The sequence below is a fragment of the Exiguobacterium sp. s16 genome (assembly GCF_018618115.1).
GTDB classification, from domain to species: domain Bacteria; phylum Bacillota; class Bacilli; order Exiguobacteriales; family Exiguobacteriaceae; genus Exiguobacterium; species Exiguobacterium mexicanum_A.
Window position 1 is genome coordinate 576,026 of sequence record NZ_JACSLM010000001.1, and the last position, 56,338, is coordinate 632,363.

Here is a 56,338-nt window from a genome sequence, read left to right on the forward strand (position 1 = left end):
ACTCGCCGAGCTTGAAAGCGAATATGACTTGTTCCTTGAGTCTGGGTTCGGCCCTGTGCGCAAGCATTGGCTCGAGCATGCCGCTTATCTGAACGAATCGATCACGTTGACGGCATCAGGTAAGCCGAGGTATGGAACGATGCGCGGTATTTCGGAAGAAGGCGCACTCCTTTTGGAACAAGAAGGAATCATCGAGCCGATTTATTCGGCGGAGATCGCAGTTTGGAATGATTGATGGAAACGGGTTCGTGGTCTATAATGAATGTGCCGGACGCTATCGCTCGCGAAGTGTACCGGAACTGCAGACCGCCACTCTATATTTTGTCTGCCTTGATCATTTTGACAGGGACAGAAGGACACTCAACTACTTGAGATTGTTTTCGTGCGCCTTCTTACCATTCGTGTAGGAAGGCGTTTTTTGTAACCTGTCTCCACATTTAGGAGGAGAACCATATGCACACGATGACTTCGTTATTGAAGAAGATGAAGCAAGAAGAGAAATTGGTCATGTTGACGGCCTACGATTATCCGTCGGCGAAACTGGCCGAGGCAGCAGGGGTCGACATCATTTTAGTCGGGGACTCGCTCGGAATGGTCGTGCTCGGCTACGATTCGACAATCCCGGTGACGACCTCCGACATGGTGCACCATGCCAAGGCCGTGCGCCGCGGGGCACGGAACACGTTCGTCGTCGTCGACATGCCGTTCGCGACATATCATGGCGACTTCGACCGCACGCTTCAAGCGGCCGCGACGTTATTCCAAGACGGTCAGGCCGATGCCATCAAACTTGAAGGGGCCGGTGAGGTGCTCGAGACGATCGAACGTCTGACGAAAGTCGGCATGCCGTGTGTGGCCCACCTTGGCCTCACCCCACAATCGGTCGGTGTACTTGAAGGCTATAAAGTACAAGGGAAATCGCTCGAGGATGCCGAACAGTTGATCGCCGACAGTCTCGAGGCCGAACGGGTCGGTGCGAAGATGCTCGTTCTCGAGTGTGTGCCGCACCAATTGGCCAAAAAGATTGCCGAGGCACTTACAATCCCGGTCATCGGCATCGGTGCCGGTGCCGACGTGGACGGTCAAGTGCTCGTCTATCACGATATCTTGAAATATGGCGTCGACCGTCTGCCGAAGTTCGTCGAGGCGTATGCTGATGTGAACGAGGTCGCGACGACGGCAATCCGCAATTATGTCGAGGCGACGAAAGACGGCTCGTTCCCGCTCGAACGGCACACGTTCACGATGGATGAGTCGTTGCTCGACACGCTCTACGGGGGCAAGGCATGAACATCGTCACGACACCACATGACTTACAGAAACTGTTGACCGACGCCGGGACGATCGGTTTCGTCCCGACGATGGGTTATTTGCATGAAGGGCATCTCAGTCTCGTCGAGGCGGCCAAGTCAGAGAACGACCTCGTCGTCATGAGCATTTTCGTCAACCCGACCCAGTTCGGTCCGAACGAGGACCTCGACCGCTATCCGCGTGATTTCGAGCGTGACGAGGCGCTCGCCCGCGAGGCGGGTGTCGACGTCTTGTTCTACCCGAACACGGAGACGATGTATCCGCTCGACATGGCTCGCGTCACGGTACGTACCGGCGCAGATGTCCTCTGCGGAGCGAGCCGGCCCGGTCATTTCGATGGCGTTTTGACCGTTGTGTCCAAGCTGTTCAACTTGGTCCGTCCGACGCGTGCTTATTTTGGTTTGAAGGACGCGCAACAAGTCGCCTTGATCGAAGGATACGTCCGTGACTATTTCGTCCCGGTCGAGATTCGACGCTGTCCAATCATCCGTGAAGAATCAGGTCTCGCCAAGTCGTCCCGGAACGTCTATTTGTCGGAGACGGAGAAGGCGGATGCAAGTGACATCAATCGGGCATTGGCTGAAGCAAAGGATGCGCTTGTACAAGGCAAAACGATTCAAGATGTGAAAGCACATCTCGAGGAACGTCTGAAGAACATCCCAAACAGTACGATCGACTATGTCGAGATCAAAGACTACCCGACGTTGACCGAGGTGACCTCCGCGTCGACCGAACTATTGATTGCCGTAGCGGTGCAGTTCGAACGGGCCCGCTTGATTGATAATGTGATTTGGAAGAGAGGATGAATCCAATGATTCGAACATTTATGCACGCGAAACTACACAAAGCGACCGTCACCGAGGCGAACTTGCATTACGTCGGTTCAATCACAATCGATGAAGATTTGATGGACGCGGTCGGCATCATGGAAAACGAACATGTGCACATCACGAACAACCATAACGGAGCTCGTATCGAGACGTATGTCATCAAAGGAGAACGAGGTTCGGGTGTCGTCTGTCTGAACGGGGCAGCGGCCCGCCACTTCCAAGTCGGAGATGTCGTCATTATCATGGCGTACGGCCAAATGACGGCCGAGGAAGCGAAACAGCATCGTCCGAAAGTCGCCGTCTTGAACGAACGGAACGAGATCGATCAACTTCTTTATGAAGAGATCGCCCATACGATTCTATGAAACGAGCGGGGATGTCCGATAGAGGCATCCCCGTTTTTTCGTGTATCGTTCTATGGTAAGATGAGACAGACAGAAAGCACGAGCGTGCCGAAGATGGGATGGATGTTATGGACACCTATGTGATAGTGGATTTGGAGACGACTGGTCATTCCGTCAAGTCCGGCGACGAACTGATTGAATTTGCGGCGGTGGTCGTTCAAGGGAGTGAAGTGATTGAGCGCTACAGTACCTTGATTCGCCCGAGTCGCCCAATCCCGCCTTTTATCACGCAGTTGACGACGATCACGAACCAAGACGTGGCGGAAGCCCCGACGTTTGAGGAAGTGATCCCAGATATATGGAAGATGCTCGATGGGCGAATATTCGTCGCCCACAACGTGTCTTTCGATTTGAATTTTTTAAATGAAAGCCTCGAGCAAGCCGGGTACTTGCCGTTCCAAGGGCGAGCGATCGATACGGTCGAGCTGGCCCGGATCCTATACCCGACGCTTGAGAGCCATGCGCTCGAGTCGCTCGCCGAGACGTTTGATCTCGTGCATACTGACGCGCACCGGGCGCTCAGCGATGCCGAAGCGACGGCAGAACTGTTCATTCGTTTGATTGAACGGTTGCGCGCCTTACCACTCGTGACGTTACAACAGTTACGACGCCTGTCCGAGTCGTGGACGAGCAACGTCGAACCGCTCCTCGACGAGTTGATTCTTGAGGTCGGGATCCGAGCCGACGATGAGACGACGTTCGATATTCATCGGAAAATCGCACTCCGACGTCTCGTCGATACATTCGAACCCGCTGTCGAACGCGAACCGTTCGAGCCGTTTCTTCACCGGACAATCGAAGAGACGCTTCCGGCGCTATTCGGTCAATTTGAACCGCGTCAAAGCCAGTTCGAGATGATGCGACACGTCTATAAGGCGCTCGACGACGAGGCGACGCTGTTGATCGAGGCGGGTACGGGGACCGGAAAGACATTGGCGTATTTGATTCCGAGCGCACACCACGCCCTCGAGACGAAGCGCCCGGTCGTCGTCAGCACACATACGATTCAGTTGCAAGAACAGTTGTTGAATCGAGATTTACCAATCTTAAAAGCGATTTTCCCTGAAATCGAGTTCACACTTTTGAAAGGGAGACGCAACTACATCGACCTCCGAAAGTTCGAGATGATTCTCGAAGAAACGAATGACGGGCTGCTCCCGGCGATGTGCAAAGCGATGGTCCTCGTCTGGTTGACCGAGACCGAGACGGGGGACTTGGAAGAGTTGTCATTGCCCGGTGCGGCGTCACAAGGGCCGGCCTCGTTCAAACGGCTGATCCAGGCCGATGCAGCCTCTGACTTCGGTCGCTTCGACCCTTGGTATAGCCGTGACTTCTTCACCCGGGCCGTCTTGCGCTCGAAAGAGGCCGATATCATCGTGACGAACCATGCTTTGTTGTTCTCTGATTTGCAACACCAGGCTGGGATTCTCCCGACCGATACGCCACTCGTCTTGGACGAGGCGCATCAAGTCGAGGAAGTCGCGTCGCATCACTTCGGAGTCACGTTTGACGCGATTCAATTTGACCGCCTGTTCAAATGGTTCGGCTACGGTGCCGACGGCAAGTTTCATTCGCGCGTGCTCGGGCTCGCCGATTTGACGTCCGTCTCGGAAGAGGCGGAGGCGTTCAGCAAAGCGACCGATCAAGCACTCGCCCGCGTCGACGATGAGCTGAACGATTTGCTCACGGCGCTCCAGTCGCTCGGGAAAAAGCGGGAGCAACGTCAAACCGTCCGCTTCGAGCGGGAAGGGGAACCGTTCCGACCGATTCGTGAAGTGGCGAAACGGCTCGAGGACCGACTGCGCACGTTACGGACGACATTGCGACAACTGCACCGTCTCCTCGATGAGCATAAAGAGCATATGACGTTCAAACAACGGGCCGTGCTCGGTGATTTGAAGGCATTCATCGGCGACGTGCGCGATATCGAGAGCGTCCTCTACGAGACGATGCTCACGCGGGACGACGATGCCGTCAGTTGGGTTGAGCTCAATCTGGCTAATCGCAAGTTGACCTCGGTGTACACCCAGCCGGTCGAGATCGGACCGCTCCTGCATGAGCGGCTGTTCGCCAAACGGCCGACCATTCTGACGTCTGCGACGATGACCGTCTCAGGACGATTCGGCTTCATCGAGCGGCGTCTCGGACTCGATGGGGAAAACGTTCGCCGCGTCGTCCTGGCGTCACCGTTTGATTTCAAGAAGCAAGCGAAACTGTTCGTGCCGTCCGACATCCCGCTCATCAACGAAGTTCCGTTGCCGCGGTTCGTCGAGCAGATCGCGGACTCGATCGCCCAAATCGCCAACGTGACGAAAGGACGGATGCTTGTCTTGTTCACGTCGAACGAACTGTTGCGTTTGACGCACGAGGCTGTCAAAGACCAATTGGATGAGGCGTACACGCTCCTCGCCCAAGGGGTCAGCGGCGGATCGCGAAGCCGCTTGACGAAACAGTTCAAGCGGATCGACCAGTCGATTTTGTTCGGAACGGCAAGCTTTTGGGAAGGGGTCGATATTCCAGGCGAGGCACTCACCTGCCTCATCATCGTCCGGCTTCCGTTCGCGCCGCCCGACCAGCCGGTCATGCAGGCTCGGTCCGAGAAGATCGAGGCGACCGGTAAATCGTCTTTCTTTGAACTATCGCTTCCGCAAGCGGTCATCCGCTTCAAGCAAGGGGTCGGTCGCCTGATCCGTTCGAAAGAGGATTATGGCGCCATCTTCGTCTTCGACCGTCGCGTCGAGACGACGCGTTACGGCAAGCAGTTCATCAACAGTCTACCATCCGTCGATCGAATTGACGGACCGCTCGAGACCGCACTCGCTGAACTTGAGCTGTTTTTAGACGAGAAAGAGAAGACCGGGCTAGGAAATCAGAGATAACGCTAGGCATCGTGAAATTATCGCTTTATAATAATGGGTATAGTGTTTTTTGAAGGAGGAGTAATCATGAATTCGAATATTGAGACGTTGGCGACGGTTCGAATCGAGCCGACGGCAGACGTCTACAAAATCGTCGACTTGTTGAATCGTACGTTGAAGAGCCAAGATTTAATGTTCGGTCTTGCTTTAGAGAAAAAAGTGAATGATCCGAAGAAAGAAGAGATGGTGTTCACCATCTATCGGACGGAATGACACGGAAGACAAAAGTAGTGATTGCGTTCATGACGGCACTCATCGGTGTCGTCATCGTATTTAGTGGCATTTATTGGTTCACGGTCGGCCACACCGAGCGGACGAAAGAGAAAATGATCGAGGAAGCGCGTGAGCGACTCGTCGACGAGCAACCGTCCGTCTCGATTGAACGGGCCGAACTGTTTAACGGGACAGAACCGTATGTCGTCTTCGAGGAGACGGATCGGGTCCAGTTCGTGCCGGTCGACGACAAGTTGCCAATCGAGACACGGGATATCGCAACGGTCGATTCAGAACAAATCTGTGCCGATTCGGTCGCAGAGACCGGCGGTACGCTCGTCAGCTGTAAATATGGCTTCGATGAACGGGCATTGATCGAAGTCGTGACAAAAGCGGGCACGTCTTACACGTACTCGTACTATACGCTCCAAGCGGGCGAATTCATTCGACGGGTCCAATTGACGGACTCGCCTTGACGAAACTAGAGGGGGATCTCAATGGAACATCTATTGGCACAACGTGTAAAGCAGTTGACACCTTCAACGACACTCGCCATCACGGCGAAAGCGAAAGCGTTAAAAGCGTCGGGTCAAGACGTGATCGGGCTAGGGGCCGGTGAGCCGGACTTCAATACGCCTGAACGCATCATCGAGGCAGCCTGTCAGGCTGCACGCGATGGCGACACGAAGTATACCCCATCTGGCGGGACGGTCGCACTCAAAGACGCGATCATCGAAAAGACGAAACGCGACAGCAACTTAACGTTCACACGTCCAGAGGTCATGGTCGCTTCCGGTGCGAAACACGCCCTCTATGCGCTGTTCCAAGCGATTTTAGATGAAGGGGACGAGGTCATCATCCCGGTACCATATTGGGTCAGTTATCCGGAGCAAGTGAAGCTGGCTGACGGAGTTCCGGTCTACGTCGACACGAACGAGACGACGATGTTCAAACTGACGCCGGAGCTGCTCGAGGCGGCTATCACGGATCGGACGAAGGCGGTCATCTTGAACAGCCCATCGAACCCGACCGGCATGATTTATACAGAATCTGAACTTTCGGCGCTTGCGGACGTCGTCAAACGGCACGATCTGCTCGTCGTCAGTGACGAGATTTATGAGAAACTCGTTTACGGTGAGGCGGAGTTCGTCTCCATCGCGACGCTTCCTGACATGCGGGAACGGACGATTATCATCAACGGTGTCTCAAAGTCGCATGCGATGACGGGATGGCGCATCGGCTATGCAGTCGGTGACAAGACGATCATCGAGGCGATGACGAACCTCGCGTCGCACTCGACATCGAACCCGACGTCGATCGCGCAAGCTGCGGCGGTCGAAGCCTACAATGGGCCACAAGATGACGTCGAGATGATGCGTGTCTCGTTTGCTGAACGACTCGAGATCGTCTATGAACGACTCATTGCGATTCCAGGAATCACATGCTTGAAGCCACAAGGCGCATTTTACTTATATGCCAACGCCAAAGAAGCGGCCACGATGAGCGGTTACGACTCGGTCGATGCGTGGTGCGAGGCCGTCCTCGGTGAAGCGTACGTCGCGCTCGTCCCGGGTTCAGGTTTTGGTCAGGACGACTACGTCCGCTTGTCATATGCAACAGAATTAAAACGAGTACTAGAAGCGCTCGATCGAGTGGAAGACTTCATTACACGTAACGCTCGATAAGCGAAAGGATGGATATGAACATGACAACTATTTCAATCAGCCAATTTAAAGACTATGAAGGCCAGACGGTCCGGGTCGGAGCTTGGATCGCCAACAAACGTTCGAGCGGAAAGATCGCGTTCCTTCAACTTCGTGACGGGAGCGGCTTCGCCCAAGCGGTCGTCGTCAAAGCCGATGTGGCCGAAGATTTGTTTGCCCTCGCCAAAGGCGTGACACAAGAAACATCGGTCTGGGTGACCGGTACCGTCAAATCGGACGGTGGTCGCACGCCGCTCGGGTTCGAACTCGAGGTGACAGATATGGAAGTGATCGCGGAATCCGTCGACTATCCGATCACACCGAAAGAGCACGGGACAGAGTTCTTGATGGACAACCGTCACCTTTGGCTCCGCTCGCGTCGTCAGCACGCGATCATGAAAGTCCGTAACGAATTGATCCGGGCGACGTACGAGTTCTACAACCAAGAAGGATTCGTGAAGATCGACCCACCAATCATCACGTCGAGCGCACCGGAAGGCACGACGGAATTGTTCGAGACAGATTATTTCGGACAGCCGGCCTACTTGTCGCAAACGGGCCAACTTTATATGGAAGCCGCAGCGATGGCACTCGGGAAAGTATTCTCGTTCGGACCGACGTTCCGGGCCGAAAAATCGAAGACGCGCCGTCACTTGATCGAATTCTGGATGATCGAGCCAGAGATGGCGTTCTTCGACCACGACATGAGCCTCGAGCTCCAAGAGCGTTACGTCTCATACATCGCCAAGTCTGCACTTGAGAACTGCCGTAACGAATTGGAACTGCTCGGACGTGACTTGTCAAAACTTGAAAAAGTTCAAGCACCGTTCCCGCGCGTCCGTTATACGGATGCGATCAAGTTCTTGAAAGAGGAAGGCTTCGACGACATCGAGTACGGTGACGATTTCGGTGCACCGCACGAGACGGCCATCGCCAACGCGCATGACCTCCCGGTGTTCATCACCCATTGGCCGAAAGACATCAAACCGTTCTACATGAAAGTCGACCCGGAGAACCCGGAACTCGTCCTTTGTGCCGATTTGATCGCGCCGGAAGGTTACGGCGAAATCATCGGCGGCTCGCAGCGTGAAGACGACTACGACCGCTTGAAAGAAGAAATCATCAAAGAAGGTCTTGATGAGACGGACGCGTACGACTGGTACCTCGAACTCCGTAAATACGGGTCGGTCCCGCATTCTGGATTCGGCCTCGGCCTTGAGCGGACGGTTGCTTGGATTAGCGGTATCGAGCATATCCGCGAAGCGATCCCGTTCCCACGTCTCTTGAACCGCATTCACCCATAATCGCCGATCGGGGATGACTTTGTCTTCCCCGATTGATTTGTCTAGAAAGGATGTGCGACATGGATGCACATAATATAATCAAGCTGTTCGAACAAAATCCAGTCGTCGTTCCGAGGAAACTGTTCACCGAGGCACGTCGCCTCAACTTGACGCCGGTCGAGTTCAATCTCGTCATCCATCTGCTTGAAATGATTGGGGAAGGCATCGAGATGCCGCTTCCGAGTGAGCTCGGGGACCGGATGAACGTGGCCGAGAGCGAGGCCCGCGCCGTGTTGCTCGGCCTGCTCCAAAAAGAGTTGATCGCCATCGACGCGTCGGCCGAGGTCGAACGATACAGTCTGCTTCCATTGTTCTTGGCGCTCGAGGAAGGGGCGGCACCTGAAAAATCGGCCCATTCGTTGAATGAGAACATCATTCATACGTTTGAGCGCGAGTTCGGGACAATCACTCCATTTGAAATCGAGCAGATTGTCGGCTGGTTGACCGAGGACGGCTTCAGCGAAGAGCTGATCATGGCCGCGCTTCGGGAAGCAAAACTACGCAACGTACGGAACTTCAAATATATGGACAAGATCCTCCGGGTGTGGCAAGACCATAACGTCGAGTCGCTCGAGGACCTCGTCGATTATCAACGGAGGAAAAAGTGATGTTGACGAGAGCCCAATTGAACGAAGTGTCGGACGAGATGCGCCGTATGTTCCCGGACGCCCACTGTGAGTTGACGCACCGCAACCCGTTCGAACTGGTCGTGGCCGTGGCGTTATCGGCGCAGGCGACGGATGCACTCGTCAACAAAGTGACGCCTGGTCTGTTCGAGGCCTATCCGACCGTCGAATCGATGGCCGCGGCAGACGTCGCCGACATCGAGGCGTTAATCAAGCGTATCGGTCTCTATCGGAACAAGGCGAAAAACGTGAAGGCGCTGTCGATGCAAATCGTGGAACGTCATAACGGAATCGTTCCGTCGGACCGCGAATCGCTCGAGGCATTGCCTGGCGTCGGACGGAAGACGGCGAACGTCGTCTTGTCCGTCGCGTTTCATGAACCGGCGTTCGCCGTCGACACACACGTCGAGCGCGTCTCGAAACGGCTCGGGATTTGTCGTTGGAAAGACAACGTCCGTCAAGTCGAGGACACGCTCATGAAGAAGTTCCCGCGCGAAGAATGGTCTCAGCTCCATCATCAGTTCATCTTTTTCGGACGTTACCATTGTAAAGCGCAACGTCCTGCCTGCGAGACATGTCCGCTGTTGCACATGTGCCGCGAAGGCAAGAAACGAATGAAGTCCAAGCAAGCGACCGGACAATGAACAAGCGTCTTCCTGATTACAATGATCAGGAAGACGCTTTTTATACGCAGGGGGGTATTTTTTGGTATACTCAATCCAGTTAGCGATTGGCAAGGAGGATGTATATGGGTGAAACCCGGATTGGAATAAAAGAAAATCAAATGAACTTCATCTTGCTCGTCGTGACGAACTTTTTCGTCGGGTCGATGGTCGGCCTCGAACGGACGATCTTGCCCATCATCGGAGAAGAGGACTTCGGTCTCGTCTCGACGAGTGCGGCGCTATCGTTCATCATCAGCTTTGGATTCTCGAAGGCTGTCGTCAATTACTTCGCAGGGGCCATCGCCGATCGATTCGGGCGCAAGAAAGTGCTCGTCTTCGGCTGGGGGATCGGGTTATTCGTCCCCGTGCTCGTCATGTTGGCCCCGGCCTGGTGGATGATCATCGTGGCGAACGTCTTGCTTGGGATCAACCAAGGACTGACGTGGTCGATGACGGTCAATATGAAGATTGATTTGGCTAAACCGACGGAGCGGGGGCTCGCGGTCGGACTGAATGAATTCGCCGGTTATGTCGGTGTCGCCGTGATGGCCGCCGTCTCTGGGATGATTGCCGTCACGTACGGCAGTCGGCCGGAACCGTTTTATATCGGCGTCCTCGTCGCATTCATCGGTCTCGGGTTATCACTGTTCGTCCGCGATACGACGAATCAGGTACAGCTCCAACCGACGAGCGGGTCTGAGAAAACACGTTCTGCGAGAGACGTATTTATGACGACGACTTGGAAAGATCGCTCGCTCTCGAGTCTGACGGTGGCCGGTCTGTCGACCAATCTGAAAGACGGGATGGCATGGGGCTTGTTCCCGATTTATTTTGCCGCACAAGGGCTCAGTCTAGCTGAAGTCGGATTAATCGTGGCGGTATATCCCGCGGCGTGGGGCTTCTTCCAACTGTTCACCGGGGTATGGAGCGATCGCATCGGACGCAAAGGATTGATCGTCACCGGGATGTGGGTCCAGGCCGGTTCGCTTTGGGCGATTCTTGTCATGTCCGACTATTGGCAATGGGTGCTCGCCGCGGTCATGCTCGGCATCGGGACGGCAATGGTCTATCCGACGCTCCAAGCCTCGATCAGTGACGTCGCCGAGCCGTATTGGCGCGCCTCAGCAATGGGCGTTTATCGGTTTTGGCGCGACAGCGGCTATGCGTTCGGAGCCATCTTTGCCGGGGTGTTGACCGACATATTGTCCATCGATTGGGCAATCGGGCTTGTGGCCGTCCTACCGTTCCTGGCCGGACTCAATGCGCTCGGTCGTTTGCGGGAGACACTTCCAGGTTTGCGTTAATCAAAAAACTGCCTTGCCGAAGCTTCGGCAAGGCAGTTTTTTAATGGTTCCACGGATGGTCGCTCCATTCGCGGCGTTTTTTCGTGATGGGTACTTTTTTGAATCCCCAGTTACGGAAATCTTGGTCAGGACTTTCTTTACGAATGTAAATCTTGTCCTTGATGGCTTTGAAGATCCGGTTCTCATCCCCATAATGGACGAACCGTGGTTTCACTTCGATGACGCCGCGACGTACGCGCGAGAGCGGGAGACAGACGAGGTCAGCGATTTCAAGCCCAGACTGATAGATGGTGTTCTGTTTCTCCGAGAAGATGAAACCTTTAATCTTTTGTCGGCTCTTCTCGACGTCGAGATGGACCGTCCCTGAATTGAAGATATCGAAGAACGCTTTTTGGATGAGCAAGTTTTGATAGTCGTCTCGCGACTCCAAGACGACACGGGCGCTGACCGCTTCCGTCTCTTCTAAGAATGCATAAAACGATTTCATCAAGTGGGCGAAGGCGACGACGTACGGGTCTTTCGGCGTTGAATAAAAGTCGTGAAGTTTTTGTTTATCGACCTCGACGCTGATGATCGTGCAGTTGATATCGCGTAGGAAGTCCGGCAACTTGTTCCAAAAGTCACGAAGCATATCGATCGTGATGCCATCCTCTTTTCCATACGGATGCTCGGCCTTTAAAATCTCTTTTAAATGGAGCGGGATATTCTCCGTCTTGAACACGTCGCGTTTGAAGGCATGTAACCGGCGCTTCAACTCGCATGGCATCCCGGCCTCGTCGGCATCGATTGCATATTTGTATTCCATCAATACGCCGGTGAGGTTGAACTGGGTATTTCCTTTTGGCGTGCCCGTCTCATCGACGAACATGACATACTTCTTTTGTGTTTCCATCTTACTCCTCCAACCATGGCTCAACTGTTTATCTAAGCGAGCCTGCTAATTGTTTTCCAACCTTGGTTTACATTGCTTATTGCGCACTTTTTCAAACTTACGTCAATCTGCGTTTAATCTGTCTTGATTATGGCTAATAAGTAGAAGACTTATTTCAGAAAAATAAATAGCTCTTCCGTAACAAGGTCGTGTCAATTTGACTACACAATGAACTACATACTAGTTTAACATACGGGAGTTTGGTACGATATGGATTGCGGAAAATCCACACAGGAGTCGAGCGACAGAACTCGACAATCAGACTTCAGACGGAAGGAACGGCTGGACCAACCTGTTAAACTAGAGACTAGGGGTGACGACATTGTTCCATTATCCGAACGGGAAAAAGCCGAAACCTGCGGCAACGCCGGTCCGCTCTAATCCGCAGACGTATGCGAATCGAGGCATGAACCTTGAGACGCTGCTGAACGACACGAATGAGTTTTACCGACTCCATGGACGAGCGGTCATCCATAAGAAGCCGACACCGCTGCAAATCGTGAAAGTCGATTACCCGAAACGGAGTGCGGCGAAAGTGACCGAGGCGTATTTCAAGCAAGCGTCGACGACCGATTATAACGGAGTGTATCGCGGGAAGTACATCGATTTCGAGGCGAAAGAGACGAACAATAAGACGTCATTTCCACTCGGAAACTTCCACGACCACCAAATCAACCACATGCGTGAGTGCGAGCGGCATGGAGGGGTTTGTTTTGTCATCATTCGGTTTAGCCGCTATAATACGCAATATGTGTTATCAACGGAGCAATTATTAGTTTGGTGGGAACAGCGCGAATCGGGACGGAAGTCGATTCCGCTCTCTTATATCGAGCAAGAAGCAATTGAAGTTCCAACCCGGGCGATGCCCGCCGTCGATTATTTGACGGCGATTGAGGCGTGGCTCGATTGAAATAGAAGGAGTGAAGCGTGAATGGAACGAAGTCGGATGGCACGTCGACAAGATACGACGAGCAATAAACGTAAACCAGCGGCCAAGAAGCCGAAACAAAAAACGAAGAAGTCAAAGTTTCGACGCATTTTAACGATTTTAGGGATTTTATTCATTATCGGCGTCATCGCCGGCGCCGCATACACGGCGTATGCGATCGCGACGGCACCGCCGCTCGATGAAGAGAAGTTGGTCGATACGTATCCGATCCAACTATTATCAGCTGAAGGCGAACCGCTCGAAGGAAGCGGACAAATTCGGGAGTACGTCTCCATCGATGAAATTTCAGAAGTGATGCAACAAGCGGTCATCTCAATCGAGGACCGTCGCTTCTATGAACATAACGGAATCGACTTGCGCCGTATCGGCGGCGCCGTGGTCGCGAACTTGACGGACGGCTTTGGGGCCGAAGGTGGTTCGACGATCACGCAACAGCTCGTCAAACAATCGTTCTTGTCGACCGACAAGAAATTGAAGCGGAAGCTGCAAGAACAGTGGCTCGCCATCAAACTTGAGCGCGAGTACACGAAAGAGCAGATTCTCGAGATGTACTTGAATAAGAACTATTACGGTACAGGCGGATATGGTGTCCAAACGGCATCGAAACGCTACTTCAATAAGCCGGTCTCAGAAGTGAATTACCAAGAGGCGGCCATTTTGGCGGGTCTCCCGCAACGTCCGAGTGCCTATGACCCGATCAACGGGGACCAGGAACTGACGCGTTATCGTCAAGAGCAAGTGCTCTCAGCGATGAAGCGTGACGGTCATATCACGGAAGAAGAATACAACCAGGCGCTCGACGTCGAGATCGCGGACGTCATCTCACCAGGTGAAGAAACAGAAGAAGAGACGTACACGCGCTCTATTTACGCTCGCGTCCAAGCCGAGCTCGAGGAAGACTACGGTCTCGAGCAGGCCGACATTTACGGGACGGGCTTGAAAGTGTATACGTCAATCAATAAAGATTTGCATACGAAGTTCAATAACGACATTAAGAACGATAACGTCAACCTTCCAACAAGTGAGTTCCCAGAAGATCTTCGCATGGGAGCGACCGTGTTGAACACGAAGACGGGTGAAATCGTCGCCGTTATCGACAGTGAACAAGCGAAACAAGGCGATAAGAACTATCGCGACTATTCGCGCGAAAAACGCCAAATCGGTTCGACGGCGAAGCCGTTCTTCGATTACGGCCCAGGGATTGAGAACGCACAGTGGTCGACTGGGAAAATTTTGATCGATAAAGAGTTTGACGAAAGTGAAACCTTTAAACCAGGGAACTACTATCCAGGGTTCCGCGGTGCCAACACGATGCGTTACTATTTGACGGTTTCCGGGAACACACCAGCCGTCCGTGCCTTCTATGAAGTACAGGAAGAGTTCGGTTCGGAGGCGATTGAGTCGTTCGTCGAGAACGTCGGCATCGAGCCGGCGCGTGCGGGTGACGAGATTCTGCCGGCAAACAGTCTTGGTGTAGCAGAAGCGAGCACGACACAAATGGCGGCTGCTTACGCGGCGCTCGGCACGAACGGTATGTATACGAAGCCGCACTTGATTCAAAAAATTGAATTCAATGACGGCTCGACGATCAACTCACCGATCAAAGCGAAGCAGGCGATGGAAGACTATACGGCTTACATGTTGACGGACATGCTTCGTGACGTCGTCAGCGGTTCGAACGGGACGTATGAACCAGGCGCGTTCCCGTACGACGTCGCCGGGAAGACCGGGACGACGAACGATGAAAAGGGCGAGGAGAATGATAAATGGTTTACCGGCTATACGACCGATTACTCAATTTCGGTATGGACGGCCCGTGTATCAAATGACATACCCGTATCGTTGTTTAAACCGAACTACGCCCAATATTACTTCGAGTATATGATGCAAGAAGTGACGAAAGCGACGGGTCAACCGGATCGCTTCCAGCAACCGGAATCGGTGCTCTCGCTCGGGAACGAGTTGTACGTCAAAGGAACGAAACCGAAAGACTTGCAGCCGGACAAACTCGCCGCGCCGACCGGCGCATCGATTGACTACGATGTGCCAGGCGAGACAGGTACGCTCTCGTGGTCATACGACAAGCAAGCAGTCGAAGCAGCTGGTTACCAAGGACTTTCGTTCACCGTGACGGAGACACGTCCGGACGGTAGCGAGCGTGTCGTCGGCACGACCGAAGACACGAGCATCGCCATTTCTGGCCTCGGTGAAGGGGAGACGACGTTCACGATTGTCGCCAACGCGACGAACGCGCTCGTCGGCGATCAACAGTCGAGCCCGCTCCAAACTTCCTACACGGTCGAACGGAGCGAGGAGCCTGCTGCCGAAGAGGAAGAAGAGCCAGCCACGGAAGAGACGCCTCCTGAAGAAGAAGGCGAGCAAACCGATGGTGAGAGCAACGAGAACAATGGCAATAACGAAAACAATGAGAATAACGGAAACGACAACAACACCGAAGACGAGAACACGGAAGAACCGACCGAAGAAGAACCGACAACCGATGAGACAGACGGGGAGTCGGATTCGGAGGGGGACGTCAGCCGTCAATCGACGTCAGACTCGGATGACCGTAACAACGGCAACGGGAATGGCAACGGGGGTCGTGACTAATCTGACTCACAGGAAACAGGGCGACATCAGCGCCCTGTTTTTCTGTTTCGTTTGCTATAATGAAAAGAAAGCGAATAGGATGGTGACACATGGTACAACTCTCATTGAAACGTAAGATGAAAGTATTGTTTGTGATCGACCGACTGCAAGAGGATGATTTAGGCATCCCGTTACATGGCGTCAATGGCTTGAAGATGGGCCGATTGCTCCTCGAGGAATCGATTCCGTTCGGACGCTTGATTGATGATCAAGCCGTGGCCGAGGCCAGTGGCCATCCCTATTTGAAACGGATCGGCGTTGAGACGATGTTTCTCGGCGACGAGTCATACTACCCTGAACTTCTGCGGGGCAAGCGCCAAGCGCTCGCGACGCATGAAGATTATCATAAAGCGGTGCAGCGTTACACGAAGCATTTACAAGCGGTCCACTCGAAGTGCACGAAGCTACATACCATCGTCTTGTTCGGACGGTCGACGCAACGGTTGTTTGACGATGCGATCACGCGTCTCGAAGAAGAGAATGAGCATGTCGCCGATTCGTTCAAAGCGATGGACGTGCTCCGTTTGCCGGCCGTCCACCGGCTCGTACGCGACGAACGGATCAGCCAAGTCAAGGCTGTCGTGGAACGTCTTGCACCTTCGAAATCGTAAAGAAGGTGAACTCTATGCGGAAAAAACGTTCCGTGGAAGAAATGATTCAGACGCTCAAGACCGACCCGGGTTTCTCGGGCAACGTGACGCATTGGCACACGGTCGAGGCGAAGCCGGCCCGGTATGCGCCGATTCCAGCGAGCGTCCCGCCAGATCTCGTCCGGGTGCTCCATGGCCGCGGAATCGAACAACTGTACACCCATCAGGCCGAAGCAATCGAGCAGACGTCTCGAGGCAACTCGACGGTCATCGTCACCCCGACCGCTTCCGGGAAGACGCTCTGTTACAATCTGCCGGTTTTATCGAAAATGATTGAACAACCGAATGCCCGGGCGCTCTACCTGTACCCGACGAAAGCGCTCGCCCAAGACCAAAACAGTGATTTGATGGAGATGGTCGAGGCGCTCGAAGGTGACCTCCGCTGTTTCACTTACGATGGGGACACGGCGCCAGCGGCTCGTACGAAAGTACGGGACGCCGGCAATATCGTCATCACGAATCCCGATATGCTTCACTCTGGAATCTTGCCGCATCATACGAAATGGATTCGCTTGTTCGAGAACTTGGAATATATCGTCGTCGACGAGTTGCACACGTACCGAGGGGTATTCGGTAGCCACGTCGCCAACGTGTTTCGTCGTTTGAAACGGATCTGTGCCTATTATGGGAGCCATCCGAAATGGATCATGACGTCAGCGACGATCGCCAACCCGGTCGAGCTGGCTGAACTGTTGACCGAAGAGGACGTCGTGCTTGTCGACAACAACGGGGCGCCCCAAGGGAAGAAACATTTAATTTTCTACAATCCGCCTGTCGTCAATGAGGCGCTCGGGATTCGTCGGAGCGCGACGCTCGAGACGAAGCGGATCGCCTCAAAGCTCGTCGAGGCTGACATTCAGACGATCGTCTTCGCCCGCTCACGCGTACGGGTCGAGGTATTGTTGACGTATTTACAAGAACTGACACGGCGCGAGCTCGGACCAAAATCGATCGTTGGCTATCGGGGCGGCTACTTACCGTCGGAGCGTCGTGAAATCGAGCGTCGGCTCCGTAACGGTGAGATTAAAGCTGTCGTCTCGACGAATGCGCTTGAACTCGGCGTCGATATCGGCCAGTTGCAGGCGTGTGTCTTGAACGGCTATCCGGGCACGGTCGCCTCGATGTGGCAACAAGCGGGCCGGGCCGGACGCCGTCATTCCGAGGCGCTCGTCATTTTTGTCGCCTCGTCGTCTTCGCTCGATCAACTCGTCGTCGAACAGCCCGATTTGATTTTAGACCGGTCTCCGGAAGCGGCTCGTCTCGACCCGAACAATTTAATCATTCTCGTTGACCATATGAAATGTGCCGCCTTCGAACTGCCTTTCTCAAAAGGGGAACGATTCGGCACGGTCGAGACGGAAGAAATTCTCGATTTCTTGACGGACGCCCACATCTTGCATGAACGGGCCAATAAATATTATTGGATGACGGACGCATTCCCGGCTCATGACATCTCGCTGCGGACGAGTGACCAAGAGAATGTCGTCATCGTCGACCAGACCGCGAAAAACCAGGTCATCGGTGAGATGGATACGTTCAGCGCGATGACGTTACTGCATGACGAGGCCATCTATTTACATGGGGCCGAGCAATATCAAGTCGAACGACTCGACTTTGAAGAGAAGAAAGCTTACGTCCGACGTGTCGACGTCGACTACTATACGGACGCCAATTTGGCGGTCGAACTGAAAGTGTTGGAAGAGAACAAGACGACCGGCGTGAAGACGTTTGGAGAAGTATCGGTCATCGCGATGGCGACACTATTCAAGAAAATCAAGTTCGGGACGCACGAGAATATCGGTTCCGGGCCGATTCATTTGCCGGAACGAGAACTGCACACGACGGCGACGTGGTTCACGCTCGACGAACGGTTCACCTACTCGGAGGCCGACATGGAAGACCAGCTCGAAGCGGTCAGTGATCTCTTGCGGCGGCTCGCCCCGCTCTATTTGATGTGTGACACGCTCGACTTGTTCACGACGATTCAAATGAAAGCGACCCATACGAACAAACCGACCGTCTATTTATACGACCGCTACCCAGGCGGCATCGGGCTGAGCGAGGCGCTCTATCGCGACGCCGATGAGGTCTTGGATGCAGCCATCCGTACGGTCGAGGACTGTCCGTGTGAGAGCGGCTGTCCGCGGTGCGTCGGCATGATTGGGTACGGTGATTTCAAACAGCAGGTCGTCCAGCAGTTGCATGCATTGAAAGGATCGATATGAAAGCAAAACTATCACGACTCATCAAAACGAATGAACTGAAACAAACGGCCGTGACGCCGGACGACGTCGAACAAGCAAAATGGCGGGCCCGGGGTGGAGAAATCCTGACGTTCGAACAAGAGTGGTGTGTCCGCTTGAAGCAGATTTATCCGCTCGACGAGACGTACCACGACTTTACGTTCGGTTCCGCCAAAGCTTCGCTCGCGACATCGACCCATCCCTTTTTCCAAGTCGATGTCCCGTCCGAGCAGGTGTTGTTCATGGATACCGAGACGACTGGGCTCCGCGGATCGGGGACCTCAATCTTTTTGATCGGATTCGCACGTTTCCAAGACGACCATCTCGAGATGATCCAATACGTGTTGCCTCATCCCGCGTTCGAGACGGCGTTTTATTATCACTTCTTGAACGACATCGGCGACGAGGTCCGTTTCGTGACGTATAACGGAAAATCGTTCGACTGGCCCCAAATCAAGACACGGCACACGTTCGTCCGCTCGAAAGTCAAAGCGTTACCGGCCGTCGGCCATGTTGATTTGTTGCATGCCTCACGGCGATTGTTGAAACCGACGCTCGAATCGGTATCGCTCAAAGCGGTCGAGGCCCATTTCGGCCACGCCCGGACGGACGACTTGCCCGGCTTTTTGGCCCCGATGCACTATTTCCAATATGTGAAGGACCGGGAACCAGATATTTTACAGCCGGTCATCGAACACCATCATGCCGACTGTCTAAGCCTCGTCTCGCTCTACAAACGGCTCTGTCATCTCGTCGAAGCCGACGAGACGCCATTTGGTGAAGAACGGGCGCACTGGTTGAACGACCTCGGCAACGCCGAGGCGGCGCTTCAAGAGTACGAGCGGCTCGAACAGCCAACGAAGCGGGCTTTGATGCGTCAAGCGCTCCTGTTGAAGCGAACAGGCCAATTAGAACAGGCAATCCCGCTGTTCGAACAAGTCGGTACGGTCGAGGCGCTCGTCGAATTGGCGAAATACGCCGAACATCGCGAAAAAGACATCAATCGGGCCATCATCTATACCGAACAGGCCATCGCTTTGGCGGAACGGAAAGAGACGGTGCTTCGACAGACCGCTTTGACCGAGATGCGGGCGCTTCGGCACCGGATGAACCGGCTAGAAAGGAAGCAGTCATGAAAGTTGTCGCCATCACAGGATACCGGCCGCATGAACTCGGCATCTTCAAAGCCGACCATCCCGGTATCGGCATCATCAAGGAAGCGTATGAGCGAAAAATTGTCGAAGCCATCGAGCTCGGAGCCGAATGGTTCATTTTTAGTGGCACGAACGGTTGTGAATTATGGGCTGGAGAAGTATTGTTAGAGTTAAGAGAAACTTATCCAATCAAAATCGCCGTATTTCCACCTTTTTTACAGATGGAAGAGAAGTATAAGCCGTACGAGCAAGAATTGTTCATTCGTTTGCAGCTCGAGGCCGACTTTTTTGAAGCGCTGACCCAGCGTCCTTACGAGGACCCGAGCCAGTTGCGGGCAAAAACCGCCTTCTTTTTAGACAAAGCAGCAGGATTAATCACACTGTATGACGAAGAGACGGGAGGAAGCCCACGCTTTCTCGTCGAAGGGGCTAAACGAAAACACCAGATGGAGTTATTCTTGATCACACAGGAAGAATTACGCGTGATCGAAGAAGAAAAACAATGGGAACAACATTGGGAGTGAAAATGATGCAAACTGAATTAACAGCCGAAGCCATTTATAAACAAGAATTCAAGACCGCCCTTCGTGGGTACTCACAAGAAGAAGTCGACCAGTTTTTGGACGTCGTCATCCGCGATTATGAGAAGATGACGAAAGAAATCGAACGGTTGCGCCAAGAGAACGAGTCGCTCCGCCGCGGTTCGAACGAACAAGCAGAACCGGTCAAACCGGCCCAGCCTGTCGCGTCGAACTATGACATGTTGCGTCGCATCTCGAATTTAGAAAAGGCCGTCTTCGGAAAACAGGTCGGCCCGAGCGAATAAAGTGAGGAGGTGGAGAAGATGTTACAAGTATTGACGGCCGTCAAAAAAGAACCTGAGAAACGACAGACGAAAGGCTTGTTCCGCACGAAAGAAGAAGTCATCGCACCGCCGAAGTCGTACACGGACGAGATCGTCGAGATTATCCGTCACACATGCCGGTTTGATTGGATGATGATCGAACAAGTCGAGCTTGGTGAGGATGTGCTCGATTATGTATTGGTCGGCCCGAAAGGCGTCTTTTTAGTCCGCATCAATCGGACGACGTCGGCCGTCCATATGACGAACCGTGACTGTCGTCTCGAGACGTCGCTCGGTTGGAAAAACATCTATCCGCATCCGATGGAAGAGTTTGAGCGGATGACGAAGCACGTCAGGAGCGTCCTGAAGAGGCAATGCGGACAAGCAGTCCCTGTCACGGCGTTCTTAATTTTCCCTGAGACATCCCGTCTCAAGGTCGAACGCATCAAAGCCAACTGTGCTGATACGTTCGATGTGATCGATGACGTCATCGCGAAAACGAAGCTCGAGCTGTTATCGGAGGCGACAATCAAACACATCGCCTACTATTGCTCGGAGCGTCAAGTACATAAATGAAAATGGCGCTGAAGCTTCAGCGCCATTTTCATTTCAATAATTGTCGGGCTTGTTCTGCATCTTTACGATGGACGAACAAAGCGACCCGGTCGTCCAAGTTTTTTGCGAGCGGGCGGAACAGGCGCCCGGTCGGCAAGCCGTGTTCGACGCGACACGTGATGCCTTGTTCCGTCAAATACGTATAGTCGTCGAGCAGCGCCTCGCCTTGCTTGCCAAACGCCTCGCCGAAACGGACCCACTGTAAGTTGCGGACAGCGCGGATCGAGACGAGCACGACGAATGTGATGCCTAAGACGATAATCAATAGCGTTTCCAAATCCAAAGCGTTCAACCCCTTCTTTACATAATTTTAAGGGTGCAACCGCTTGAAAGCAACAACGATAGACCGGTATACTCAAAAGAAAGTGAGGGATGACGATGAAAACAACGATTCAATCGCGTCGCGAAGCCGTGACGCTGCTAGAAGACAAGCACGTGCTCTACATCCGCATCCATAACGGGCAGACCGGGATGATCAAACAAACCGAAGACGGAATCGTCGTCGCGATTCCGAATGAAGAGACGGACAAAGTCGATTTCCGCAAGTTAGAGGACATCGAAGCGTTTGAGGCGTTCTACGATTTGACGCTCTCGAAGCCAGGGACGCTTTATTATAACCAAGCGTAAACAAAGCTCCACTCATCTCGAGTGGAGCTTTTGTCATGGTGTCGGCAGCCAAGTGGACATCGTCTCTTGCAACGGTTCAGGGCGCAGGTGCCGCTGTTTATGAAGCAAATAGCCGTCTGGTCGGATGACGAGCACGCCGCGCTTCATGAACAATGATTTCGCGAGCTCGTTGCCTTGGTCGAAGAAGGGACGACTCGTCTTCGAGAGCGTGATGATTTGGAAGAACGATTGATGATCGTTCAAATAATCATAGAGTGCGGTCGCATCACGTTTATCATCGTCGAGGATGAGCACTTGGAACCGGCCGTCCGCAATCTCCGAGATTTTGGTGCGCAACCCGTCATCGGTCCGGATGATCTCGATCTCCGGGAAGATTTTGCCCTTGGTGACACGCAAAAACGGAATTCGGGAATGCCCGGGATAAGACAAGTGCAGTTGGGCGATTCGTTCCGTTATTTTTTGGTTGACCAAGTTGACGCGCGTAAAGACGTCGGCGCCGAGCGCTTGGAACGGCAAGAGGACAGGCAACGTCGTCTGTAACACCTCAGTCGCCACGTTCGTCGTCTGAAGTACGTTACGAGCCACGTGTTCACGTTCGTCGCGATACGAGGCGACGACGCGGAACGGGGCACCAGCCTTCAAATGAAGCCACAACTTCCACCCGAGGTTGAACGAGTCGGCGATGCCGGTATTCATCCCTTGTCCGCCTACGGGTGAGTTGATATGGGCGGCGTCTCCCATTAAAATGACTCGATTGTGGATGAACGAGTCGACCATACGGTTGTGGACCCGGAAGAGCGAGAACCACTCAACTTCGTCGATCTCGACATCCATATGGCTTCGCTGTTCAATCAACTTGCGCAGTTCCGACTCATTGAACGACTCGTCGCTCGCGAGGTTCCCTGTGATGCGAATCGTGTCATCCGTGAGCGGGAAAACTTCTAAGACGCCCCGGTCGGAAAAGAAAATATGCACTTCTTCGCGCGAGATGTTCCATTTGGCTTTCATATCGGCGAGCACCCACGACTCTTTGAACGATTTTCCGCTAAACGGAAGGGCGAGCATCCGGCGAATCGAACTGTTCGCCCCATCGGCCGCGACGACGTATTTGGCTTCGATCGTCCGGTTTGATGCATCTGACTCAAGGTGGGCGAGCACTCGAGACGGGTAATGTGTCAACGAGACGAGCGATTCACCGCGCTGGACGGAATGACCGTGTCCGTTTAACGCATCCTCTAAAATCGCCTCGGTCTCGTTTTGGCGTAGCAGCGTCACGAACGGGTACGGCGTGACGAGGCGAGAAAATTCAAGTTTGGCCGTCCATTGACCCGAGAAGTATAGATTGCCTTTCTCGATGGTCCGTGCCCGGCCGAGTACTTCCTTGGCGACATCGAGACGAGAGAACACTTCGATCGTTCGCGGTTGAATCCCGATGGCCCGGGAATTGTTCGACGGGGTCGTCTTACGATCAATTATTTCAAATGAGATCCCATATCTGGCTAACGTCAATCCGAGCGTGAGTCCGGTCGGGCCCGCTCCGACGATCAATACATCAACTTTTTTATCCACCACATCCACCAACTCCTATCGTTAATAATGATATTTCCGACATTTGATGCGTTTAAACGAGGAGACAACGGTGGAAGTGTAGAAACAAAGAGAACGAGGTGGAGAGAATGGACAAATCGTGGATCACGGAACAACAACTACGTGACAGTTTCTCGATGGAAGAAAACTATGAACAGACGGCAGCCGTTTTGATCCCGTTGACCGAGGTCGACGGGACGTGGCACGTCGTCTTTGAAGTACGCGCCCATACAATGCGGCGTCAACCCGGAGAAATCTCATTTCCGGGCGGCCGTCTCGATCCCGGTGAGACACCGGTCGAGGCCGCTGTTCGAGAGACGAGTGAGGAGTTATTACTCGCCTTATCCGATATCGAGGTCATCGGTCGCCTGCAGCCACTCGCGACGCCGCACCGGCAACTGATCTATCCGTTCGTCGGGGTAATTCCACTGCTACCGGACGTGCACCATACGGATGAGGTCGACCATTTATTTTCAATCCCGGTCGAGACGTTGCTTTTGCTAGACCCGTTCCATGGGGAGATGGAATGGACGATGAACCCGGATCAAAATATCCCATTTGAACGGATGGCGAATGCTAAAGCGTACGAAAAACGGGTAATTAAAATGAAAGAACCTTTTTATGAACATGAAGACTACATTATTTGGGGATTGACTGGAAAAATTTTGACACAATTTATTAAACGGCTTAAAGAAAACGTATTCAAACCGATATAATTTCGTTATAATGATAGAAACAAATTTAAGATTGGAAGTGAATGGGTGTGTCTGTAGAATTCGTTGTGGGTGATATCGTCAAGTCAACTCGTGAAGGTTGGGTCGCAGAAGTGACTGCCGTATTGACCAATACGGTCATCGGGGACGTTTCCATCATGGAAGAATTTCAACAGCTTGGTCTCGAATTTGAGAAGCAAGTTTTACTGAAAAAAGATTTGGAATTGATCGAACGCGCCAGCTGACCTTTTAATCGAAAGGGATGATTCAGGTGTCCATTGACAAAAAAGTTCGTGAATGGGAAGAGGCCGGTTTACTTGATGAAGTGACCGGTCAGCGCTTGGTCGAATATGAACATAAGAAATTGGCGGTCGGTGACAAACGTGAGCACAAACCGCCTATTCTTGTGATCATCGGTTCTATTTTGCTCGCACTCAGTCTATTCAGCTTTGTCGCGGCCAATTGGCAAGCGATTCCTGACCTTGTGAAAGTCGCTATTTTCCTCGGGTTTATGGTCGGGATGTATGTGACCGCCGAACGCCTGCAAGTGAAGGCGTCACGCTATGTCACGCTGTTCCGGCTTTTAGGCGTCGCTTTCTTCGTCGCCACGATGATCGTCATCTTCTCCACTTATAATCTGTCCTCGCAAATCCCGCTCTTATTTTGGCTCTTCCTTGCCGTCGCTGTCCTGCATAAATTGATCTATAAGCATCCCATCTACACGTTCCTGGCCGCGCTCGCTGCCTTTTTGGCGGTCACGAACAGTTTTCAAGGCATCGGCATCACGTTGATCGCGTTCGGGTTCCTCGTGACCTGGGTCTGGTTCCATTACGGAGACAACGAGCTCGATCGTATCTTCGCCTGGTTCGGCTTTTATGGCCTCCTCATCACAATCGGTCAATATGCCGGCTACGAAGGACGCTTTTGGCCGCTATGGGCCCTTGCTGCCTTACATGTCCTATTCCTTATCTATCGTGAGCGGGCCCAGTGGAATTATTTGTACCTCTTCGTCGCGGCCGTCCTATCGATCGGTTATTTAATCAATGCGACGGAAGGCTGGTTGTCGCAACGAACGCCCTCGGTCATCGAGGCGACGATCCTTTCGGTCGTCCTCGTCGCCGTCTATTTACTTCACCGACGCCAGGACTTGATGTGGGTCAGTTTACTCGCTGTCATCCCGTTCTCATTATTCGAAGACTCCGGCATCTTGCTAGCGGTGCTACTTGAAGTGGTCGCACTCGCCTATCTCGTCTATCAAGACCACAATCGCAAACCGATCGTGCTTGCTTTCATTTATTTCTTGCTCGTCCAAATGACGATTTACTTCATTTACGTTTGGGATCGACTCGACATTTCGCTGTTCTTCCTCATCGGAGCATTGATCGTCTTCGCATTGTCGCTCGCTTTGTGGTGGCGCAGCCGTAGCCGTACGAGAGGGGATGCTCAGACATGAAACGATTGACGCCTTGGCTAGTGCCGGTTTTGCAAGTAGTGATCGCTGTCGGTTTTATTCTGCTCGTCTATGCGGTCTCCTGGTTCGGAGAGACGTATACGTTCAAAGCGACCTCCTATGAGCCGTACGATCCGTTCTTTGGAGACTTTGTCTATTTGGAATACGATTCGTTCGACGGCAGACAAGATGTCGAATCAGGGACGGTATACGTGTCGTTCAAAACGGGGGACGACGGTTACGCGACCATTGATCGGGTCAGTTCACGGCCGTTCTTCGGTGGCACTCGTGCCAATTACTATGACCGGCAAGTGTATATCGATGACATGAGTTCGTATCGGGTCGCCGAAGAAGAAACGTCGGCGATCGAAGGTGCGAAAACGTTCGAAGTGGATGTCGACGTGGCACCTTGGGGCATGGTTCGCCCCCATGATTTACGCTCGATTGAAGCTGAAACAGAATGACAATCAGATTACAGGTTTGTTACATGTTATGTTGTAACGAATCTGTAATTTTTTACGAAAACGGTTGGTAACACTAGGTTTATTGTAAATGTTACAGATTGTAACCAGTTCTTTCTCGATGTGTCAGAAATATTTCACTTCGTCAAAATCCCTTCTCGTGATTGAAACGACATGGTAAATTTACTCCTGTTCGTTAGATGACGAGAAAGGTGCTGACCTATTAATGCATTCCTTAAAATATATAATCGCGATTTTATTTGCCGCTGTTGGAACATTCGTGTTTGCTGCGAATGCCGATGCCGCCCAAATTGGAATCGGGACTGAACAGAAAATTGTCCAAAACCCACTTGAATTAGAACGTCAGGCCATTGAGTTGGAGCGCCAACAAGAAATCGAACGCAAGAAACGTCTTGCCGAAGAGAAACGGCTCGCTGAAGAAAAACGTTTAGCCGAAGAAAAGCGCTTGGCAGAAGAGAAAGCCAAACGTGAACAGGCCGAGCGTGAAGCGAAAGCGAAAGCAGAACGTTTGGAAGAAGAAAAGCGCGTCGCTGCCGAACAGGCACGACAAGAAGAAGCGAAACGCCAAGCCGCAGCAAAAACCGAGAAGAAGCAACAAGCGGCATCGAGTGCGACCGTGACACCGGTCTCGACACAAGGACGTGTCATTCAAGCCGAGTCAACGGCCTACACGAACGATGCAGCTGACAACGGTTCTTACGGGGGGCGCGTCTTGACGGCGACAGGCCATGACGTGACAGACTCGATTTATTATAACGGCATGCGTATCATCGCCGTCGACCCATCTGTCATCCCGCTCGGTACGGTCGTTCAAATCGACGGCATCGGCCAAGCGATCGCCCTTGATACAGGAGGACGCATTAAAGGGAACATCGTCGATTTACTCGTCGACACGAAGAGCGAGGCCATCAATTGGGGTCGTCGTCATATCACAATCACATTGCCATAATCTAAAGGTTCTCCTGCGGGGGAACCTTTTTTGTCTCGCCTCGTGGGTTGGCAGTCTTTCGACCGCGTCCCAGCACGTTTCATTGTTTAACAATCGTTGGAAACGGGCAAACTAATATTTGACTTTCATGAAAAGTTACGAGCCGAGGAGGGGTAGAGTTGATAGAATTCCAAAGTGTATCTAAGCGTTACGAAGACGGGACGTTAGCCGTCAAAGATTTGGATTTAACAGTACGAAGAGGCGAGATTTTTGTCTTGATCGGCCCATCAGGGTGTGGCAAGACGACAACCATGAAAATGGTGAATCGACTGATCGATCATACCGACGGGAAAATTTTGATTGATGGGAAAGAGATTTACCAATTCGATATTTATGAGTTACGCCGCAATATCGGTTATGTACTTCAACAAATTGCCTTATTCCCTCATTTAACGGTCGAAGAAAATATTTCTGTCGTTCCTGAACTATTGAAGTGGCCAAAGCAAAAGACGAAAGACCGCGTGACCGAACTCATGGAAATCGCCGGATTAGATCCCGTCTTGCGGGCTAAAAAGCCGACCGAGCTATCCGGTGGACAACAGCAACGCGTTGGGGTGCTCCGTGCGCTCGCGGCCGATCCTGACGTCATCTTGATGGATGAGCCGTTCTCGGCACTCGACCCAATCAGCCGGGGCCAACTCCAAGACGATATTAAACGCTTGAACGATGAACTTGGGAAAACGATTTTGTTCGTGACCCACGACATGCAGGAAGCGATGAAACTCGGAGACCGTATCGCGTTGATGCGTGACGGCGAGTTGGTCGTCGTCGGGACACCAGATGAAATCAGAGCGAGCACGGACCCGTTCGTCCTCGACTTTACACAACGCGGAAGAGGTGAGGTTGATGCTTGAGACATTCCAAAACCGACGAGGGGAACTCGTCGAGGCGCTCATCGAGCACTTGCAGCTCTCCGTCGTCTCCTTATTGATCGCGGTCTTGATTGCCGTCCCGCTCGGTATTTGGTTGACGCGCCGTAAAAAAGTGGCCGAGACCGCCATCGGTGTCACTGCCATCATTCAAACGATTCCTTCTTTGGCGCTCCTCGGACTGATGATTCCACTTGTTGGGATTGGCGCCTTGCCGGCGACGATCGCCCTCGTGTTGTACGCCTTACTCCCAATTTTACGAAACACGTTCACCGGACTGAACGAGGTCGACAAATCGCTCATCGAAGCGGCACGAGCTTGCGGCATGAAGCCGAACCAGAGCTTGATGAAAGTCGAGCTCCCGCTCGCCTTGCCGGTCATTATGGCCGGGATTCGAACGGCGATGGTCCTCATCGTCGGGACGGCGACGCTCGCTGCCCTCGTTGGAGCAGGTGGGCTCGGGACGTTGATTCTTCTAGGAATCAACCGGAATGACAACTACTTGATTTTACTCGGCGCCATCCCGGCCGCCATCCTCGCTCTCTTGTTCGATTTCTTGCTCCGACAAATGGAAGGCGCGACAGCTACGCGGAATAAGACAAAATTGATTGCTGTCTCTACCGTCTTGGCGTTAATCGTCGCGGCACCGCTCGCGCTCGGTCGCACGCAACAGACCGATCTCGTCGTCGCCGGAAAACTTGGACCAGAGCCTGAAATTTTAATGAACATGTATAAATTATTGATCGAGGAAGAGACTGATTTGACTGTTTCTGTCCGACCAAACTTTGGCGAGACGACATTCGTCTGGGGTGCGCTCCAATCTGGTGATGTCGATATTTACCCAGAATTCACAGGGACGGTACTCGCCAGTCTCGTGAAAGAGACACCGAACTCAAATGACGCTCGCGAAGTGTATGAACAGGCTCGTGATGCGCTGGCAGACGACGGCTATGCCTTGCTTGAGCCGATGCAGTTCAACAACACATATGCCATCGCCATCCCACGCGACTATGCCGAAGAGGAAGGCATCACATCGATTTCTGATTTACGAAACGTGCAAACGGACATTAAAGCCGGCTTCACGCTCGAGTTTACGGACCGGGAAGACGGATACCCTGGACTTCAGCAAGCCTACGGTCTCGACTTCCCGTCGGTCGTCTCGATGGAACAGAAACTCCGTTACCGCGCCATCGCTCGTGGTGACGTCAACCTTGTCGATGCATACGCGACGGACCCGGATATCGCCGAGAATGATTTGCTTGTCCTTGAAGATGATCAACAGTTCTTCCCGCCATATCAAGGGGCACCGTTGCTCAAGCAAGAGACATTAGACGAGCACCCTGAAATCGAGGACGCGCTCAATCAATTGGCCGGTAAAATTACAGATGAAGAAATGTCTGAACTCAACCGCCGCGTCGCGTATGGGAATGAGCGTGCTTATGACGTCGCACAAGACTTCTTGGAGCAGGAAGGTCTCCTATGAGAGCAATGATTATCTCGAATCCAACATCCGGTGCAAGTGAAACGATGCTCGGTGAGGTTGTCGGGACGGTCGAATCCTTGTATGACGAGATTCTGATTCGAAAGACGCTCGGACAAGGAGATGCTGCCCGTTTTGCCGAGGCGAGTGGGTCGTTCGAGCATTTAATCGTCATCGGTGGGGACGGGACCCTGCATGAGGTCGTCAACGGCCTCATGTCACTTCCGAAGGACGAGCGGCCGACGGTCGGCCTCGTCCCCGGTGGTACGTGCAACGACTTTGCCCGTGCGCTCGATTTACCAGTCGAACCGATTGAGGCGGCTCGGTTATTTAAGATGAGTCATGTCCAGCCCGTCGACGTCATGCGGGTCAATGATCGATATGGCCTCAATTTTATTGGGGTCGGCCTGATCGCCGACGCATCGAGACAAATCGATCCGCTTCAAAAAGAATCTCTTGGTTCCATCGGCTACTTTTTAGCGACAATCCGGCAGTTTCGTGAACTCGACCCGTTCGACGTCCGCATCGAACACGGTGGGGAGGTCGTCCATGATGGGCCGGTCAGTTTTTTGTACGTCGGAAACGGGGCATATCTTGGTACGGTACCGACAAAGTTACCGACCCAATCGTTCACCGACGGACTCGTCGAAGTCGTGCACAGCTCGGCCATCGGCTTTCCAATGATTCGGCAACTGCTTACGCAACAACTCGGACTCGAACAGTCGTCGCCGGAGTGGGTCCATCTACAGATGTCTCAACTGACCGTCCATTTGAGCGAATCACAGATCATCGACGTCGATGGGGAACATTTTGAGGCGGACCGATTACACATCGACGTCTTGCCAAGTGAACTGACATTCCTTGTGCCATCCCACTAAAAACCAGACAGAGAAAAGAATTCAGACTTTTCTCTGTTTTTTGTTGTTCTCATTTCTGAACCGTGTTAGTATTTCACTATTATTATGAAAATAGATATGAAAACAGGAAGTAGGGATGGTAATGGCGCAAAACTCGTTCGCCTCAAAAATTGGATTCATCTTAGCGGCCGCAGGGTCAGCGATTGGTCTCGGTGCGATCTGGAAATTTCCGTATGTCACCGGCACAAGTGGAGGCGGCGCCTTTTTGCTCATGTTTTTAGCGTTTACGCTCTTACTCGGTCTCCCGTTATTGATCGGTGAGTTCATCGTCGGACGCTCGACACAAAAAACGGCACTGCTCGCATTCAAAAAATTAGGACACGGCCGTTGGACGCTCGTCGGTTACCTTGGTGTCATCGCATGTTTCTTATTGCTCTCATTCTACAGTGTCATCGGTGGTTGGGTCTTAATCTATGTCGGTCTCGGCTTGAGCGGGACATTGAACGGCCGATCGCCTGACGAATTCGGTGCCGTCTTCGGAGATGTCGTCTCGTCACCAGGCATCGCCGTGTTCGGTCAATTCTTATTCTTATTGATCACGCTCTTAATCGTGCTAAAAGGCGTCGAAGCTGGAATCGAGCGGATGAGCAAGATCTTGATGCCGCTCTTGTTCGTCAGTTTCATCGTCCTCGTCATCCGCTCATTGACGCTCGACGGGGCGATGGAAGGGGTTCGCTTCTTCTTGCAGCCTGACTTCTCTGCCTTGACGGGGGAATCGGTCTTGTTCGCCCTCGGTCAAGCGTTCTTCTCGCTATCACTCGGGGTTGCGGCCATGTTGACGTATGCGTCCTACATTAAAACGAAAGGCACGCTCAATCGCTCGGCGAACATGATCGTTCTATTGAACATCGCCGTCTCGCTGTTGGCGGGTCTCGCGATTTTCCCGGCCGTGTTCGCATCAGGTCTCGACCCGGCTGAAGGCCCGGCGCTTCTCTTCGTCGTCTTGCCGGCCGTCTTCAATCAAGTCCCGCTCGGTGGTTTCTTCATGGTATTGTTCTTCTTGCTGTTCACGTTCGCCTCGATCACGTCATCGATTGCGATGCTTGAAGTCGTCGTCGCCGGTGTGACCGACCGACTGAACGAAAAGAAACAGACGATGTCGAAACGGAACGTCACACTCTTGTCAGCAGCGATCGTTTTTGCGGTTGGTATCCCTTCGGCCCTCTCGTTCGGAGTGATGAGCGAGATGCAGTTCTTGAACGGTCGTACGTTCTTCGATTCGATGGACTATATCGTCAGCTATGTCTTGATGCCGGTCGGTGCGCTCTTGACATCGATTTTCGTCGGGTATGTCGTTGATCAACGCATTCTTAAAGAAGAGATTCAAACATCGGGCGCTGGTGTCAAGCTGTACCCGGTCTGGCACTTCCTCATCCGGTATGTCATTCCGGTGACGGTCGCCATCGTCATGGTGACAACGTGGGTCACGGTGTAACGTGACGAACTCCTCCTGATTCATTGAATCAGGAGGTTTTTTTACATTCGAGCGACCCTGACTTTTCGTTCTTGCGACCGAGAGAGCGTGCGGCGTCATTATGCTAAGCTTATAAAGATGACGAAACTTTTTTTGAAGGGTCACGTAAGGTACAATAGAAGTATCATGAGACGAGGTGAAACGGATGAAAACATGGATGAAATGGGCCCTGACCGGGGCGATCCTATATTTTGCCATAAACGTTTTTGATTTCTCTTGGTTGTTTATCATCGTCGGGGCGCTCGTATTAAACGAAGTGTGGTCGACCAATAAACGCCGGAAGCGGGCACCGGCCCCCGTTGCCAAACGGGCCAAGAAAAAGCTGTTGCTCGATGAAGACGAACCGTTCGTCGGCTCGCGTATCTTGAAACCGCTTGAAGAAGCGGCGCCGGTACGTCAGTTCGAGGCGACCGACGATTTAGAGCTTCAATTTTTGCAGCGGACGATTGAACAAGGGTATGAGAAACTGCAACAAATCGACCGCGTCTTGCCGGAAATCAAAGACATCGAGGTGCGGCGTGAGATGAAGGCCGTCTCGAAGGAAGCGCACGAACTGTTCGCTGAACTGTTCGAGAATCCACAAGATGCGAAACATGTTCGTGATCTCTTCACGTTCTATTTGGATTCGCTTGTGTCGGTCGTGTTGAAATTTAAAGAACTAGAAGGAAAACGCGTCGTCATTCAAGAAGAGACACGTGAACAGTTGATTACCAATATGCGACTCATCGTCGACAAGTTCAAACAGCAACGCAGCCGTCTCTTAGAAGACGATGCGGTCGACTTTGAACGAGAGTTGATCATGATGGAAAAAGTATTGGCCGATCAACCAGAAGGGAGAAAAAAACATGACTTCATCGAATGAAACGAACTGGCAGTCATGGCCAGAAGAAGAGCTCACTTCACAGACGAAAACGAAGACGGAAACCGATGCGATTTCGGACCCGTCCGTGGACTGGTCATCTATGACAGAGAAACATGAGGTGCCGGCGATTCAAGTGAATCCAGATGTCCCGCAAGAACACCGGGAACGGATCACGCGCATCGCCGAGTCGATCGATATTAAAAAGACGGATTCCGTCATGTTGTTCGGATCAAACGTGCAACGCGAACTGTCGCAATTCTCGGACCAAATCTTGACCGAGGTCCGGATGAAGGATGGCGGTGACGCCGGAAAGCTATTGTCCGACTTGATGCAGAACGTACGCAAGATGGACCCGGACATGTTGCAGCCAGAGAAGAAGAGTTTTATGGACAACTTGCCGCTCATCGGACGGGCCAAGAAGAAAGCCGAGAACTACAAACTCCAGTTTGAAAAGATGAGCGTCTATTTAGAAGAAGTCATCCATAATCTAGACCGGGCCAAGTTCGGTTTGATGAAGGACATCACGATGCTCGATCAGATGTACGATAAGAACAAGCGTTATTTTGAAGAGCTTAACGTCTATATCGCCGCCGGTGAGACGAAACTTGACCACGTGCGCAGCTATGAGATCGCCCCGCTCCGTCAAGAAGTGGAGATGTCGAAAGACCAGGTCAAACTTCAACAGTTGAACGACATGATTCAACTCGCGGACCGATTCGAGAAAAAATTGCACGATTTGAAACTGAGCCGGACAATCAGTCTGCAAATGGCACCGCAAATCCGGGTCATCCAACAGAACAACCAGATTCTAGCCGAGAAAATCGAGTCGGCGGTCGTCAATACGATTCCGCTCTGGAAAAACCAAGTCGTGCTTGCGCTCAGCTTGACACGACAAAAGACGGCTCTCCGCATGCAGCAAGACGTCACGAAGACGACGAACACGTTGCTCGAGCAGAACTCGAAGATGTTGAAAGACTCATCGATCGAGATCGCCACAGAGAACGAGAAAGGCATCGTTTCGGTCGAATCGCTCAAAGTGGCGCACGAGAACTTGCTCTCGACGCTCGACGAGACGCTCCGGATTCAACAAGAAGGACGTCAGAAGCGTCGTGAGGCCGAACGTGAACTCGATCGCATGGAGCACGAGTTGAAAGAAAAAGTCATCGAGATCGCTTCAAAAAACAAAGAGTTGCCAAAAGAGACTGGATATTGAACGAGGAAAGTCTGAGCCCTCAGACTTTCCTTTTCTTTGAGGAGGATAAGAAAATGGAAAAACAACGGCTATGGGATGAGACGTGGTTGCAGTTCGCTGATATGATGGCGGTACGCCATTCGAAATGCGCCTCGAAAAGTGTCGCTTGCGTCATCGTCAAAGATGAGAAGCCGATCTCGATTGGGCTCAATGGGACGCCACCCGGGCATACGAACTGCAATGAGATCTTTTTAAAACGGGAAGACGGTTTTTATAAACGGGCCGAGTACGTGTCAGAAGATGCGGTCGATTTGCTCGAGGCACCGGTTTCATTCATCCATGAGGGTGTGACATTTATTAGATGTTCGGACCCATACGACCACCATAATTGGTCGAAGCAACATGAAATCCACGCCGAAATCAACGCGATTGGTAAGCTCGCCGCGGATTCGACGAACGCCTTCGGCGCGACAGCCTATGTGACCCACTCACCATGTCATGCCTGTTCGCTCGCTTTGATTGCGTCACGCGTAGCCCGTGTCGTCTATGCGGTCGGCTATGAGCACGGTGACGGCCTCGATTTGATGCGTGAGAGTGGGATTGACGTGGTACATATGCCACTCGAAAAAAGTTTCAAAAACACATTGTAAACGTTTACATTCGATGTTATATTATTAATGTACTGCCAATGGTGTTTTACTCTTCCATTATTCGTCTCTCTTCGGAGGGACCTTTTTTTATGGCTAAGCACAGGTGAGACAAAGTTTACACATAATGTTCAATATTTCACAATCTTTTCGTGGGTTTCTTTCTTATAATGAAAGTAGATTAACGAGAGGGGAAATGTTACATGGAAAAACAAGTTCGTTTCACAGATGGTGCCTATGATGTGGAAGCGTTGATCACACTCGAAGAGGTGTGGGAAGATAAATTTGCCATCGGGACGCATAAAGAGCTCGCCGTTAAGTCATTAAAGATCAACGGAAATGAGGTTTCGGAGTTGAAGCACGTTCGGGCGTTGCTTCGCTACTATCCGACGCTCGGTGTCTCGGGCATCTTGCTAGCGCTCGATGGTGCCGCAGCTGAGATCGTCGCCTTGTCAGGGGATACGGATCCGGCGCTCCGGTTTGTTGAACTCGTGGCGTTACAAATGGACGAGGCAGCGACGGAAGAGTTGAAAGACCTATACGCCGAGATGGCGGTCTAACTTTGTAAGGATGACACCCACGTCATCCTTTTTTCATTTTCGGGTTGCAATGCGGGTTCAGTATGGTATTATTGTCAATAGATGAAGAAATGGAACGCCATATCGTTATCGACAACCAAAAATGGGGATCTAGATAGCTAGATCGCTGTGAAAAAGCCACGTTCATAGGAACGTGGCTTTTTTTTGTATAATTTCGAACCCGGCGCCGACATCGAAGGCGATATGGGCGTCTGAACCGAGCACGAACGGGATGCCGAGTGCGGCCGCCTCGGACGCGACGTCAATGGCGTAAGGTTGGCCGCAATCGGGCTTGCGGAGACCGGCCGTATTCAAATCGAGACCGAAACCGCGTGTAGCGATCGTTTGTAGCAAGCGCGTCTGTTCGTCCTGCACGTTCGAGCGGGCCCACGTGTACTTGTGTTGATATTTGATCGGTAAGTCGATATGTCCGATGCGGTCCACTTTCAAGCGCTCCCAAGGGAATGCGAGTCCGGCAGCGAGCGCCGTGTAGTATTGTTTCATCACGGCCTCGAACGAGCCGACACGTTTGACGAGCGCATCAAACGTGTCGGCCGAGAAGTCGATAGGCAGGAGCTCGTCGTCGACGAGGAGAAAGTGTTGGGACAAGATTGCTTCGTCTAATACGTCGGCATACGGCTCGAGCAACGCCAGCGTCTCGGACTCATATCCGGGCAAATAGTCGATCTCCAAACCGATGCGGAGATCAAGTTCGGGATACGACCGCTTCAACGTCTGCAAAGCTTCTATATAACGCGGGAGCAAATCGAGCGCCATCGCTGAATCTTGGTCTGGCGTCGGGTCTTGAAACCGGGCCGGGAGCGGCGCATGCTCCGTGAACGTGAGCGTCTTGATTCCTTGGTTCAAGGCGCGCTTTACATACGCTTCGAGCGAATCGGATGAACCATGCGGACAAAATGGGGTGTGAAGGTGACCATCACGGGTAAAGTCAATCATCAGTCGACATTCCTTTCGAGTTCGCCGGTTGACAGCAACGGCTTGGTTTGATAAATTTAACACACTACTTTAGTTTGGTAAAGTGATAATAAGATAAAGGGTGATATTGATGATCTGGTTCAATACAAAAGGATCCATCCCGGAAGGATGGCACGAATTGCAAGGGGAAGACGTTCTGCGTCCAAAGCAGTGGATGTTGTCATTTTTAGAGCGAGCCGAGTCAAATGGCTACAGTGTCATTGAGCCACCGCTCGTGGAATATTATTCGCACTATCAAGACTTGGCCTTGTTCGATGAGTCGGCCTATTATCGTCTGTTCGGGAATGACGGCGAGTTGCTCGTCATGCGTCCGGACTATACGTTGCAAATCGCTCGGAAGCTCGCCGATGGTCATGAACCGATGCGGGTCGCCTATGCCGGTGCCGTCTATCGGCGTACCCCGAAACATTCGGGTCAGCCGCATGAGCGTCAACAGCTCGGGCTTGAATGGATTGATGGTGATGCACCCGATATGGAGCTGATTGAATCGTTCCTCAGTATGACCGAGCGGGTGTTGCCGCAAGACGGGCTTCGGATTCAAGTCGGCTCGGCTGCCTTGGTCGCGGCCGTGGCGGAAGAGGCCGGGATCCCAGAGCGGACGCTCCGTCAATATTTGGCGCTCCGTAACTTGGAATCACTCCGTGACCTCGCAGATACGTATCAATACCCGTTAATCGCGAAGCTACCGTTCTTAATCGGTGATTCGGCACTCGCTGAACTACGAGAAGTCGCCGAGCCAGGATTGACGGCTGCGATCAATGAAGTCGAGCGGGCGGTCGAACATTTACGCGCCATCGGTTTGAACGTATCGTACGACTTTGGACAGACCGGCGATTTTGATTACTATTCAGGATTGACGGTGACAGGAAGCATCGATGGACGGCGGGTCCTCTCGGGCGGTCGCTATGATTCGCTATACGGACATTTCGGTCAATCGCGACGGGCGTTCGGATTGTCGCTCGATTTAGAACAGTTAGGTGAGGTGATTTTATGAAAGTGGCCATCGCGAAAGGACGCATTGAAAAAGCGGCCCGAGACTATTTCGAACAAGTCGGATTAACCGTCTGGCCCGAAAAACGCGGCCGGGAACTGACCGTCGAAGTCGACGGGCATGAGTTCATCTTCGTCAAAGGGGATGACGTCTATAAATATGTCATGCACGGCGCGGCTGATGTCGGCGTCGTCGGTGGCGACATCTTGCGAGAGAAGACGCCTGGCGTCCTCGAAGTCGTCGATTTGCCGTTCGGCCGTTGCCGGATGGCGGTTTGCGGACCGAAAGAACGGAAGAACGGGACGAAAAAATTGAAAGTCGCGAGCAAGTATCCGAATATCGCTATCTCTCACTTCGCTTCGAAGCGACAGAACGTCGAAGTGATCGCGTTGAACGGTTCGGTCGAACTCGCACCGCTCACAGGACTCGCCGATTGCATCGTCGATATCGTCGAGACGGGGGCGACGCTTCGCGCGAACGACCTCGAGGAATACGAAACGATTTTCACGGTGAACGCCAAGTTCATCACGAGTGAGACGGCTCTCGCCAACGATCCTGATGAATTGAAGGCCTGGATTCGTCGTTTAAGCAAGGAGGAAGCGAAATGAGCACGGAAACGAATCGGAGCCGGCGTGAAAGCTGGGCGGAAGCGGTTAAGCCAATTCTCGAGGCCGTGGAGTCGAACGGAGATGAAGCGCTCCTAGAGTTTACAAAGAAATTTGACGGTGTCGACGTAATCGAAACGGTCGACTTGACAGCCTTCACGCCACCTGAAGCTTACGGGGAGTTGACCGAGGCGTTGACGCTCGCCGCCGAACGCATTCGCACGTTCCACGAGCGTCAGCGTCGTCAAGACGACGCGTATGAAGATGGCATGTTCAGACTCGGACGTCGCTTCATGCCGCTCGACTCGGTCGGCGTGTACGTACCGGGTGGGACGGCCGTCTATCCCTCGAGCGTCTTGATGAACATCATCCCGGCGAAAGTGGCCGGTGTGAAACGGATCGTCATGGTGACGCCGCCAAAACCAGATGGCATCGACTTGTCGCTATTGATTGCGGCAAAAATCGCAGGGGCAGATGAGTGTCATCTGGTCGGCGGGGCACAAGCCGTGGCCGCGCTTGCGTTTGGCACTGAGACGATCAAACCGGTCGACAAGATTGTCGGACCTGGTAACGCCTATGTCGCGACTGCAAAATCGCTCGTCTCTCACATCGTCGGCATCGACTCGGTCGCTGGACCGTCTGAAGTACTCATCATCGCCGATGCGACGGCTAATCCGAAATGGGTCGCCGCCGACTTGCTCGCCCAAGCCGAACATGACGTTGAAGCGACGGCACTCGCTCTCGTCACGTCAGACGAGTTGGCCGAACGAATCGAACAGGAATTGACACGCCAGCTGGCCGAGCTACCACGCCGTGACATTGCGGTCGAGGCATTGAAACGAGGCGGGGTACGCATCATGTCGAGCGAACGTGCGATCGAAGTCGCCAACGAGATGGCAGCCGAGCACGTGCAACTTGCCGTTTCCGACCCGGAAACCTATATGCAAGCCATCCGTCACGGTGGTTCGTTCTTCCTCGGTCATGAAGCCGCGGAAGCGTTTGGCGATTACATCGCTGGACCGAACCACGTTTTGCCGACGAGCGGGACGGCCCGCTTCTCGAGCGGCCTCTCGGTCGATGATTTTTACCGGAGACAGACGTTCCTTCAGATGACGGAGCTCGATGAACGTGTCACACACGCCGCGATTCGCATCGCGCAACAAGAACAACTTGACGGCCACGCCCGAGCGATGGCGGTTCGATTGGAGGACGTATGAGACAGAACTATGAGACGATTCCCCGCTACGTCCCGCAGGCGGTCAAAGGACATGCGTTGAATCAAAACGAGAGCCAATATGAGTTCCCAGAGCGATTAAAGACGGCAATCCGAGAGCTTCCGCTCGATTTGAGCCATTATCCGGTCGATGAATTGGCAGCGCTGAAACAAAGTTATGCGACATATGCTGGTGTGGATCCGCAACAACTCATGGTCGGGAGCGGTAGCGATGAATTGCTCGCGATTCTTTGTCAGGCAATCCTTGACGCCGATGACGTCGTCGCCGCCCCGATTCCCGATTTTTCGATGTACGGCATTTATACGCATATCGCTCGCGGGAATTTTGTGCAGCCGGATGCGGACGGATTGTCGATTCAATCATTGCTCGAGACGATCGAGGCGGAACGGCCGAAACTTGTGCTCGTGTCGAACCCGAACAATCCGACGGGAAAGATGTGGACGCTCGATGAACTCGAAACGGTCGCCAGCCGTGTTCCATATCTCGTCGTGGACGAGGCATATATCGATTTCACGATGGAAGATTCATTCAAAGACCGACTCGCGGACCACGCGAACGTCATCATTCTCCGTACGTTATCGAAAGCGTTCGGACTCGCGAATCTGCGCATCGGTTTCATGATTGCCGACGAGCGCTTAATCGAGAAGATTGACCGGTTCCGTTCGCCATTCAACGTGAGCGGGCTGAGTGCGGCCGTGGCGACGGTCGTGTTGAACGACTCCGAATATATCGAGGAGTCGATCAACTTCCATCAAACGCAACGACAAAAGCTTGAAACGTTGCTCGCACCGATTGGAAACGTCTTACCGAGCCGTGCCAATTTCCTATACGTCAAAACACCGGACAGCGAAGCTTGGGCCGCCCGTTTCTTAGAAAAGGATGTCCATGTTCGCGCGTTCGCAGACGGGATTCGTGTCAGTGCCGGCACGGACGAGGCGTACCGCTTGCTTCAACAAACGATAGAAGAGGTGACTTCACTTGAGAACAGCTGAGACGAAACGAGAGACAAAAGAGACGAACATCGAGCTCAAGCTTGATTTGAATGGGACAGGACAAAGTGACATCAAGACAGGTGTCGGCTTCTTTGACCATATGCTGACACTGTTCGCGTTCCACAGCCAAATCGATTTGACGGTCCATGTCGAAGGGGATACGTGGGTCGACGCTCACCATACGGTCGAAGACGTCGGAATCGCCCTTGGGCAGATGATCAATCAAGCGCTCGGCGACAAAATCGGCATTCGCCGCTACGGCACGAGTTATTTGCCGATGGACGAGACGCTCGCGCGTGCCGTCGTCGACGTGTCGGGCCGTCCGTTCCTCGTCTACCGGGCCGATATTAAAAATCCGAAACTCGGAGACTTTGACACCGAGCTCGCCGAAGAGTTTTTCCGGGCCGTGGCGATGAACGCCCGGTTGACACTGCACCTAGAGGTCCTCTACGGGTCGAACTCGCACCACATGATTGAAGGGTTGTTCAAGGCGTTCGGTCGCTCCCTCGCCGAGGCGATTGGGCAAGACGGGTCGAATCGATTGCCGTCGACGAAAGGACTGATCGAAGGATGAAAATCGCGGTCATCGATTATGGAATGGGTAATGTGTTCAACGTCGAACGGGCACTCCAAGCTATCGGCTGTTACGTCATCATCACGAACGACCCAGTGGAAATCGAGGCAGCTGATGCCATCTTGCTGCCTGGGGTCGGAGCGTTCCCGCAGGCGATGCAATCGCTGAGCGAGACGGGGCTGATTCCGCTGTTGAAACGATCGGCGAATGAAAAGCCGTTCCTCGGCATCTGTCTCGGCATGCAACTCTTGTTTGAATCGAGTATGGAAGGCGTGCCGACGGAGGGACTCGGTTTGATTGAAGGGCGCGTCGAGCGGATGCGGGCGAAACGTCTGCCACACGTCGGCTGGAACTCGATTTTGCGCGACGAGGACGTCTATTTCGTCCACTCGTATCACGTCGTGACTGATCCAGTCCACGTCGTCGCGTCTGCCGATTATATGGGTGAAACCGTGCCAGCCATCGTGCAAAAAGGGCTCGTCACGGGGATGCAGTTTCATCCCGAGAAGAGCGGCGCGTTCGGATTACGTTTATTGACAGAATGGAAGGAGGCGGTCGAACGTGAGATTACTACCGGCCATTGATTTGATTGACGGAAAAATCGTCCGCTTGACGGAAGGCGATTTCAATACAGAAGAACAGTACGGAGACCCGTATGAGAAATTGAAGGAATGGCAAGGGCGCGTTCCGATGCTTCACTTGATTGATCTCGAAGGGGCGAAAGCCGGCGAACCGAGACATCTTGATGTCGTCCGATTCGCCAAATCGTGCGGCTTCTTCGTCCAGACCGGCGGAGGCATTCGTTCCGAGGAAGCGCTCGATGCGGTCATGGCGACCGGCGCCGACCGTGTCTTGCTTGGGACAAAGGCGTTTACAGACCCGGATTTCTTGGACCGGGCGCTCGCGAAGTACGGTGATCGTGTCGCCGTCGCCCTCGACGCCTATGATGGCATCGTCGCCGTCAACGGATGGCAAGAAGCGACCGACTTAAAAGATATCGATGCCGCGAAAGAACTCGTCGACCGTGGGGTCAAGACGATTCTCTATACGGATATCGGTTCGGACGGGAAATTGAACGGACCGAACCTCGAGCGGATGAAGGCGCTCCGTGATGCTGTTTCAGTCACGATCATCGCCTCGGGTGGCGTGACGACCGAGGCTGACGTCGAGGCGCTTCAAGCGGCCGGCATCGACGAGGCGGTCGTCGGGAAGGCACTACTCTCCGGACAAGTCAGTCTTGATGACTTGATCGAGTGGGAGGCGCGCCATGCTTAAACGTCGCATCATTCCGTGTCTTGATGTGAAAGACGGTCGTGTCGTCAAAGGGATCGAGTTTGTCGCGTTACGTGACATCGGCGACCCGGTCGAGATTGCCAAGTATTATGACGCCTCCGGTGCGGATGAGCTCGTGTTTCTCGATATCACTGCGAGTACGGAACGCCGCCAGACGATGCTTGACGTCGTCAGTGCTGTCGCCCGGAAAGTGTTCATCCCGCTCACGGTCGGCGGCGGTATTCGGTCGCTTGAGGATATTTCCTCGCTCTTAAAAGCTGGGGCCGATAAAGTGTCGCTCAACACGCTCGCCGTCGAATCACCCGATTTGATCAAACGAGCGGCCGAGCGGTTCGGGTCACAATGTATCGTCATCGCCATCGACGTCAAGTTCGAAGACGACGAGTACTTCGTCTATACGTATGGCGGGAAGAACCGGACCGAGTTGCGGGCCGTCGATTGGGCAAAGCAAGTGGCCGCACTTGGGGCGGGTGAACTGCTCGTCACGTCGATGAATCAGGACGGAAAGCAGAGCGGCTACGATTTGCGAATCCTTGATTTGCTCCGGGACGCCGTCGATATCCCGATTATCGCCTCTGGCGGTGCCGGGAACGCGAATCACGTCGTCGACGCGCTCGAGAAGGTCGATGCGGCGCTACTCGCCTCGATTTTGCATGACCGGAAAACGACAGTGGAAGAGGTGAAACACGTATGCAGCGAGCACAACTTGCCGATGCGGTTCGTTACGACGAAAACGGATTGATTCCAGCCATCATCGTGTCGACAGAGGACGACGCCGTCCTCATGTTAGGCTACATGAACGAGGAGGCGATTCAGAAGACGCTCGAGACGAACACGGTCACGTTCTGGTCACGTTCGAAAGGGAGACTCTGGATGAAAGGGGAGTCGAGCGGGAATACGCTCGAACTCGAGAGCATCCACGTCGATTGCGACCAAGACGCGCTCTTGGTTCGTGTCCGTGCCAATGGACCGACATGTCATACGGGAAATCGAAGTTGCTTTTTCACGGAGGTGGAAGGATGATTCACGAATTAGAGAAGTTGATTCAAGAACGACAGGCGTCACCGAAAGAAGGGTCGTATACGTCTTATCTATTCGACCAAGGTGTTGACAAGATTGCCAAGAAGTTTGGGGAAGAGTCGTTCGAGGTCGTCATCGCGGCATTGAACGATGAAGATTTGGTCGAAGAGTCGGCCGATCTCTTGTACCACCTGCTCGTCTTGCTCGCCGCCAAAGGCGTGTCATTACAAGACGTTGAGGCGCTCCTCGCCAAACGGCACGGGACGACGACTCCGGCGAAACCACGCCGGGACGTCACCGACTGGTAACACAAAAAGGAACGAAGCCACAATCGGCTTCGTTCCTTTTGATTAGCGGTTGACCGAGGCGGCCATACGGATGTACGTATGGCGCCGTCCCCGAATCGCAATCGATAACGCCTGGATATTCTCCGGTGTGGCGATTCCGGACAGCCCAGCATCGCCGATATGGAAGATGTCCGTCCCACCGCGCTTCGAGGACAAGGCGATGTCACGAATCGTCGCTTCATCGGACCCTTCCTGTGATGTGCCGATGGCGGCGACGACGAGTTTATCCAACGCTTGAATCTCGCGCGTGACTTCATAGAATTCATCTTCACGGACGCCAGGAACGGTGCCGGGCGCTGGAATCAAGATAATATCGGCCCCGGCTTCAGCAAAACGGACGTACGCCTCTTGATCAAGTACACGGCCGACGCCGGCTTGATGCATCTTCCCGGCGATGATGACGCCCGCGAACTCTTGGCGCGCGTTGATGATGGCTTGCTCGATCGCCTCGTTCGTCACCCCGGTGTTCGGATTTCCGGTCAGGCAGATGAAGTCGATACCGAGCTCTGACGCTCTGGCGAACGCTTCCCGTGTCGCGAGCCGTCCTTGTTTCACATCATACATGTCCTCCGATTTCTCGGAAAAGTCGACCGGCTCGAGGTTGACCCCAATCGGCAAACCGACGAGCCGCTTCAATTCCATGATGGGATTGTCAGACATCGTCTCGCCCGGCATGTTTCCGAACAAGGCGTGGCTTTCGAGACCTTTTATGTACGGGTGGAACACGTCGAGCATGTTCAAAAGAATCATGTCGGCACCGAACGCCCGCGCGAGTTCGGCGTTCGTCACTTCCGGATAGAGTGGTTGTACGGTCGGGATGACTTCGGCGAGTACCGTCCGACCTTCGGCTTTGCGAATCGATCCAATCAAATCCGAGCGGTTGAACGTCAAGAAATCACTGGCTCTACAGTCAAGAATTCGTTTCATCTGTCTATTCCTCCTCTAGTTCGTCATGTTCCTATTCCCCATTTCGCTAGAAATTCCTCTATAATGATGACAGAATAGGGGGAGATGCAGATGACTGAAAAAGAAAAGATGATTCGGGGCGAGCTTTACTTGGCCGGAGACGAGGAACTCGTCGCCGACCGGCGTCAGGCCCGGCGTTTGACGGAACGATTTAATCGATCCGGGATTGATGAACTCGACGACCGAAAAGCAGTGTTAGCGGAGCTGTTCGGCTCGACCGGAAGTTCGTTTTATTTGGAGCCGACGTTCAAATGCGACTACGGTTATAACATTCATCTCGGAGAACGGTTCTTCGCTAACTTTGATTGCGTATTCCTCGACATCTGTCCAATCACATTCGGTGACGATTGCATGCTCGGTCCGGGTGTGCACGTGTATACAGCGACGCATCCGCTCGACCCGATCGAACGAATCTCGGGTCTTGAATACGGGAAACCGGTCACGGTCGGACATCGGGTATGGATCGGCGGCGGTGCCATTCTAAACCCAGGGGTGACAGTCGGGGACGATGCCGTCATCGCCTCTGGCGCCGTTGTGACGAAAGACGTGCCAGCCCGTGCCGTCGTCGGGGGGAATCCAGCAAAAGTGCTCAAGTTCATACCATGACGAAACGACCCGACGTGATGTCGGGTCGTTTGCTTATGCTGTCGGTTGTGACGCGAAGGTGACTAGTGCCTGACGTGTTGCTTCGAGAGCAGATTCATTGCCGAGCGTGATGCGAATCCCGTTCGGTTGTTTCGATGTGTGAACGCCATGCGCGACGAGGTGGGCCCAAACGGCCTCCGGCTCATCGAGCGTGACGTAAATGAAGTTCGCCTCGGCGGGATGGACGTGTCCGATGGTGGCGAACAAGTCGGTCCACTGTCCGCGCATGTCGGCGTGCCATGCGATGGCCTCATCGAGATACGTCGCATCTTGTAAAAAGATGTTGGCGATTTTCGCGCTGACACCGCTAATGTTGAACGGCGGGACGAACTGACGGAAATAAGCGGCGAGTTCGGTCGTCGTGACCATGAAACCGAGGCGGACGTTGGCCAGGCCAAACGCCTTCGATAACGTCCGCAGTACAATCACATTCGCAAATGAATCAAGATGGGCCACCATGCTCGACGTCGGTGTGAAGTCGATATAGGCTTCGTCGACGATCAAGTACGGCACGAGTCCCGCGAGTTCGGCCAATTCAGCGACGCTCCACAATTTACCGGTCGGATTGTTCGGGTTCGACAACAGCAACAGCTTCGGTGTGTGTTGCGTGATCGCCTGGACGAGTGCGTCATACGACAGGTCATCGGCTTGCACGTGCCGGCCGTGCGCGATTGTCGTGAAGATCGGATAGAGTGCGAAATCCGGGCTCGGTGACAAGACGACGTCTTCCGGTGCCAACAGCGCCTGGGTGACGACGTGAATCATCTCGTCACTGCCGCAACCGACGAGCAATTGATTCGGCTCGACACCGGCGTAGGCCGCATAACGGGTGAACAACTCGTCAATCGGTTGGACCGGATACTCATGCAAGTCTTGGAACGAAATCGTCGCGAGCTGGTCATAGAGGCGGGACGGCACCGGGAACTGACTCTCGTTTTGATTCAAACGGTACCCGTCTGGATAGGTGACTGGATAAATCGGCAGCGAGACTGGTCTCATTCCGTCGGCTCCATCGAGAACCATTTTTTGGCGAGTTTGTCGATTTCACCTGAGTCAATCATCTTGTTCAACTCCTCGTTGAACTGATCGCGAAGGTCGTCCTCCAATTTAAAGGCGGCTGCTGAACCTTTCTCGCCATCTTCTTTCAAGGCGAACGTGTACAGTCCGGCATCTTGGTCCAAGTATTTTTGGGCGACCGTGTCCTCGATGACCATCGCGTCGATCCGACCCGTATTCAACTCTTGGACGATCTCTGGAATCTTGTTCAATGAGACGAGCTCTGCCTCCGGAGCTTGGTCTTTGGCGATGTTCTCTTGAATCGAAGCGGTTTGGACGCCGATTTTCTTGCCGGCGAGCGCCTCAATCGACTCGAGTGACTCATCTTTCGTCATGACTAAGTTCGTCGCCGACAAGTAGATATCCGAGAAGGCGGCATTTTCTTTCCGCTCTTCGGTCGGCGTCATACCGGCCATAACGAAGTCGACACGTCCGGCGTTTAGTGCCCCGAGCAGGCTGCCGAAGTCCATGTCTTCAATTTTGAGTTCGTAGCCGAGGCGTTCCGTGACGGTTTCGGCGATCTCGATATCAAATCCGACAATCTCATCCCCGTTCGCCGTATCGACAAACTCATACGGGAAGTAATCGGCGCTCGTCCCCATGACGAGTGTTTTTTTCTCTTCGCCCGTCGTCTCTTGGCTACATCCTGCTAGTAATGCACTTGCCACTAATCCCCCTGTAATGACCCACTTTTTCATGTATGAATTCCTCCTTCAAGATATGAGACTAAGTGTATATGTATGATTATTAATTGTAAAGCATAAAAATACAAAAAATGATTAAAAAAATGCATCCGGGAAAAAGTTTCAGGGTGCATCGAATCGTCAATCAATCGCCTGAAGATAGGCGATGACGTCCGGTAAATACGTCTCGAGCGGGCGATTTGTATCGATTGTAAGCGCATGCATATTCGGTGGTTTTTTACTGCTGGCGACGGTCCGATCGAAATTTTCTGGTGAGACGCTTCCGATTTGACTGAGCTTCCGGTCTCGCTCGCGCAACCGCCGATTGATTACATCGACGTCGTCGACGAGACACTCGACGTAACGATACGTGGCCCCGTTATTTGCCGCAATCGCCAAACCGCGGTCAATCATTACGTCATATAGACAAGGGCTATCTAGAATGACGTTCCGTCCTAAAGACAGATGGAACTCGACGAGCGCCCAATCGAGATCATAGGCGACTTTTCCGGCGAGCGCCGGGTCAAGCGGGTGTTGTGAAGTCGATTCAAGCAGTGCCGTCTTCGTGATATCATGATCGACGATGACCGCATCCAGCCGTCGGGCGATTTCCCGAGACAGCGTCGACTTACCTGATCCGGGGAACCCGGACATTTGAAGAAAGAACATGGAGTACCCTCACGTTTCGTTTGATTTCCCGCGGCTGAATCCGGCGAACAACCGGCCGCCGAACGGGGAGAGCGTCTCATCGACGTAACGGATGAGCGCGTCGGGTTCGTTCGTTTGATAATACGCCTCAAGGGCAGTGACGAGTTCTCGGGCTGCTTGCGCATCGTAGCGGTCGAGAGCGCGGTACGTCCATTTGGAGGAGCCCATCCATTGTCGATTCGTGCGCAGGATGAACTCGCAGACCAACGTGGCGAGAGTGCCCGCGATGAATAACCCTTCTGCACGACTAGTGCATCCAATCAAGTCATCGAGTGCATCGGTCAGGAAGTATCGTTTCATCTCGATCGTCTCGTCCGACCAAGCCTCGGGCCCGCTGTCGAGCAAGGCTCTCGCTTCACGCTTGATGTCTTCGACGATATTTGTGTCCTTCAAGATGATGCCTTCGGCGACCATTCTCGGCAACGACGGAATGGCACGTCGGCAATCCTGCTCGAAGAACGTCCGATACGACGTCAAGTTATGGGCGAACAGTTCGATGGGCCATCCGGACTCGATGAACGACTCTCGATAAGACGAGCCGAGGGTGTCGTCGAAGATGATGATATCTAAATCCGACGTTGCGGTCGCCTCACCACGGACGACGCTCCCGGCGAGCAGTGCGGCCCGACAGTGGGAGAAACGCGTTGTGACGAACGTCTTCGCTGCTACGATTGGTTCAAGTTTAGGAATCATAGGTGTTGCTCCGTACCGACGCGCGTTATAAAGTCACGAACCTCTGTCCGTGAATGCAATATGATGACTTGTTTGTTATCAGGAAGGGCTTGCAATCGGTTGATCACAATCGGGCGTTGCGATTTCGGATAATCCCACACCCATTTCAAGAACTTCGGGTCAAACCGTTCCTCACAACCTGGGCCCATGTCCGGACGTGTCTTGCCACGATAGGAAAGCATGCGCTTCAAGACGCGATACGTACAAATGATCCTCGGCAAGTCGAGAAAAACAATCGTGTCGGCAGCATGAAGGCGCAAGTCGAGCGTGCCCCCGTAATTGCCGTCGATGATCCATGAATCGCGTCCAATCAATGCGGACTGCGTTTTAATTTGTTCTTGCCGTGTGGCGGGTGACCAATTTGGTTTCCATAGTAAGGCGTCTAAGTGATGGACGTCGATGCCGAGTTGGGTTCCCAACACGCGGGCGAGCGTCGATTTGCCCGAACCGCCTGAGCCGATGAGAAGTATTTTTTGCATCGAATACCACCTTTCAAATGTCAATCTTCATAAATTTACTGACGTCTGTGAAACCGAGTTGTTCATATAGTTGCATCGCCGTTTGATTGTGAGCATACACGTTCAGGCGCACATCAGTATGGCCCATCTGTTTGAACGTATCGAGTGCTTCTCGCATCAATAGTTTGGCATAGCCGTGACCGCGAAACGCGGGCTTGATATACAGGTCGTTCACCCAACCGACCTCTGCACCCGTCAAATAGTCGAATGCTTTATCGATTTGCGTCCAGCCGACGAGCGTCTCACCATCGACGAGACAGAGGAAATAGGCACCAAATTTCGCAGAGTGTTCGTACGCTTCAATCATCTTTTCCCGGCTATCAGCCGAGACGTGATTGGTTGCTTCTTCGCGGTTGACGCCTGCAAGACTATAAATTTCGGTCAGTTGTGATTCGGTTGCTCGTTGAAACGTGAGATTCATATCGATTCCGCCTTTGTTAGGAGTCTGTGGATTCAAGGATACGCCATTTTTCAATGACACCGTCCTCTTCGTATAGGACGCGTACTTCCATCTGGTTTAAAACGAGCCGCTGCTCGGTGGCGAAGAGTACAATCGGATAACCGGTCGACAGCGGTTCGTCCGCTTCGAAGACGGGACTGTGCGCTTGCATGGCATAATAGCCGTCCGAACGCGTGTTGGCCGCCCCAGCATCGACTTGAATCACCGTATCGAACCCTTGGAGTCGTAACACGTAACTATAAGTCGTGCGCGCCCCGCGTTCGAGTCGCCACTCCTCGATGATTGCCTCGCGGCCATCGTTCACTTCCTTGAGTAACACTTTTTGTGCCGTGTACTCGCGTTCATACGGAATCATCTCTTGAATATTCACAGCCGTCATCGTGGCCAATTTTTGTGATTCTTCCGATGGCGGGGTGATGAGAATGCCGATAAAAATTAAGATAGGGATGAGCAGATAAATGATGACCCGACTTCGCATATAGTTTCACCTGTCCTTTATCGATTTTTTTCGCCATCTTCTGGCAGAACCCTGCCTAAAGCTTGAAATATGTTGCCGAAACACGTCGAAACATCTCGGATACAAGGAACCCATGTATGATGAAGTCAGGAGGGGATGAGGAATGAGAATCGGGATTATCGGCGGTGGGATTGCCGGGTTGACGACCGGGGCGTTGGCAAGTCGGATTGGTCATGACGTGACGGTGTTTGAATCATCGCGGGAGTGGGGTGGTTGCGCCGGTAAGTTCGAGCGCGGTGACTACCGATTCCCAGCCGGGGCAACGCTCGGGATGGGATTTGAACCGGGCGGACTACACGAACGAGTGCTGACGTATTTGGGTGAGTCGATCGACGTTCGGGTGTTAGAGGAAGTGATGCAGATTCATGTGGACGGGAAAACGGTCCGCTATTATCAAGACCCGACTCGTTTTTTACTTGAACTTGAATCGACGTTTCCCGAGCTCGCTCCGCGGATTCGTGCCTTCTTGAATGAAGTATGGACCGATTTTGAGACGATTCGTCCTTTGTTTGAGACGCTACCGGCGTTGCCGTTTCGAACGATTCATGACGCATCGGTTGCGATACGTGGTTTTCGACCGACGCAACTACGTGCGTTTCGGAAGTTATACCGGCCGCTCGGTACAACGTTAAAACGGCATCGATTGAACGGGACGGCGTTCGAACGGGTCATCGACGGGATTTTGCTCGATAGTCTTCAGACCGGAGCTCGCGAGGCGAGTCACTTGCTCGCGGCCGTCGCGTTATCGATTTACCACGAAGGGGCATTTTACGTCGATGGCGGCTTGTACACGCTCGCTCACGCCTTGGAGCGCTCGATTCAAAAAGACGGCGGACAAACCCTTCTCGGACGACAAATCGTCAAACTCGAGCGCGTGGCGGACGGTTGGCTCTTGACCGATCGGCGGGGCCGGCTCGACCTCGTCGATGTCGTCGTCTCCGCCATCCCGCTCGAGGCGACCGCTCAACTGCTGAGCGGAGATACGTCACGTCAATTCAGCAAGCAGTACGGGCGTCACTTAAAGCGCTCGCAATGGGGAACGTTCAGTCTGTACGTCACGTTACCCGAAGCGATATGCATGAACCGTCCGCTGTTCCAACAAGTGTATAGCGATGACTTACCGTCAGGACACGCCTTCATCTCGATGTCAGCCGCAGATGATTCGCTCCGGACCGAGCGACCGGAACGGACCGTCACCGTCTCGACCCATATCGATTTGACAGAGTGGCAGGCTTGGAAAGACAAGGCGACGTATGAGAAACTAGAGACAGATTGGACCGAGCGCCTCGTCTCGGTTGTGAGTCGAGCGTTCCCGGACTGGAACGGCGAATCGTCTGTCATGTTGCCCGGGGGACCAGGGGCGTGGGTGAAATATACGAAACGTCCGCACGGCGCGGTCGGTGGTTATGCCCAAACACCGCAACAAGCTTTGTTCCATGCGGCGAGCTACCGGACAACCTTGCCGAACCTGTATGTCTGCGGGGATACAGTATTTCCGGGGGCAGGCACAATCGGGGCGATGACGAGCGGGCTTCATGTCGCCCGAGCGCTCGGTTCGAAGTTATGAGGGGAGACAAGTGGAGATGCATAAAAAACGGTTTGACGAATTGACGACGAGAGAACTCTATGAGTTATTGGCGCTCCGGACCGAAATCTTCGTCGTGGAACAAGATTGCCCATATCAAGAAGTCGATGGGAAAGACGTGGCGGCGGTCCATTACTGGATTGAGGCTGATGGTCGCCCGGTCGCGACGTTACGTGTCCTCGAGGAGGAGTCGCCGGTCGCCATCGGCCGTGTCGTCACGAAATCGACGCATCGGGGACAAGGCCATTCGCGGCGTTTGATGCAAGAAGCCGTGGCTGACTTTGGGGATCGCGATTTGTACTTGCAAGCACAGACATACGTGGAGCCGTTCTATGCGAGCTTCGGGTTCACACGAACGAGCGAGGAGTACTTAGAGGACGGGATTCCTCACGTCGATATGGTTCGGACGGCGACCGTCTCGAAGTGAATCGATGCGGTACCGTTTGCCATAAGTTCGTGGTAGAATGATGAGGAATACTTGCGTGCGTCAAGGCGTGCGTTCAATCATAGAGAGCAAAGGGGTTTACGATGGTGACTGATCAAACTGTGATTCAAAAAGCGAGAGAATTAGCCGACTTATTGGCGAGCACGCCGGAAGTGGCCCGCTTCAAAGAAGCGGAAACGAAAGTGAACGAAAGTGAACGCGTTCAAACGTTGATTAAACGTATCAAATACTTACAAAAAGAAGCCGTCAACTGCAAGCACTACGGGAAGACGGAAGCACTCGCCAAAGTCGAGCTGAAAATCGACAAGGCGATGGACGAACTCGATTCGATCCCGGTTGTCCAGGCGTTTCAGGAGACGCAAGTCGAAGTGAACGATTTGCTTCAATACGTGACGGTCACACTCGCCAACTCGGTGACAGATCGCATTATCGAGTCGACGGACGGTGACGTTCTCGCCGGTAAAACAGGAAGCGGTATGGCAGCGGAGAAATCACGCGGCGGCTGCGGATACTAACAAACAGACAGCTGGCCTTTGGTCAGCTGTTCTAATTTCTAGAGGTGAACACGAATGGAAACGATACATCAAACCCCGATGATGAAACAATACTTTTCAATCAAGGCCGATTATCCAGACGCCTTTCTCTTCTACCGGCTCGGTGACTTTTACGAGCTGTTCTTTGAAGATGCCCAAATCGTTGCCAAAGAACTTGAGTTGACATTGACCGCGAAAAACGGGAAGAACGCTGAGCACCCGATTCCAATGTGTGGCGTACCACATCACTCGGCCGCTATCTACATTGAACAACTGATCGAAAAAGGATTCAACGTGGCCATCTGTGAACAGATGGAAGATCCGAAAGCGACGAAAGGGCTCGTCAAACGTGAAGTCATCCAAGTCATCACGCCGGGTACATACATGGCTGCACTCGGTGAAAAAGAGAACCGGTATTTACTATCGGTCGTGAACGTAGCAGGCCGTTTCGGGATTGCCCGCGGCGATGTGACGACAGGTGAATCTTGGTTGACGACCTTGCCGTCGCGTGAGGCCGTCCTGCGCGAAGTCGAAGGGTTGGTCCCGAGTGAAATCATCGTTGATGACGCCGAGTTGGCAGACCATCTCTCATCACTCGGCATCCCGTTGTCGGTCCAGACAGAGCGGCTAGCGAGCCCGTTGTCGAGCGGAGCGAAAGACGAGGCGCAAGTGAGCGCGTTTGAATTGCTGTTCGCTTATTTGACGCGCACGCAAAAACGCGCCCTCGATCATCTCCAACCGGCCGTCGCCTATGAAGTCGAGGCCCATATGCAACTCGATGCCAACACGGCCCGGAACTTGGAATTGTTTCGGTCAGCCCGGTCCGGTGAACGGAAAGGGTCGCTTCTCGCCTTGCTTGATGAGACGACGACGGCGATGGGGGGACGGTTGCTGAAACGTTGGCTCGAACAGCCGCTCTATACCGAGCAGGCGATTCGGGACCGACAAGATGCGGTCGAGAACTTGGTCGATGACTTCATGCTTCGTGACCAGTTGCGTGAACAGCTACGTCACGTCTACGATATCGAACGGCTCGTCGCCAAAGTCGGTTACGGGACGGCCAACGCCCGTGACCTCGTCCAACTCCGGAACACCCTCGAGTGCATCCCGGCGGTGCGGGCCTTGCTCGAAGGCGTCACGGCCTCACGGCTTCGTCAAATCGATGATACGCTCGACACATTCGACGACTTGGCCAACATGCTCCAGGCAGCGCTTGTCGAGGCGCCACCGATCTCGATTAAAGAAGGTGGGATGATTCGTGCCGGCTATTCGGCCGAACTCGACGAACTGCTCGAGGCGAAAGCGAACGGAAAGACATGGATTGCCAATCTCGAGCAACAAGAGCGGCTCGCGACCGGCATCAAGTCGCTGAAAATCGGCTATAATCGTGTCTTCGGCTATTACTTAGAAGTGACGAAAGCGAACGCCCGCCTGCTCGAAGAGGGACGTTACGAACGGAAACAGACGCTGACGAACGCCGAGCGTTACGTCACACCCGAGTTAAAAGAGAAAGAAGCGCTCATTCTCGGGGCTGAAGAGAAGAGTTGCACGCTCGAGTATGATTTATTCGTCGCCTTGCGTGACCAAGTCAAGCAAGAGACGAAACCGCTCCAACAACTGGCGCGCTCGCTCAGTGAGCTTGACGTCTTGCTCGCGCTCGCCATCGTCGCCGAAAAACGTGACTATGTCCGGCCGACGACGTCGACGAACGTCCAAATCGATCGTGGCCGCCATCCGGTCATCGAGACGGTGCTACCACGCGGTGAATACGTCGCCAACGATTTGACGCTCGACGACACGCGGCGCATGCTCTTAATCACCGGACCGAACATGTCCGGTAAATCGACGTATATGCGTCAATTCGCCTTGATCGCCATCTTGCATCAAATCGGGTCGTTCGTGCCGGCTGAAGCGGCTGAGATTCCATTGTTTGATCGAATCTTTACCCGCATCGGTGCGGCCGATGACTTGGTGAGCGGCCAGTCGACGTTCATGGTCGAGATGACGGAGACACGCCAAGCGGTGACAGAGGCGACCGAACACAGCCTCATCTTGCTCGATGAGATCGGTCGGGGGACGTCGACGTATGACGGCATGGCACTCGCCCAGGCTATCGTTGAATACATCGCTTCGACAATTGGAGCGAAGACGTTGTTCTCGACCCACTATCACGAGCTGACCGTGCTCGAAGACACGATCCCTGCTCTTGAGAACGTTCACGTCCGCGCCATCGAGCGAGACGGGCGTGTCGTGTTTCTACATGAAGTACATCCGGGGCGGGCCGATAAGTCGTACGGGATTCATGTCGCTGAGCTCGCTGAATTGCCCCGTGATTTGATTGAACGGGCGCGGACCATCTTGTCTCAACTTGAGACGGACTCGAAACCGGAACGGGCAGCTATTGAACATCCGGGAACGGCAGAACCCGTGGCCCAACTATCGCTCTTTGAGGCGGAAGACGAGATTAAACGACAATTGCTCGAACTCGATTTGTTGGCGATGAACCCGATCGAGGCGATGCAAGCGCTCTATGCGCTCCAACAATCCGCGAAGAAGGGGTGAGTCGATGGGAATCATTCAAGAGTTACCGGAACAACTGGCCAACCGAATCGCGGCTGGCGAAGTCGTCGAGCGACCGGCCTCGGTCGTGAAAGAGCTCGTCGAGAACGCGATTGACGCCGGCGCCACCAAAATCGAAGTCGATTTGGAGGAAGCGGGCATCCGGCTCATTAAAGTCCGCGATAACGGGCACGGGTTTTATGAAGAGGACGCCCCGCGCGCCTTTTTACGTCATGCGACGAGTAAGATTCGGGACGAGCACGACTTGTTCCGGATTCGCACGCTCGGCTTCCGTGGGGAGGCGCTCGCCTCGATTGCTTCGGTCAGCCATGTGACGCTGAAGTCACGCCGGGCCGAGGAAGACGGGTTCGAGATGACGCTTCAAGGCGGCGTTGTCACGGCGCAAACACCGGCCGCGGCGAACGTCGGGACGGAGATAGCCGTCAGTCAATTGTTCTATAATACACCAGCCCGATTGAAGTATTTGAAAACGTCCGCGACGGAACTGGCGAGCATCACCGACACGTTGAACCGGATCGCCTTGTCCCACCCGGAAGTGCGCCTCACGGCGTTCCATGAAGACAAGGAACTGCTCAGGACGAGCGGGAACGGAGACATCAAACAAGTCATGCTCGCCATCTATGGCCGACAAGTCGCGGCCCAAATTGTCACGGCGTCGAGTAAGACGAACGACTATAGTTTGAGCGCCCATCTCGTCCGTCCGGAAGTGACGCGTTCGAACAAGCAGTACGTGACACTCATTTTGAACGGGCGAAGCATTAAAAACTTCGCTTTGACCCAAAGTGTGCTCGAAGGCTACCACACGCTGCTACCGATTGGTCGTTATCCGATCGCTGTCCTCGAAGTGAACATGGACCCGATGCTGATCGATGTCAACGTCCATCCGACGAAACGAGAAGTTCGGCTTTCAAAAGAGAAAGAGCTCTGTCAATTGATTCGCGAGACGGTCCAACTGACACTCCGGGAACAGCGTTTAATCCCGTCGGTCAAACCGAAAGAGCGACCGGTCAATCGGACCGAACAAGAGCGACTTGATTTCACGGTTGAACGGGCGCCGGTCACGGATGAAGCGCCGACGTGGAACTATCCAATTCCACGTGAGCCTGTCACGTCACCGAGTCGATGGTCGCCGACCCCGCTTGTCAATGAAGCGCCTGAGCCGATAGAGTCGACGGTCGAATCGGAAACAATCGAGACGAAAGGAGAGCGGTTGCCGCCGCTCGACGTCATCGGTCAATTGCATGCGAGTTATATCGTCTGTGGTGCCGAGGACGGGATGTACGTCATTGACCAACACGCGGCCCAGGAACGAATCAAATATGAGTTGTTTTACGAGCAGCTCGGGAATCCTGACAAGGAATACCAGTTGTTGCTGCTTCCGCTCACGCTCGAGTTCACGCAAGAAGAGGCGCTCGCGATTGAAGAAGTCACTCCGCTTTTAAAAGAAGCAGGTCTAGAATTGGAGCCGTTCGGCGGCAACACGTTCCTCGTTAGAGAGATTCCGACGTGGTACCCGCAACACGATTTAGAAGGAACGGTCCGTGATTTGATAGAGATGGCGATCCGGGATCGCTCCATTGACATCGCTAAATATCGGGAAGATGCGTCGATTTTGATGGCGTGCAAACGGTCGATTAAA

Annotated in this window: 60 protein-coding genes and 1 pseudogene (2 of these 61 cut by a window edge); 49 read left to right on the forward strand and 12 right to left on the reverse strand. The window is 53.3% G+C overall.

The features are described from left to right. The 12 genes from KNP86_RS02995 to KNP86_RS03050 form a co-directional block, all read left to right on the forward strand. A protein-coding gene (locus KNP86_RS02995) for a biotin--[acetyl-CoA-carboxylase] ligase (protein ID WP_214752773.1) crosses the window boundary here: on the forward strand, positions 1-235 show its 3' portion. The gene continues 728 nt to the left of window position 1, outside the view; only the last 235 of its 963 coding nucleotides appear in the window; its start codon lies beyond the left edge, outside the window; it ends in the stop codon at positions 233-235. Between the two features lie 218 nt (positions 236-453). Then, on the forward strand, positions 454-1,290 hold the full coding sequence (gene panB / locus KNP86_RS03000; protein WP_138859551.1) for a 3-methyl-2-oxobutanoate hydroxymethyltransferase: 837 nt from the start codon (positions 454-456) through the stop codon (positions 1,288-1,290). Then, the gene (panC, locus tag KNP86_RS03005) at positions 1,287-2,117 is read left to right on the forward strand and encodes a pantoate--beta-alanine ligase (protein ID WP_034777344.1); all 831 of its coding nucleotides are present in this window, start codon (positions 1,287-1,289) and stop codon (positions 2,115-2,117) included. The genes panB and panC overlap by 4 nt, the downstream gene beginning before the upstream one ends. A gap of 5 nt (positions 2,118-2,122) precedes the next feature. Beyond that, positions 2,123-2,506, forward strand: coding sequence for an aspartate 1-decarboxylase (gene panD / locus KNP86_RS03010; RefSeq protein WP_021067221.1), 384 nt, complete (start codon positions 2,123-2,125; stop codon positions 2,504-2,506). Between the two features lie 107 nt (positions 2,507-2,613). Next, the gene (dinG, locus tag KNP86_RS03015; RefSeq protein WP_214752775.1) at positions 2,614-5,424 is read left to right on the forward strand and encodes an ATP-dependent DNA helicase DinG; all 2,811 of its coding nucleotides are present in this window, start codon (positions 2,614-2,616) and stop codon (positions 5,422-5,424) included. Positions 5,425-5,490: 66 nt separating this feature from the next. Next, positions 5,491-5,676 carry a YpmA family protein gene (locus tag KNP86_RS03020; RefSeq protein WP_016509977.1) on the forward strand — a complete coding sequence of 62 codons (186 nt, stop codon included), beginning with the start codon at positions 5,491-5,493 and terminating at the stop codon, positions 5,674-5,676. A 17-nt stretch (positions 5,677-5,693) separates the two neighbouring features. Further along, positions 5,694-6,152 carry a hypothetical protein gene (locus KNP86_RS03025; protein WP_235420184.1) on the forward strand — a complete coding sequence of 153 codons (459 nt, stop codon included), beginning with the start codon at positions 5,694-5,696 and terminating at the stop codon, positions 6,150-6,152. A 21-nt stretch (positions 6,153-6,173) separates the two neighbouring features. Next, complete coding sequence (locus KNP86_RS03030) at positions 6,174-7,361, forward strand: pyridoxal phosphate-dependent aminotransferase (protein ID WP_034777347.1); 1,188 nt, start codon at positions 6,174-6,176, stop codon at positions 7,359-7,361. A gap of 20 nt (positions 7,362-7,381) precedes the next feature. After that, on the forward strand, positions 7,382-8,683 hold the full coding sequence (gene asnS, locus KNP86_RS03035) for an asparagine--tRNA ligase (RefSeq protein ID WP_034777348.1): 1,302 nt from the start codon (positions 7,382-7,384) through the stop codon (positions 8,681-8,683). 59 nt (positions 8,684-8,742) lie between these two features. Continuing rightward, positions 8,743-9,330, forward strand: a complete 588-nt coding sequence (locus tag KNP86_RS03040) for a DnaD domain-containing protein (RefSeq protein ID WP_034777350.1) — start codon at positions 8,743-8,745, stop codon at positions 9,328-9,330. Then, complete coding sequence (gene nth, locus KNP86_RS03045) at positions 9,330-9,992, forward strand: endonuclease III (RefSeq protein WP_034777352.1); 663 nt, start codon at positions 9,330-9,332, stop codon at positions 9,990-9,992. The genes KNP86_RS03040 and nth overlap by 1 nt, the downstream gene beginning before the upstream one ends. Positions 9,993-10,096: 104 nt before the next feature. Continuing rightward, positions 10,097-11,317: an MFS transporter gene (locus KNP86_RS03050; RefSeq protein WP_214752777.1), complete on the forward strand. Its 1,221-nt coding sequence runs from the start codon at positions 10,097-10,099 to the stop codon at positions 11,315-11,317. A 40-nt stretch (positions 11,318-11,357) separates the two neighbouring features. On the opposite strand, the gene KNP86_RS03055 is transcribed toward KNP86_RS03050, so the two are convergent. Further along, entirely contained in the window at positions 11,358-12,209 is an 852-nt protein-coding gene (locus tag KNP86_RS03055; protein ID WP_034777355.1) for a DUF3800 domain-containing protein, read from the reverse strand. A 352-nt stretch (positions 12,210-12,561) separates the two neighbouring features. Here KNP86_RS03055 and recU point away from each other — a divergent pair, with 352 nt between their 5' ends. The 8 genes from recU (at position 12,562) to KNP86_RS03095 (ending at position 21,313) form a co-directional block, all read left to right on the forward strand. Further along, complete coding sequence (gene recU / locus KNP86_RS03060; RefSeq protein ID WP_084592793.1) at positions 12,562-13,158, forward strand: Holliday junction resolvase RecU; 597 nt, start codon at positions 12,562-12,564, stop codon at positions 13,156-13,158. Positions 13,159-13,179: 21 nt separating this feature from the next. Next, complete coding sequence (locus tag KNP86_RS03065) at positions 13,180-15,807, forward strand: transglycosylase domain-containing protein (RefSeq protein WP_214752779.1); 2,628 nt, start codon at positions 13,180-13,182, stop codon at positions 15,805-15,807. 89 nt (positions 15,808-15,896) lie between these two features. Next, a complete protein-coding gene (locus tag KNP86_RS03070) occupies positions 15,897-16,457 on the forward strand; it encodes a hypothetical protein (RefSeq protein ID WP_251128543.1) in 561 nt (186 codons plus the stop codon). A 14-nt stretch (positions 16,458-16,471) separates the two neighbouring features. After that, positions 16,472-18,721 carry a DEAD/DEAH box helicase gene (locus tag KNP86_RS03075; RefSeq protein ID WP_214752781.1) on the forward strand — a complete coding sequence of 750 codons (2,250 nt, stop codon included), beginning with the start codon at positions 16,472-16,474 and terminating at the stop codon, positions 18,719-18,721. Next, positions 18,718-19,875, forward strand: coding sequence for a ribonuclease H-like domain-containing protein (locus KNP86_RS03080; RefSeq protein WP_214752782.1), 1,158 nt, complete (start codon positions 18,718-18,720; stop codon positions 19,873-19,875). The genes KNP86_RS03075 and KNP86_RS03080 overlap by 4 nt, the downstream gene beginning before the upstream one ends. After that, positions 19,872-20,417 (forward strand): SLOG family protein, encoded by a 546-nt coding sequence (locus KNP86_RS03085; protein WP_034777364.1) that lies wholly within the window; start codon positions 19,872-19,874, stop codon positions 20,415-20,417. Before KNP86_RS03080 ends, KNP86_RS03085 begins: the two co-directional genes overlap by 4 nt. A gap of 5 nt (positions 20,418-20,422) precedes the next feature. Beyond that, positions 20,423-20,719 carry a cell division regulator GpsB gene (gene gpsB, locus KNP86_RS03090; protein WP_034777365.1) on the forward strand — a complete coding sequence of 99 codons (297 nt, stop codon included), beginning with the start codon at positions 20,423-20,425 and terminating at the stop codon, positions 20,717-20,719. A gap of 18 nt (positions 20,720-20,737) precedes the next feature. Beyond that, positions 20,738-21,313, forward strand: a complete 576-nt coding sequence (locus KNP86_RS03095) for an NERD domain-containing protein (protein ID WP_214752784.1) — start codon at positions 20,738-20,740, stop codon at positions 21,311-21,313. Between the two features lie 28 nt (positions 21,314-21,341). On the opposite strand, the gene KNP86_RS03100 is transcribed toward KNP86_RS03095, so the two are convergent. Next, positions 21,342-21,635 carry a hypothetical protein gene (locus KNP86_RS03100; RefSeq protein WP_235420186.1) on the reverse strand — a complete coding sequence of 98 codons (294 nt, stop codon included), beginning with the start codon at positions 21,633-21,635 and terminating at the stop codon, positions 21,342-21,344. Positions 21,636-21,730: 95 nt separating this feature from the next. Here KNP86_RS03100 and KNP86_RS03105 point away from each other — a divergent pair, with 95 nt between their 5' ends. Continuing rightward, the gene (locus tag KNP86_RS03105) at positions 21,731-21,979 is read left to right on the forward strand and encodes a hypothetical protein (protein WP_034779838.1); all 249 of its coding nucleotides are present in this window, start codon (positions 21,731-21,733) and stop codon (positions 21,977-21,979) included. A 33-nt stretch (positions 21,980-22,012) separates the two neighbouring features. On the opposite strand, the gene KNP86_RS03110 is transcribed toward KNP86_RS03105, so the two are convergent. Continuing rightward, positions 22,013-23,551: an FAD-dependent monooxygenase gene (locus KNP86_RS03110; RefSeq protein WP_353048147.1), complete on the reverse strand. Its 1,539-nt coding sequence runs from the start codon at positions 23,549-23,551 to the stop codon at positions 22,013-22,015. 104 nt (positions 23,552-23,655) lie between these two features. On the opposite strand from KNP86_RS03110, the gene KNP86_RS03115 reads away from it, so the two are divergent. The 13 genes from KNP86_RS03115 to KNP86_RS03175 all read left to right on the forward strand — a co-directional run bounded on the left by KNP86_RS03115 (position 23,656) and on the right by KNP86_RS03175 (position 35,200). Continuing rightward, positions 23,656-24,282, forward strand: a complete 627-nt coding sequence (locus tag KNP86_RS03115; protein ID WP_214752788.1) for an NUDIX hydrolase — start codon at positions 23,656-23,658, stop codon at positions 24,280-24,282. A gap of 65 nt (positions 24,283-24,347) precedes the next feature. Beyond that, positions 24,348-24,524 (forward strand): DUF2187 family protein, encoded by a 177-nt coding sequence (locus tag KNP86_RS03120; RefSeq protein ID WP_232939448.1) that lies wholly within the window; start codon positions 24,348-24,350, stop codon positions 24,522-24,524. A gap of 17 nt (positions 24,525-24,541) precedes the next feature. After that, positions 24,542-25,732: a DUF2157 domain-containing protein gene (locus KNP86_RS03125; protein WP_214752790.1), complete on the forward strand. Its 1,191-nt coding sequence runs from the start codon at positions 24,542-24,544 to the stop codon at positions 25,730-25,732. Beyond that, entirely contained in the window at positions 25,729-26,193 is a 465-nt protein-coding gene (locus tag KNP86_RS03130) for a GDYXXLXY domain-containing protein (RefSeq protein WP_034777369.1), read from the forward strand. The genes KNP86_RS03125 and KNP86_RS03130 overlap by 4 nt, the downstream gene beginning before the upstream one ends. A 223-nt stretch (positions 26,194-26,416) precedes the next feature. Beyond that, a complete protein-coding gene (locus KNP86_RS03135) occupies positions 26,417-27,160 on the forward strand; it encodes a 3D domain-containing protein (RefSeq protein ID WP_214752792.1) in 744 nt (247 codons plus the stop codon). Between the two features lie 158 nt (positions 27,161-27,318). Continuing rightward, positions 27,319-28,053: an ABC transporter ATP-binding protein gene (locus KNP86_RS03140; protein WP_214752794.1), complete on the forward strand. Its 735-nt coding sequence runs from the start codon at positions 27,319-27,321 to the stop codon at positions 28,051-28,053. Further along, entirely contained in the window at positions 28,046-29,551 is a 1,506-nt protein-coding gene (locus KNP86_RS03145) for an ABC transporter permease/substrate-binding protein (RefSeq protein ID WP_034777372.1), read from the forward strand. The genes KNP86_RS03140 and KNP86_RS03145 overlap by 8 nt, the downstream gene beginning before the upstream one ends. Beyond that, complete coding sequence (locus KNP86_RS03150; RefSeq protein WP_034777373.1) at positions 29,548-30,426, forward strand: diacylglycerol/lipid kinase family protein; 879 nt, start codon at positions 29,548-29,550, stop codon at positions 30,424-30,426. Before KNP86_RS03145 ends, KNP86_RS03150 begins: the two co-directional genes overlap by 4 nt. Before the next feature lie 121 nt (positions 30,427-30,547). After that, positions 30,548-31,900 carry a sodium-dependent transporter gene (locus tag KNP86_RS03155; protein ID WP_034777374.1) on the forward strand — a complete coding sequence of 451 codons (1,353 nt, stop codon included), beginning with the start codon at positions 30,548-30,550 and terminating at the stop codon, positions 31,898-31,900. Positions 31,901-32,084: 184 nt separating this feature from the next. Further along, entirely contained in the window at positions 32,085-32,801 is a 717-nt protein-coding gene (locus KNP86_RS03160) for a 5-bromo-4-chloroindolyl phosphate hydrolysis family protein (protein ID WP_034777375.1), read from the forward strand. Beyond that, positions 32,785-34,014 (forward strand): toxic anion resistance protein, encoded by a 1,230-nt coding sequence (locus KNP86_RS03165; RefSeq protein ID WP_034777376.1) that lies wholly within the window; start codon positions 32,785-32,787, stop codon positions 34,012-34,014. Before KNP86_RS03160 ends, KNP86_RS03165 begins: the two co-directional genes overlap by 17 nt. A 53-nt stretch (positions 34,015-34,067) precedes the next feature. Then, on the forward strand, positions 34,068-34,643 hold the full coding sequence (locus KNP86_RS03170; protein WP_034777377.1) for a deoxycytidylate deaminase: 576 nt from the start codon (positions 34,068-34,070) through the stop codon (positions 34,641-34,643). A 200-nt stretch (positions 34,644-34,843) separates the two neighbouring features. Further along, complete coding sequence (locus KNP86_RS03175; protein ID WP_034777378.1) at positions 34,844-35,200, forward strand: hypothetical protein; 357 nt, start codon at positions 34,844-34,846, stop codon at positions 35,198-35,200. 162 nt (positions 35,201-35,362) lie between these two features. On the opposite strand, the gene hisJ is transcribed toward KNP86_RS03175, so the two are convergent. Next, the gene (hisJ, locus tag KNP86_RS03180; RefSeq protein ID WP_214752796.1) at positions 35,363-36,175 is read right to left on the reverse strand and encodes a histidinol-phosphatase HisJ; all 813 of its coding nucleotides are present in this window, start codon (positions 36,173-36,175) and stop codon (positions 35,363-35,365) included. Between the two features lie 109 nt (positions 36,176-36,284). Between hisJ and KNP86_RS03185 the strand changes: the two genes are divergently transcribed. The 9 genes and pseudogenes from KNP86_RS03185 (at position 36,285) to hisIE (ending at position 43,232) form a co-directional block, all read left to right on the forward strand. Continuing rightward, on the forward strand, positions 36,285-37,208 hold the full coding sequence (locus KNP86_RS03185) for an ATP phosphoribosyltransferase regulatory subunit (RefSeq protein ID WP_034777381.1): 924 nt from the start codon (positions 36,285-36,287) through the stop codon (positions 37,206-37,208). After that, entirely contained in the window at positions 37,205-37,813 is a 609-nt protein-coding gene (gene hisG, locus KNP86_RS03190) for an ATP phosphoribosyltransferase (RefSeq protein WP_034777382.1), read from the forward strand. Before KNP86_RS03185 ends, hisG begins: the two co-directional genes overlap by 4 nt. Beyond that, the gene (gene hisD / locus KNP86_RS03195) at positions 37,810-39,027 is read left to right on the forward strand and encodes a histidinol dehydrogenase (protein WP_214752798.1); all 1,218 of its coding nucleotides are present in this window, start codon (positions 37,810-37,812) and stop codon (positions 39,025-39,027) included. The genes hisG and hisD overlap by 4 nt, the downstream gene beginning before the upstream one ends. Next, positions 39,024-40,037 carry a pyridoxal phosphate-dependent aminotransferase gene (locus KNP86_RS03200; protein WP_214752800.1) on the forward strand — a complete coding sequence of 338 codons (1,014 nt, stop codon included), beginning with the start codon at positions 39,024-39,026 and terminating at the stop codon, positions 40,035-40,037. Before hisD ends, KNP86_RS03200 begins: the two co-directional genes overlap by 4 nt. Next, positions 40,024-40,611, forward strand: a complete 588-nt coding sequence (hisB, locus tag KNP86_RS03205; protein ID WP_214752801.1) for an imidazoleglycerol-phosphate dehydratase HisB — start codon at positions 40,024-40,026, stop codon at positions 40,609-40,611. Before KNP86_RS03200 ends, hisB begins: the two co-directional genes overlap by 14 nt. Continuing rightward, positions 40,608-41,195, forward strand: a complete 588-nt coding sequence (gene hisH / locus KNP86_RS03210) for an imidazole glycerol phosphate synthase subunit HisH (protein WP_214752803.1) — start codon at positions 40,608-40,610, stop codon at positions 41,193-41,195. The genes hisB and hisH overlap by 4 nt, the downstream gene beginning before the upstream one ends. After that, positions 41,173-41,886, forward strand: a complete 714-nt coding sequence (hisA, locus tag KNP86_RS03215; RefSeq protein WP_214752805.1) for a 1-(5-phosphoribosyl)-5-[(5-phosphoribosylamino)methylideneamino]imidazole-4-carboxamide isomerase — start codon at positions 41,173-41,175, stop codon at positions 41,884-41,886. Before hisH ends, hisA begins: the two co-directional genes overlap by 23 nt. Next, positions 41,879-42,646, forward strand: coding sequence for an imidazole glycerol phosphate synthase subunit HisF (gene hisF, locus KNP86_RS03220; RefSeq protein ID WP_138859521.1), 768 nt, complete (start codon positions 41,879-41,881; stop codon positions 42,644-42,646). Before hisA ends, hisF begins: the two co-directional genes overlap by 8 nt. Further along, a pseudogene (hisIE, locus tag KNP86_RS15830) lies at positions 42,595-43,232 on the forward strand (bifunctional phosphoribosyl-AMP cyclohydrolase/phosphoribosyl-ATP diphosphatase HisIE). Before hisF ends, hisIE begins: the two are co-directional and overlap by 52 nt. A 42-nt stretch (positions 43,233-43,274) precedes the next feature. On the opposite strand, the gene KNP86_RS03235 reads toward hisIE, so the two are convergent. Further along, positions 43,275-44,198 carry a DUF7916 family protein gene (locus KNP86_RS03235; protein WP_214710292.1) on the reverse strand — a complete coding sequence of 308 codons (924 nt, stop codon included), beginning with the start codon at positions 44,196-44,198 and terminating at the stop codon, positions 43,275-43,277. Positions 44,199-44,288: 90 nt separating this feature from the next. On the opposite strand from KNP86_RS03235, the gene KNP86_RS03240 reads away from it, so the two are divergent. Then, the gene (locus tag KNP86_RS03240) at positions 44,289-44,843 is read left to right on the forward strand and encodes a maltose acetyltransferase domain-containing protein (protein WP_214752807.1); all 555 of its coding nucleotides are present in this window, start codon (positions 44,289-44,291) and stop codon (positions 44,841-44,843) included. A gap of 33 nt (positions 44,844-44,876) precedes the next feature. Here the strand turns inward: KNP86_RS03240 and KNP86_RS03245 are convergent, their stop codons facing one another. The 7 genes from KNP86_RS03245 to KNP86_RS03275 all read right to left on the reverse strand — a co-directional run bounded on the left by KNP86_RS03245 (position 44,877) and on the right by KNP86_RS03275 (position 49,517). Further along, entirely contained in the window at positions 44,877-45,881 is a 1,005-nt protein-coding gene (locus tag KNP86_RS03245; protein WP_214752809.1) for a pyridoxal phosphate-dependent aminotransferase, read from the reverse strand. Further along, a complete protein-coding gene (locus KNP86_RS03250) occupies positions 45,878-46,636 on the reverse strand; it encodes a transporter substrate-binding domain-containing protein (RefSeq protein WP_034777396.1) in 759 nt (252 codons plus the stop codon). The genes KNP86_RS03245 and KNP86_RS03250 overlap by 4 nt, the downstream gene beginning before the upstream one ends. 126 nt (positions 46,637-46,762) lie before the next feature. Next, positions 46,763-47,290 (reverse strand): P-loop nucleotide/nucleoside kinase family protein, encoded by a 528-nt coding sequence (locus tag KNP86_RS03255; RefSeq protein ID WP_214752811.1) that lies wholly within the window; start codon positions 47,288-47,290, stop codon positions 46,763-46,765. Between the two features lie 9 nt (positions 47,291-47,299). Next, the gene (locus KNP86_RS03260; protein ID WP_214752813.1) at positions 47,300-48,022 is read right to left on the reverse strand and encodes a nucleotidyltransferase domain-containing protein; all 723 of its coding nucleotides are present in this window, start codon (positions 48,020-48,022) and stop codon (positions 47,300-47,302) included. After that, entirely contained in the window at positions 48,019-48,540 is a 522-nt protein-coding gene (locus tag KNP86_RS03265; protein WP_214752815.1) for a DNA topology modulation protein, read from the reverse strand. Before KNP86_RS03265 ends, KNP86_RS03260 begins: the two co-directional genes overlap by 4 nt. Before the next feature lie 13 nt (positions 48,541-48,553). Further along, the gene (locus KNP86_RS03270; protein ID WP_214710995.1) at positions 48,554-49,000 is read right to left on the reverse strand and encodes a GNAT family N-acetyltransferase; all 447 of its coding nucleotides are present in this window, start codon (positions 48,998-49,000) and stop codon (positions 48,554-48,556) included. A gap of 16 nt (positions 49,001-49,016) precedes the next feature. Continuing rightward, positions 49,017-49,517, reverse strand: coding sequence for a hypothetical protein (locus tag KNP86_RS03275; RefSeq protein WP_214710996.1), 501 nt, complete (start codon positions 49,515-49,517; stop codon positions 49,017-49,019). Between the two features lie 142 nt (positions 49,518-49,659). Here KNP86_RS03275 and KNP86_RS03280 point away from each other — a divergent pair, with 142 nt between their 5' ends. The 5 genes from KNP86_RS03280 to mutL all read left to right on the forward strand — a co-directional run. Next, positions 49,660-51,123 carry a phytoene desaturase family protein gene (locus KNP86_RS03280; protein WP_214752817.1) on the forward strand — a complete coding sequence of 488 codons (1,464 nt, stop codon included), beginning with the start codon at positions 49,660-49,662 and terminating at the stop codon, positions 51,121-51,123. A 16-nt stretch (positions 51,124-51,139) separates the two neighbouring features. Next, complete coding sequence (locus KNP86_RS03285; RefSeq protein WP_214752818.1) at positions 51,140-51,568, forward strand: GNAT family N-acetyltransferase; 429 nt, start codon at positions 51,140-51,142, stop codon at positions 51,566-51,568. A gap of 101 nt (positions 51,569-51,669) precedes the next feature. Further along, entirely contained in the window at positions 51,670-52,101 is a 432-nt protein-coding gene (locus tag KNP86_RS03290; RefSeq protein ID WP_021067281.1) for a YlbF/YmcA family competence regulator, read from the forward strand. Positions 52,102-52,155: 54 nt separating this feature from the next. Continuing rightward, a complete protein-coding gene (gene mutS / locus KNP86_RS03295) occupies positions 52,156-54,681 on the forward strand; it encodes a DNA mismatch repair protein MutS (protein ID WP_214752820.1) in 2,526 nt (841 codons plus the stop codon). 4 nt (positions 54,682-54,685) lie between these two features. Then, positions 54,686-56,338 carry the 5' portion of a DNA mismatch repair endonuclease MutL gene (mutL, locus tag KNP86_RS03300; protein WP_214752822.1) on the forward strand. The gene runs 150 nt beyond the window's last position, so 1,653 of the gene's 1,803 nt are visible here — the first part of the coding sequence; the start codon lies at positions 54,686-54,688; its stop codon lies off the right edge, out of view.

What these genes read in the sequence shown, in the direction of transcription:
- panC (WP_034777344.1), top strand. Translation starts at nt 1,287, where the DNA reads ATGAACATCGTCACGACACCACATGACTTACAGAAACTGTTGACCGAC.
- KNP86_RS03125 (WP_214752790.1), top strand. Translation starts at nt 24,542, where the DNA reads ATGATTCAGGTGTCCATTGACAAAAAAGTTCGTGAATGGGAAGAGGCC.
- KNP86_RS03055 (WP_034777355.1), bottom strand. Translation starts at nt 12,209, where the DNA reads ATGGAAACACAAAAGAAGTATGTCATGTTCGTCGATGAGACGGGCACG.
- gpsB (WP_034777365.1), top strand. Translation starts at nt 20,423, where the DNA reads ATGCAAACTGAATTAACAGCCGAAGCCATTTATAAACAAGAATTCAAG.
- KNP86_RS03145 (WP_034777372.1), top strand. Translation starts at nt 28,046, where the DNA reads ATGCTTGAGACATTCCAAAACCGACGAGGGGAACTCGTCGAGGCGCTC.
- KNP86_RS03085 (WP_034777364.1), top strand. Translation starts at nt 19,872, where the DNA reads ATGAAAGTTGTCGCCATCACAGGATACCGGCCGCATGAACTCGGCATC.
- hisG (WP_034777382.1), top strand. Translation starts at nt 37,205, where the DNA reads ATGAAAGTGGCCATCGCGAAAGGACGCATTGAAAAAGCGGCCCGAGAC.
- KNP86_RS03270 (WP_214710995.1), bottom strand. Translation starts at nt 49,000, where the DNA reads ATGAATCTCACGTTTCAACGAGCAACCGAATCACAACTGACCGAAATT.
- KNP86_RS03115 (WP_214752788.1), top strand. Translation starts at nt 23,656, where the DNA reads ATGGACAAATCGTGGATCACGGAACAACAACTACGTGACAGTTTCTCG.
- KNP86_RS03155 (WP_034777374.1), top strand. Translation starts at nt 30,548, where the DNA reads ATGGCGCAAAACTCGTTCGCCTCAAAAATTGGATTCATCTTAGCGGCC.
- KNP86_RS03105 (WP_034779838.1), top strand. Translation starts at nt 21,731, where the DNA reads ATGAAAACAACGATTCAATCGCGTCGCGAAGCCGTGACGCTGCTAGAA.
- hisH (WP_214752803.1), top strand. Translation starts at nt 40,608, where the DNA reads ATGAAAATCGCGGTCATCGATTATGGAATGGGTAATGTGTTCAACGTC.
- KNP86_RS03265 (WP_214752815.1), bottom strand. Translation starts at nt 48,540, where the DNA reads ATGCAAAAAATACTTCTCATCGGCTCAGGCGGTTCGGGCAAATCGACG.
- KNP86_RS03240 (WP_214752807.1), top strand. Translation starts at nt 44,289, where the DNA reads ATGACTGAAAAAGAAAAGATGATTCGGGGCGAGCTTTACTTGGCCGGA.
- KNP86_RS03280 (WP_214752817.1), top strand. Translation starts at nt 49,660, where the DNA reads ATGAGAATCGGGATTATCGGCGGTGGGATTGCCGGGTTGACGACCGGG.
- KNP86_RS03095 (WP_214752784.1), top strand. Translation starts at nt 20,738, where the DNA reads ATGTTACAAGTATTGACGGCCGTCAAAAAAGAACCTGAGAAACGACAG.
- KNP86_RS03020 (WP_016509977.1), top strand. Translation starts at nt 5,491, where the DNA reads ATGAATTCGAATATTGAGACGTTGGCGACGGTTCGAATCGAGCCGACG.
- KNP86_RS03050 (WP_214752777.1), top strand. Translation starts at nt 10,097, where the DNA reads ATGGGTGAAACCCGGATTGGAATAAAAGAAAATCAAATGAACTTCATC.
- hisJ (WP_214752796.1), bottom strand. Translation starts at nt 36,175, where the DNA reads ATGATTGACTTTACCCGTGATGGTCACCTTCACACCCCATTTTGTCCG.
- KNP86_RS03275 (WP_214710996.1), bottom strand. Translation starts at nt 49,517, where the DNA reads ATGCGAAGTCGGGTCATCATTTATCTGCTCATCCCTATCTTAATTTTT.
- KNP86_RS03030 (WP_034777347.1), top strand. Translation starts at nt 6,174, where the DNA reads ATGGAACATCTATTGGCACAACGTGTAAAGCAGTTGACACCTTCAACG.
- KNP86_RS03135 (WP_214752792.1), top strand. Translation starts at nt 26,417, where the DNA reads ATGCATTCCTTAAAATATATAATCGCGATTTTATTTGCCGCTGTTGGA.
- panB (WP_138859551.1), top strand. Translation starts at nt 454, where the DNA reads ATGCACACGATGACTTCGTTATTGAAGAAGATGAAGCAAGAAGAGAAA.
- mutS (WP_214752820.1), top strand. Translation starts at nt 52,156, where the DNA reads ATGGAAACGATACATCAAACCCCGATGATGAAACAATACTTTTCAATC.
- KNP86_RS03150 (WP_034777373.1), top strand. Translation starts at nt 29,548, where the DNA reads ATGAGAGCAATGATTATCTCGAATCCAACATCCGGTGCAAGTGAAACG.
- KNP86_RS03160 (WP_034777375.1), top strand. Translation starts at nt 32,085, where the DNA reads ATGAAAACATGGATGAAATGGGCCCTGACCGGGGCGATCCTATATTTT.
- KNP86_RS03290 (WP_021067281.1), top strand. Translation starts at nt 51,670, where the DNA reads ATGGTGACTGATCAAACTGTGATTCAAAAAGCGAGAGAATTAGCCGAC.
- KNP86_RS03130 (WP_034777369.1), top strand. Translation starts at nt 25,729, where the DNA reads ATGAAACGATTGACGCCTTGGCTAGTGCCGGTTTTGCAAGTAGTGATC.
- KNP86_RS03075 (WP_214752781.1), top strand. Translation starts at nt 16,472, where the DNA reads ATGCGGAAAAAACGTTCCGTGGAAGAAATGATTCAGACGCTCAAGACC.
- KNP86_RS03200 (WP_214752800.1), top strand. Translation starts at nt 39,024, where the DNA reads ATGAGACAGAACTATGAGACGATTCCCCGCTACGTCCCGCAGGCGGTC.
- KNP86_RS03185 (WP_034777381.1), top strand. Translation starts at nt 36,285, where the DNA reads ATGATCTGGTTCAATACAAAAGGATCCATCCCGGAAGGATGGCACGAA.
- hisD (WP_214752798.1), top strand. Translation starts at nt 37,810, where the DNA reads ATGAGCACGGAAACGAATCGGAGCCGGCGTGAAAGCTGGGCGGAAGCG.
- KNP86_RS03170 (WP_034777377.1), top strand. Translation starts at nt 34,068, where the DNA reads ATGGAAAAACAACGGCTATGGGATGAGACGTGGTTGCAGTTCGCTGAT.
- panD (WP_021067221.1), top strand. Translation starts at nt 2,123, where the DNA reads ATGATTCGAACATTTATGCACGCGAAACTACACAAAGCGACCGTCACC.
- KNP86_RS03260 (WP_214752813.1), bottom strand. Translation starts at nt 48,022, where the DNA reads ATGATTCCTAAACTTGAACCAATCGTAGCAGCGAAGACGTTCGTCACA.
- KNP86_RS03235 (WP_214710292.1), bottom strand. Translation starts at nt 44,198, where the DNA reads ATGAAACGAATTCTTGACTGTAGAGCCAGTGATTTCTTGACGTTCAAC.
- KNP86_RS03255 (WP_214752811.1), bottom strand. Translation starts at nt 47,290, where the DNA reads ATGTTCTTTCTTCAAATGTCCGGGTTCCCCGGATCAGGTAAGTCGACG.
- KNP86_RS03080 (WP_214752782.1), top strand. Translation starts at nt 18,718, where the DNA reads ATGAAAGCAAAACTATCACGACTCATCAAAACGAATGAACTGAAACAA.
- KNP86_RS03070 (WP_251128543.1), top strand. Translation starts at nt 15,897, where the DNA reads ATGGTACAACTCTCATTGAAACGTAAGATGAAAGTATTGTTTGTGATC.
- KNP86_RS03285 (WP_214752818.1), top strand. Translation starts at nt 51,140, where the DNA reads ATGCATAAAAAACGGTTTGACGAATTGACGACGAGAGAACTCTATGAG.
- dinG (WP_214752775.1), top strand. Translation starts at nt 2,614, where the DNA reads ATGGACACCTATGTGATAGTGGATTTGGAGACGACTGGTCATTCCGTC.
- KNP86_RS03245 (WP_214752809.1), bottom strand. Translation starts at nt 45,881, where the DNA reads ATGAGACCAGTCTCGCTGCCGATTTATCCAGTCACCTATCCAGACGGG.
- hisF (WP_138859521.1), top strand. Translation starts at nt 41,879, where the DNA reads ATGCTTAAACGTCGCATCATTCCGTGTCTTGATGTGAAAGACGGTCGT.
- KNP86_RS03175 (WP_034777378.1), top strand. Translation starts at nt 34,844, where the DNA reads ATGGAAAAACAAGTTCGTTTCACAGATGGTGCCTATGATGTGGAAGCG.
- nth (WP_034777352.1), top strand. Translation starts at nt 9,330, where the DNA reads ATGTTGACGAGAGCCCAATTGAACGAAGTGTCGGACGAGATGCGCCGT.
- asnS (WP_034777348.1), top strand. Translation starts at nt 7,382, where the DNA reads ATGACAACTATTTCAATCAGCCAATTTAAAGACTATGAAGGCCAGACG.
- KNP86_RS03250 (WP_034777396.1), bottom strand. Translation starts at nt 46,636, where the DNA reads ATGAAAAAGTGGGTCATTACAGGGGGATTAGTGGCAAGTGCATTACTA.
- KNP86_RS03040 (WP_034777350.1), top strand. Translation starts at nt 8,743, where the DNA reads ATGGATGCACATAATATAATCAAGCTGTTCGAACAAAATCCAGTCGTC.
- KNP86_RS03165 (WP_034777376.1), top strand. Translation starts at nt 32,785, where the DNA reads ATGACTTCATCGAATGAAACGAACTGGCAGTCATGGCCAGAAGAAGAG.
- KNP86_RS03065 (WP_214752779.1), top strand. Translation starts at nt 13,180, where the DNA reads ATGGAACGAAGTCGGATGGCACGTCGACAAGATACGACGAGCAATAAA.